The organism is Achromobacter sp. CF-sbj1-Ac2-l (assembly GCF_052698165.1).
This window is the reverse complement of sequence record NZ_CP199855.1, coordinates 4,559,108-4,615,327: the sequence shown is the minus strand read 5'-3', so window position 1 is coordinate 4,615,327 and position 56,220 is coordinate 4,559,108. Positions and strand designations below refer to the sequence as shown.

Below are 56,220 nucleotides of genomic sequence, written 5' to 3'. Positions count from 1 at the left end.
CGGCACGGCCTGCTCGGCGACGAATTCGACGTCGGACTGGAACGACTTCATCATGGCCTTGAAGGTGGCCACGGCCGATTGGCCGTACTCGTAATTGGGGTAGACGATGGCCCAGCGCTTCTTGCGCAGCGCCAGCGCCTTGGGCGCCAGCGCGGCCACGTGCATCCAGGTCGAAGGCCGCAGGCGCCAGGTATAGCGGTTGCCTTCCTGCCAGGTGATCTTGTCGGTCAGCGGCTCGGCGGCCAGGAAGAACACCTGCTGCTGTTTGGCGAAATCGGTCAGCGCCAGGCCGGTGTTGGACAGGAAGCCGCCGAACAGCAGGTCCACCTTTTCGCGGGCCAGCAGTTCCTGGGCGGCGCGGACCGAATCGCCTGGGTTGCCGTTGTCGTCGCGCGAAATCACCTCGAGCTTGCGGCCCAGCACGCCGCCGGACGCGTTGACTTCTTCCAGCGCCAGTTGCCAGCCCTTCTTGTACGGGCCCAGGAAGGCGGGAATCGCCTTGTAGCTGTTGATCTCGCCGATGCGGATCGGCGGTTCCTTGTCTTTGGTGTCTTTGGCGGACGCGACGGGGGTCAGCGCCAGGGCCAGGAGCGCGGGGGCGAGCGCGCGGCGCAGCAGGGTCAGGCAGGGACGGAGCATGGCGGATATCGCAGGCGGGAAGGGGCCCGGGCAGGCCGGGCCGTGTCGGACACGGGTTCGGTTCGGCCCAATTGAAGCATGCTCGCCTGCCTGGCGCCAGGAAAAATGGCCCGCCGCGGGCCTGCAGGCGGACCCCAATGGTTTGCGTCCGGTGCGTCTGGCCGGCGCGCCAATGAAAAAGGCCCCGTCATGCAGGGCCCATCAATGAAAAAAGCCCCGCGAAAGCAGGGCCTTTTCGACTTTCCGGAGACCGGCTGAATTACTTCAGCTTGGTTTCCTTGTAGTCAACGTGCTTGCGAGCGACCGGATCAAACTTCTTGATCAGCATCTTCTCGGGCATGTTGCGCTTGTTCTTGGTGGTCGTGTAGAAATGACCCGTGCCGGCAGTCGACTCGAGCTTGATCTTTTCGCGGATACCTTTGGCCATGTCGTGCTCCTAGTATGTCAGATTGGCGGGGGGCCGATTAGGCCAGTTCGCCGCGGGCACGCAGGTCGGCCAGCACGGCGTCGATGCCGTTCTTGTCGATCGTGCGGATGGCCTTGGCCGAGACGCGCAGACGCACCCAGCGGTTTTCGCTTTCAACCCAGAACCGGCGCGATTGCAGGTTGGGCAGGAAGCGACGCTTGGTCTTGTTGTTCGCGTGCGAAACGTTGTTGCCCACCATCGGGCCTTTGCCGGTCACTTGGCATACGCGTGCCATGGATGCACCTCATTTATTCTTGCGCATCGCCGGGGGGAGACAGGGTTTTAGCCGCCGGGCTAAGAAATATCAGAGGCTGGGATCGTCGTGGTCTTGCCACGAGGTCTTGCCATCTTGCCGGCCACCCAGTCTTAGTGGATGAGGGGGGAATCTTTGGAATCCCGCCCAGTGCTTATACCCGCTGCCTGCCATCCGCAAAAAAATGCGCTTGGGGGTCAGAGTGTTGAACTACAAAGCATAGTAGTCCAGCACGGGAAACTTCATGTGAAGACGTAGATTCTAATACGAAAAATCCAGGAAAATCAAGTGTCGAGGCGGCGACACATGGAAAAGCGTGGCGCTCTAGCCGCGACGGGCGCCGCGGGCGGCGCCCGTCGGGCTCGATTTCGGCAGGCATATTCCGCTGCGCGGCGCGGGCGGGCTTCCGTCCCCGTGCCGGCGGCGTTATGTCCCTGCGCTCAGGCCGGGTGCGATTGCGCCACGCGTCCCGACAGCCAGGACAGGCAGGCGCAGGTCGCCAGCGTGGTCGTCAGGGGCAGGGCGCTGTCGGTCTGCCAGGCGCTGACGGCGAAACCGGCCAGCGCGCCGCACGACAGTTGAAGCGTCCCCAATAGCGCCGACGCCGCGCCCAGGCGCTTGCCCTGATCCGACAGCGCCAGCGCCGCCGAGTTGGGATTGACGAAGCCCTGGCTGCCCATGTAGCAGATCAGGCAGGCCATCAACAGCGGCAGCGTCATCCAGCCCCCCAGCGTCAGCGCCACCGCCGCCAGGCTGGCGCAGGCCAGCGCGGTCAGGGCGCGGCGCTGCAGTTGGCGCGGGGTATAGGTGCGCAGCAGGCGGGCGCTGATCTGCGAGCAGACGATGAGCGACAGCGCGTTGGTGCCGAACAGCAGGCCGTAATACTTGGGGTCGACGCCGTATAGTTCGATGAACACCCGCGGCGAGCCGATGATGTAGGCGAACATGCCGGCCTGGCCGAAGCCGCCGGCCAGGCTGTGCGCCATGAACCCGCGGTGCGCGAACAGCGCGCGATAGTTCTGCAAGATGGTGTGCCAGCGCAGCGGCACCACCCGTTCGGGCGCCAGCGATTCCTTCATGATGAGCACGACGGCCGTCATCAGCATGGCGCCGCCGGTCAGCATCACCCAGAACAGGCTGCGCCAGCTGGCGATGCCCAGCAATTGCCCGCCGGCCAGCGGGGCGAGGATCGGCGCGAGACCCATGATCAGCATCAGCAGCGACATGGCGCGCGCCGCTTCGTGGGTTTCGTAATGGTCGCGGATGACGGCGCGCGGGATCACGATGCCGGCCGCGCCGCCCATCGCCTGCACCACGCGCCAGCCGGTCAGCGCCTCGACGGAGCCGGCCAGGGCGCAGCCCAGCGACGCGATCATGAATAGCGCCAGGCCCACCAGCAGCGGCGGCTTGCGGCCGAAGCGGTCGGCCATCGGACCATAGAACACCTGCGCCAGCGCCAGGCCGATCAGGTAGGCGGCCAGCGTGCGCTCGACATCGCCGCGCGGCACGCCGAGGTTGGCGGCGATCGTCGGGAACGCCGGCAGGTACATGTCGATGGCGAAAGGACCGATCGCCGTCAGCGCGCCCATGAGGATGAGCCAGCCCGGCAGCGCGCCGCGGGAAGAATGGGTAGGGGGCATGTGGATCGCGACGGGATCGCGCAATTGACAGGGTGCGTCGCGCGGCATTGCGCGTTTTGCACCAAGCCGATGACTGTATCACGCGTCGCCTTACACGCAAATTGCAAGTGATTTCCGATACAGTCTGTCCGTGTCCGTACGTATTCCAGAGGAGATGCTGTGAGTCCTTTGCTGTCTGTTGTGGAACGCAAGCTCCAGGCTTTGCCCGTCACTGTCCAGTTGGTGCTGCCCGATGGCACCGTGGTCGGGCCGCCGGATCCCCGGGTGCGGTTCGTGACGCATGACAAGACCGCGCTGGCTCACCTGGCCGAGGGCGCCGTGGGCGTGCTGGGGCAGGACTACGTCGAGGGCCGCATCGATATCGAAGGTTCGATGCGCGACGTGATGGCCGCGGCCGCGGCGCTGTTGCCGGGTTCGCCGGTGGACGCGGCGCGCGGCGGCTGGCTGACCGAGCTGGTGCGCAAGGTGATGTCGGTGTGGCGCCACTCGATGGAGCGCGATGCCCGCCAGATCGAATTCCATTACGACCTGTCCGACGATTTCTACGCCTTGTGGCTCGATCCGCGCCGGGTCTATTCCTGCGCCTACTACCGCGAGCCGGGCATGAACCTGGCCCAGGCCCAGGAAGCCAAGCTCGACCACATCTGCCGCAAGCTGCGGCTGCGGCCGGGCGAGCGATTCCTCGATGTGGGCGCGGGCTGGGGTGGGCTGCTGCTGTGGGCCGCCGAGCACTACGGCGTGGACGCCACCGGTATCACGTTGTCGCGCAACCAGCACGCGCACGTCACCCGGCTGATCCAGGAAAAGGGCCTGGGCGGCCGCGTGCGGGTGGAGCTGCTGGACTATCGCAAGCTCGACGAGGCCACGCCCTATGACAAGATCGCCTCGGTCGGCATGTTCGAGCACGTCGGCCGGGCCCAGTTGGAAGGCTACTTCGCCAAGCTGCGCCGGCTGCTCAAGCCGGGCGGGCTGATCATGAACCATGGCATCACCGCGGCCGGCGTCTACAACGCCGAACTGGGCAGCGGCATGGGCGAATTCATCGAGAAGTACATCTTCCCCGGCGGCGAGCTGACCCACATCAGCGTTGTCATGGAGGCCATGACCAACGGCGGCCTGGAAGAGGTGGACGTGGAGAATCTGCGGCCGCACTATGCCCGAACCCTGTGGGCGTGGAGCGACGCGCTCGAGGCCAACCTGGCCGAGGCCGCCCGGATCCTGGGCGGCGAGCAGGGCGAGCGTTCGCTGCGCGCCTATCGTCTCTACCTGGCGGGTTGCGCCATGGGCTTCGAGCACGGCTGGATCGCGTTGCACCAGATCTTGGGCCAATACCCGGCCACGGGGCGTCCGGACGAGCTCGACAATCCGCCCGACCTGGCCTACCCGTGGCGGCGCGATTACATGTACCGGGACGCCGATCCAAGGCCCTGAAACCGGGTTTTGGAAGCGTCAAATGTATTTATAAGAACAAAATATTAACTAAATGTATCTATGTTTTCGAGAGGCGATTCCCCAGGGGAAAACGGGGAATCGCCTCTTGGGAATAAGGGTTTTTCCGAACGCTTTTCGGCGTGAATGTATCTGATTCGTTCAGGTGTGGGCTTGGGCTATGCATTAATTTCGGTTAAGATGCTGGCTTCTTCTTTCAGTTTGTTCACTATCTGTGGGTTCTCGAAAACTCCGTTTTTCGAGGCTCCTGTCTTGCAAGACCCCGCACCCTGCGGATCCTCTTGTTGCTAGTGTCGGTTTGTATTGGCGGTTCTGCCCGTCTTCCGCACAACCCCCTTAGCTCCATGGCACGGCCGGACCAGCGCCGCCGTGTCCCTGAACCTATGGAGGCAAAAGCCAATGCGTTTCACCCCCGTCAAGACCCTGGCCGCCGCGGCCATCTTGTTCGCCTTCGCCGGTTCGGCCCAAGCCGCCGATGCGCCGCAATGCGAACTCAAGCGTCCGATCAACTTCGGCGCCATGAACTGGGAATCCAATCTGGTCCTGGTCGATGTCGAACGTTTCATCATGGAAAAGGGCTACGGTTGCAAGACCGAAACCCTGCCTACCGAGACCCTGCCGGCCCTGGCCGCGCTCGAGCGCGGTGACCTGGACATCAACACCGAGATCTGGCTGAACAGCGTCGCCGACCCCTGGGAACGCGCCGAAAAGACCGGCCGCGTCAAACGGATCGGCGATCTCTACATGGGCGGCGAGGCCTGGTACATCCCGCGCTACACCGCCGAGCGCCTGCCCGAGCTGAAGTCCGCGGCCGACCTGCCGAAGTTCAAGGACAAGTTCAAGGACCCCGAGGAACCCGGCAAGGGCCGTTTCTACGGCTGCCCGGCGGGCTGGGGTTGCGAAGTCACCAGCACCAACCTGTTCCACGCCCTCAAGCTGGACGACACCTACACGCTGTACTCGCCGGGCACCGGCGCGGCGCAGAAGGCGGCCCTGATGTCGGCCTACAAGCGCAAGCAGAACGTGGTCTTCTACTACTGGTCGCCCACGCCGCTGGTGGGCGCCATGGACCTGGTCAAGCTGGAAATGCCGCCCTACGACGCCGACAAGCACAAGTGCCTGACGTCGCCCAAGTGCGCCAAGCCCGAGGCCAGCGCCTATCCCGACAATCCCGTCTTCACCGCGGTGAACACCAAGTTCTCGCAGGAAGCGCCGGTGCTGACCGAGTTCCTGTCGAAGGTCTCGGTGCCGCTGCCCGTGATGAACGAGACCCTGGCCCACATGGAGGAAACCGGCGACGAGTCCGGCGCCGTGGCCAAGTGGTTCCTGAAGAACAAGCCCGACGTCTGGACCAAGTGGGTCCCCGCCGACGTCGCCGGGCGCGTGCAAAGCGCGCTGTAACCCGCGCCGCCTTTCCGGCGGCGGGCCGCTCCGGCTTGCCGGGACGGCCCGCCGGGTTGGACTTTTTCCCCTTGGGATGACCCCAAGGGGAAAAAGCCCTCCGGCAGGCGGACTGCCCGCCATGCGGGCAATGCGCGGGAGGTATTGCTCCCGCGCCGGACTGTAAGCGTGTTTCGCCCTTGCCGACGGCCGCTCCCCGCGAGGGGCGCCGCCGCCGGCCTCCGTGCCGGATGCCGTGCTGGCGCACGGCGCGGCGCGTGGCGAACGCGCTGAAATGGAGTCAAAAACATGTTTCCTGAAATTATTCCCGCGCGTCAGGTGCGCGGGGCCATCGACGGATTCGTCGATCATCTGGTCACCAATTACGCCGATACCCTGGAGACGCTGTCCCAGCCCGTGCTGCACGCCCTGGTGTGGCTGGAGCAGGTGCTGCGCAGCTCGCCCTGGTGGGCCGTGGTCGGCGTCACCATCGTCATCGCCTGGCTGGTCAGCCGTCGCATCGGCCTGAGCCTGGCCATGGGCGCGCTGCTGTGCGTGATCGGCGTGCTCGGCCTGTGGGACGCCGGCATGCAGACGCTGGCGCTGATGATCATGGCGGCGGGGCTGTCGGTGATCATCGGCATTCCGCTGGGCGTGCTGATGGCGCGCGTCAACTGGCTGCGCTCGATCATGCTGCCGGTGCTGGATGTGATGCAGACCATGCCCAGCTTCGTGTACCTGATTCCGGTCGTGATGCTGTTCGGCCTGGGCAAGATCCCGGCCATCATCGCCACCGTGATCTACGCCGTGCCGCCGCTGATCCGCCTGACCGACCTGGGCATCCGCCTGGTCGACCGCGAGGTGCTGGAAGCGTCGCGCGCCTTCGGCGCCAATCCGCGCCAGCAGTTGTTCGGCGTTCAGTTGCCGCTGGCCTTGCCCAACATCATGGCCGGCATCAACCAGACCACGATGATGGCGCTGTCGATGGTGGTGATCGCCTCCATGATCGGCGCGCGCGGCCTGGGGTATGAAGTGCTGCTCGGGATCAACCGCCTGGAAGTGGGCCGCGGCCTGCTGGCGGGCCTGGGCATCGTGGTGCTGGCCGTGCTGTTCGACCGGATCACGCAATCGTATGGACAGCGCATGCGCATGGGAGGCCAGCGATGAGCAAGATCGAAGTCAAGAACATCTACAAGATTTTCGGGCCGCATCCGAAGAAATGGCTGGAAGCCGCCCAGGGCGGCATGAGCAAGGAAGCGCTGCTGGCCGAAAGCGGCCACACGCTGGGCCTGCGCGACATCAGCCTGTCGATCGAAGAGGGCAGCATCTACGTCATCATGGGCCTGTCGGGTTCCGGCAAGTCGACGCTGATCCGCCACTTCAACCGCCTGATCGAGCCCAGCGCGGGCCACATCCTGGTCGACGGCGTCGACGTGGTCAGCCTGAACAAGCGCGACCTGGAGACCTTCCGCCAGAAGAAGATGAGCATGGTGTTCCAGCGCTTCGGCCTGTTCCCGCACCGCACCGTGCTGGACAACGCCGCCTACGGCCTGGCCGTGCAGGGCGTGGGCCGCGCCGAGCGCGAGCAGCGCGCCCGCGAATGGCTGGAGCAGGTCGGCCTGTCGGGCTTCGAACAGCAGTATCCGCACCAGTTGTCGGGCGGCATGCAGCAGCGCGTCGGCCTGGCGCGCGCGCTCGCCACCGACGCGGAGATCCTGCTGATGGACGAGGCCTTCTCGGCGCTCGATCCGCTGATCCGTCGCGAAATGCAGGACCAGTTGCTGCAACTGCAATCCAAGCTCAACAAGACCATTGTCTTCATCACCCATGACCTGGACGAGGCGTTGCGCCTGGGCAACCGCATCGCCATCCTGAAGGACGGCGAGCTGGTGCAGGAAGGCACGCCGGAAGACATCCTGTTGAACCCGGCCAACGATTACGTGCAGTCGTTCCTGCAGGACGTGAACCGCACCAAGGTGCTGAACGCGACCCATGCGGTGAACCCGGCGCGCCTGACGCTGACCATGCGGTCGCGTCCGGCCCACGCGGTGGACCGCATGCGCGCGCTCAACTACGAATACGCGCCGGTGCTGGACGGCAAGCGGCTGGCTGGCGTGCTGACGCTGGTCGCGGCCGAGCAGGCCGTGCGCGAGGGCGGGCGCGACGTGTCGCGCTTCGTCGAGGACCTGGCCTCGGTGCCGGCCACGGCGGGCCTGGGCGAGGTGCTGGCGCAACTGGTGCACAGCGACCAGCCGGTGGCGGTGACGGGCGAGAACGACGAGTTCATCGGCATGCTGTCGCGCAAGAAGGTGGTCGAGCTGGTTACGCCGGTGCTGGCCGAGACGGCGCCGACGGACCCGTCCGCCGAGACGCCTGCGGAGGACGGCCTGGCGGCGCAGGCCGAATTGCAGGGCCAGCCGCAACCGGCGCCGCGAGGCGAGGCGGCCTGAGGCCCCGCTTGCCGTCAGGCAAGGCGGGCGGCGGGTGCCGCCCGTCATGACGAGCCGATTCCGGCGCGGCCAGGCTTGCGCCTCGGGCCAGTCCGGATATGATGGCTGGCCGGCGCCGACTGCCGGCGTGCCACTATTCGGAATATCGGAATCCGTCATGCCAATCTTGAATGTCCAGATCATGCAGGGCCATTCGGCCGCCCAGAAGACCACGTTGCTGAAGGCGGCCTCGCAGGCGGTCGTGGAAAGCATTGCCGCGCCGCTGTCCAGCGTGCGCATCGTGCTGCAGGAAATCCCGGCCGAACACGTCATCGTGGCGGGCGAAATCGGCAAGGCCATGGCGCGCGTCGACGCGGCGCTGATCGAGGGCCGTGACGAAGCCAAGAAGTCGGCGCTGATCGCGGCGCTGAACCAGGCCGTCTGCGACAGCATCGGCATTTCGGGCGAAGACGTGCGGGTGCTGATCCGCGACGTGCCCAAGACCGACATGGGCGTGGCCAACGGCCTGAGCGCCAAGGCCGCGGGCCGCTGAGCGGGGCCCCGGCATGGCGACCGGCAAGGACAGGGGATCCGTCACCGTCGATGACGTGGCGGCCCAAGCGGGCGTGTCGATCAAGACCGTCTCGCGGGTGCTGAACAACGAGCCGAACACCAGCGAGAAGACGCGCGCCAAGGTCATGGCCGCGATCGAGTTGCTGAAGTACCAGCCCAATCCCTCGGCCCGCCGGCTGGCCAGCAAGCGCTCGGATCTGATCATGCTGGTCTACGACAACCCCAGCGACAACTACCTGATCAACATCCAGCACGGCGCGCTCGACGCCTGCAAGCGCTATTTCTACAGCCTGCTGCTGCATCCCTGCGACTATCGCGCGCCCGACCTGGCGGCGCAGATCGTGCAGGCGGCGCGGCAGCACGCCTGCGCCGGGCTGGTGCTGACGCCGCCGTTGTCCGACGTGCGCGCGCTGATCGAGGCGTTGGACCATGGCGACGTGCCCTACGTGCGGCTGGCGCCGGGTTCGCCCAGCGCCCGGGGGCTGGAAGTCAGCACCGACGATCGCGCCGCGGCGCGCGACATGACCCGTTACCTGCTCGGCCTGGGCCATCGCCGGATCGGCTTCGTGGCCGGGCATCCCGACCACGGCGCGGTGGGCGAGCGCCTGCATGGCTACCGCGATGCGCTGGCGGAGCTGGGTGTGGCCTACGATCCGGCGCTGGTGGAGCAGGGCCTGCATTCGTTCGATTCGGGGATGCAGTGCGGCCAGCGTCTGCTGGATCGCGCGCAGCGCCCGACCGCGATCTTCGCGGCCAATGACGACATGGCGGCCGGCGTGCTCTACACGGCGCACGCGCGCGGCCTCAAGGTGCCGCAAGAGTTGTCGGTCGCGGGCTACGACGATACGCCGCTGTCACGCCAGACCTGGCCCAAGCTGACCACGCTGCGCCAGCCCATCCGCGAGATGGCCTACGCGGCGGTCGAGCAGTTGGCCTCGCGCGAACCGCAGGCGCGGGTGCGCACGCTCGGCTATGAGCTGGTGGTGCGCGATTCGACCCGCTCGCCCGGCTGAGCCCGGCGCGCGGGCGCTCAGCGCAGGCGCTTCTGCACGTCATCCTGCGGCGCGTAACCAATGCTGTCGCGGGCCTCGGCCACGTCCCAGGCGCTGCCCTGGTTGGCCGACACGCCGTTGACGGTGACGCTGCCGTCCGGCCAGTTCGACGCATCCGCGGTCAGCGCGGCAAGCAACAGCCGTTCGAAATCCCCATTGGACAACCACATATCGTGGAACCACGCCAGCGCGCGGCGGGCCGGCTCGTCCCGCGCGGGGGGCGCCGGCGCGCGCCGATGCGCCACGCCGGAATAGGTCATGTCGCGCGGATCGTTGTCGTCCGGCAGAATCCAGCCGATGCGCGCGATCACGGTGGACAGCTTGCCGTGCGTGACGGCGGAAAAGGCGCGGCACAGCCGCTCGCCCATCACCTTCGAGGTGCCGTAGGCCAGCGAATGCACCTCGCGCTCGCCGTCGAACCAGCGGGTGCCGGGCGCGGGCTCCGTGCGCGCGGTGAGCTTGCCCGGCCCGATCGTGGCGGCCAGCGGCAGGTCCTTGTAGCCGCCCATGGCGTGATTCGATGACGAGAATAGCAGCCGGCGCACGCCCTGCGTGGCGGCGGCCGTCAGGACGTTCAGCGTCATGTCGTAAGAGCCCAGCGCCTCTTCCCAACTGGCGTCGGGCGTCGAGTGGCGTGCCGCCAGGTGCAATACCGCGTCGGCGCCGGCGAAGTGGCGGGTCCAGCCGGGATCGGGCCGTTGCAGGTCGGCGGCCACCAGGGTCAGGCGGTCGCGCAGCTCCGGGCTGAAGACGCTGGCGTCCGCCTGCAGGTCGATGCCGGTCAGGTGCTCGCACCAAGGCTGGCGCGCCAGGATGGCCAGGGCCTTGCGGCCGAGCTGGCCGGTGGCGCCGGTGACGATGATGCGGGCGGGGGGCAGGGTAGAGGTCACGGTGGATGTTTCCGGTTCAAGGCAGAGGGCACAGGCAGGCGGGAGAGCGCAGCGGGTAGGGGGCGCCGTGCGACTGCGCCAGGCCGGTGGCCGGATCGATGCGCACGGCGCGAAGGAGGTGATCGTCCTGGGCGGCCAGCAGCAGGAATTCGCCATCGGGCGTGAAGGCGATGTCGCGCGGCGTGCGGCCACCGACGGCGATGAAACCGAGCGGTTCGAGCCACGGCGCCGCGCGGCGCAGCCGGAAGACCGCGATGCTGTCGTGGCCCCGGTTGGCGGCATACAGCAGGTCGCCGCGCGGATGCAGGCGCAGGCCAGCGCGTTGCCGGCGCCGTCCAGCGCGTACAGCGCCAGGGTGTTGGACAGTTCTTCCACCACCACCGCCAGCGTGTCGCCGGCCGCCAGCACGAGATGGCGCGGTCCGGCGCCGGGCGGCGTGCGCCATTGGCGTATCGGCATGGCCTCCAGGCCGTCGGGCAGGACGCGGTGGCAGGCAATCGTGTCGGTGCCCAGATCGCAGAGGTAGACCCGCGTGCCGTCGGCCCCGGGGGCCGCGTAATGCACGTGCGGACCTTCCTGGCGGTCGGCGCGCGGCCCGGAGCCGCTTCGCGTGATGACCTGGGGCGCGGCGCTTGGCAGGCCGTCGGCGTCGAGGGCGTAGCACAGCAGTTCGCCGGAGCCGTAGTTCGACACGTACAGTTGCCGCGCCGCCCGGTTGATGCTGACGTGGCAGGGCGCGGCGCCGGGTATGGCGACGCGCCCGATGGGGCGCAGGGCCGCGGCGCCGTCCTCGATCGCGAAAACCTCCAGCGCCGCGTCCTGCTCCTGTTCGCTGACGCTGTAGAGGCGGCCGGCCGTCGCGCATAAATAGGAGGGGTTGACCGGGCCGGACAGCACCTGGCGTTGCCGGAACGATGCCGTCGCGCCATCGAACGCGAGCAGGTGGATGCCCTGGCCGCGGCCCTGCACGTGGGGCAGGATTTCGGTATAGGTGCCGACGGCGAGCACGCAGGCGCCGGGTACGCGGGAAAGGATGTCGTTATGCACGTTCGGACCTCGTCGCCACGTCGATCCACACCGCCAGCACCAGCACGGCGCCCTTGACGATCATCTGCCAGGAGGTGTCGACGTTCATCTGCTGCATGCCGTTGTCCAGGCTGGCCATGACCAGCGCGCCGATCAGCGCGCCGTACACCGTGCCGGAGCCGCCGCGCATCGAGGTGCCGCCGATGAAGCAGGCGGCGATCGCGTCGAGTTCGCCGCCCACGCCGGCCGACGGCGAGCCGGCCGCCGAACGCGCGGTGGTGACAATGCCGGCGAACGCGCACATCAACCCCATCAGCATGAACACCATCAGCTTGACGCGCTGGACGTTGACGCCGGACAGGCGGCTGGCCTCGACGTTGCCGCCAACCGCGTAGACGTGGCGGCCGAACACGGTCTGCGTGGCGATCCACGAGAACGCGCCCAGCAGGGCCAGCAGGATCAGCACCGGCAGCGGCACGCCGTGGGCCTCGTTCAGCACCAGGACGAAGCCGACGGCGGTGGCGGTGATGGCGCCGATGCGCAGCGCGTCGATCCAGCGCGGCGCCACGGCCAGGCCCAGGCGGCGATGGCGCCGCCGGCGCGCCAGCGTCAGGCCGCAGGTCAGCGCGACGATCAACGCGGCGAACAGCCAGGACAGGGCGGGCGGCACGAACGCCTGGGCGATGGCGCCCAGGTCGTCGGGCACGGGCGCGATGGTGACGCTGTCGGTGCTCAACTGCAGCAGGCCGCGATAGGCCAGCATGCCGCCCAGGCCGACGATGAACGACGGCACCCGCAGCCGGGTCGTGAGAGAGCCATTGACCAGGCCGAGCGCGGCGCCGGCCGCCAGCACCACGGCGACCGACAACCAGGTGTTCCAGCCCAGGTTGACCGTCAGGATGGCGACCAGGCCGCCGAGCAGCCCGAGCAGCGAGCCGACCGACAGGTCGATCTCGCCGGCGATGATGACCAGCACCATGCCGCAGGCCAGCATGCCGGTCACCGACATCTGCAGCAGCAGGTTGGAGATGCTGTTGGGCCGCAGGAAGCTGCCATGGGTCTGGTGCCAGAAGAACAGCCAGATCAGGGCGAGCGCCAGCAGCATGGCCAGCAGCTTGTGGCGCGCGAACAGTTGCCGCAGCGGCGGATGTCCGCCGCGCCGGCGCGGTTCTGAAGAGGAGGAGGCGAGTATCTGGGTCATGGCGTTCAGGCGGCGTGCCGCAGCGGGTCGGTGTTGAGGGCGGCGGCGAGCACGCGTTCCGGCGTCAGGCCCTGGATGGGAAAGTCTGCCGCGATGCGGCCGGCATTCATGACCAGCACGCGATCGCTCATGCCGAGGATCTCCGGCAGTTCCGACGACACCATGATGATGGCCACGCCGCGGTCGGCGAGATCGAAGATCATCTTGTAGATGTCGTACTTGGCGCCGATGTCGACGCCGCGCGTCGGTTCGTCCAGGATCAGGACTTTGGGTTGCCTGAGCGCCATCTTCGCCAGCACCACTTTCTGCTGGTTGCCGCCTGACAGGCTGGCGACCGGCAGGCCGGGGCTGGCCGTCTTGATGCGCAGGCGCGCGATTTCGCGCTCGACCGTGGCCAGTTCCGAATCGCCATCCACCCGCGTGGCGCGGGCATGGTCGGCCAGGCTGGCCAGCGTGATGTTCTCGGCCACGCTCATCAGCGGCACGATGCCGTGGCGCTTGCGGTCCTCGGGCACCAGGCACAGGCCGTGCGCGATGGCGTCGGCCGGGGATGTGATGCGCACCGGGCGGCCGGCCACCTGCACCCGCGCCTGGTAGCGGCCGGCGTAGGCGCCGTAGATGGCCAAGACCAGTTCGGTGCGGCCCGCGCCCACCAGGCCGGCGATGCCGAGGATCTCGCCGGCGCGCACCTGCAGCGCGACGTCGTCGACCCGCTTGCGCCGCGGATTGGTGACGTCCCAGCAGGTCACGCCGCGCGCTTGCAGCACCACCGTGCCCGGTTGGCGTTCGGTGCGCGGAAAGCGCGATTCGAGCGCGCGTCCCACCATCAGGCCGATGATGCTGTCTTCGTCGAGCGCGTCCGCCGGCTGGGTGGCGATGTGCTGGCCGTCGCGGATCACGGTGATGGTGTCACAGAGGCGCTTGACCTCGTCGAGCTTGTGCGAGATGTAGATGCAGGCCACGCCGGCGCGCTTGAGGTCTTCGATGATGGCCAGCAGCACCTCGATCTCCCTGGCGCTGAGCGAGGAGGTCGGCTCGTCGAAGATCAGCAGGCGCGCTTCCTTGGCCAGCGCCTTGGCGATCTCGAACAACTGCTGGTGGCCGTTGCCGTAGTTCATGACGGGCGCGGCCACGTTGACATCGGTGAGCTTGAGCCGGGCCAGCAGCTCGGCGGCGCGGCGGTGCATGGACGGGTAGTCCATGCGTCCGCCCGGCAGGCGCATTTCGTTGCCCAGGAAGATGTTCTCGGTGACGCTCAGTTGCTGCACCAGCATCAGTTCCTGGTGCAGGATGACAATGCCGGCTTCCTCGCTGTCCCGGGTCGAGCGTGCGCGCAGCTCGCGCCCTTGCCACAGGATCTGGCCCTGGTAGCTGCCGTGGGGGTAGACCCCCGACAGCACCTTCATCAGGGTCGATTTGCCGGCGCCGTTTTCGCCGCACAGTCCGAGGCATTCGCCGGGCCGCACGCTCAGGCTGACGCCCGAGAGCGCGCGCACGCCGGCGAATTCCTTGACGATGCCGCGCATTTCGAACAGCGGTTGCTGTTGGTCCATGGTGCGCCTCCCGGCTACTTGCCCGCGATCTGGTCTGCCGTATAGAACCCGTCCTTGACCAGGATATCCAGATTGTCGCGCGTGACCAGCGTGGGCTTGATGAGGAGGGCGTTGACCTCGCCCTTGCCGTTGTCGAGCTTGGCGTTGAAAGCGGGCGTCTTGCCCTGCACCAGGTTGACCGCCATCTGCGCGGCCGCCTCGGCGATGGCCTTGATCGGCTTGTAGACCGTCATGGTCTGCGTGCCCGCCGCCACCCGGCGCACGCCGGCCAGGTCGGCGTCCTGGCCGGATACCGCGACCTTGCCCGCCAGCTTCTGGCTCGTCAGCGCCTGGATCGCACCGCCGGCGGTGCCGTCGTTGGAGGCGACGATGGCCTGGATGTCGTTGTCGTTGGCGTTCAGGGCGTTCTCGATGATGGTCTGGGCCTTGGACGGATCCCATTCGGGCGTCCATTGCTCGCCGACGATGGTGATGTCGCCCTTGGCGACCAGCGGCTTGAGCACGTTCATCTGGCCCTCGCGGAACATGCGCGAGTTGTTGTCGGTCGAGGCGCCGCCCAGCAGGTAGTAGCGGCCCTTGGGCACGGCCTCGACCATGCCCTGGGCCTGCATTTCGCCCACCTTGATGTTGTCGAACGACACGTAGCCGTCCAGCGGCGCGCCAAGGATCAGGCGGTCGTAGGCGATCACCTTGATGCCGTTGCGGTGCGCCTTGGCGATGGCGCTGCCCAGCACCTTGGAATTGAACGGCACGATGACCAGCGCGTCCACGCCCTCGGCGATCAGGTTCTCGACCTGGGCGATCTGGCGCGATTCGCTGGCGTTGGCCGATTGCACGTTGACCTTGGCGCCCAGCGCGGTGGCGGCCTCGACGAAATAGTTGCGGTCGCGGGTCCAGCGTTCGACCCGCAAGTCGTCGATGGAAAAGCCGATCACCGGCGCGTCCTTGCTGGCGTGGACGGCGGGGCTGGCGAGCAGCGCCGCGGGCAGGGCCAGCGCGCAGGCCAGGCGGCGAAAGAATGGGGTCATGTCGGTCTCCTAGTGGCGCGTCGCGCTCAGAATGTGATGCCGGTCTTCAAGCCTGCGATGAAGGCGTCGTGGTTGGCGCTGGTGCCGCCAGGATGCCTGATGTACTGCAGATTGGGGCGCAGGTAAACGGACGGGATCGGCGACCAACTGTAGTAGGCCTCGGCCACGTACTCGTAGCCGTCGCCCACCTTGGTGCTGGTGCCCAGGCGCTGGTCCTGCTGGCGCGCGTAGTCGGCATAGCGGCCGTTGTTGTGGGTCGCGCCGATCGCCACGCCGATGACGTCGCGCGCCAGGCCGAACGGTCCTTTGTACTGCAGCCCGAGCGCGATCTGGTGATCCTGCGCGGCGGTGGCGCGGTCGGCCTGCGACACGTTCAGGAACACCGAGGCGCCGCGGCCGCCGGCGGCGCCGCTGACCTGCTGCTCGAAGTTGATGTAGAAGCCGTACTGGCCGTTGCGTTCCCGCGGCGCGAGCCCGGTCTGGCCGCGCGGCGCGTGGTTGATGTCCTGGTACAGATCCTTGCCGTCGGAGGTGTTGTACCAGGCGCCGAACTTGTACGAACCGGGCAGGCCGTTCCAGGCCGGCAGCCAGCCGACTTCGAGCGGGATCAGGGCGCCGGTGGTGCCGTCGGGATTGTCCAGCGACAGGCCGTGGCGGCGCGCATAGCCGTCGTCCACGTAGTTCGGATTGACCTGGTAGACGCCTGCCTGCACGTAGGTCTGCTCGGACGTGTTGACCTTCAGGCGCGTGGCCCACTGGCTGGTCGGCCAGTTGACCCAGTAGCTGCCCACCAGGTTGCCGGGCTGCGAGCCGCAGAAGGTCAGGTTCTGGAAGTCGCAGGAAAAGCTGGCGAAGTCCTCGCCCACGGTGAGGCGGCCGATCTTCCACTGCACCCGGTTGTCCAGGAAGGCCTGGTTCAACCAGAACTGCGTCATGTGCCAGGTCTGGCCGCGGCCGTAGACCTCCTGGATCAGCATGTTGTTGCCGATGCCCGCGTCGGCGCCCAGGTTGCGGCCGTTGCGGTCGGTAATGGTCATCTGGAACGTGCCGCCATGCCAGCCGAGCAGCTTGTCCAGATCCAGCGTGGCGCCGATGACCCACTGGTCGGTGTAGCGCGTCAGTTTGTCCTGGCCGCCGCTGAAGTTGTGGGCGGCCTCGCCGGTGTAGCCCAGATTCAGCGTCACGCCGCTTTCGGCCAGGCGGGTGCGCAGGCCGCCCCAGTCGCCCAGCAGGTAGGGGCTGGTCTGCAGGTCGTAGGCCCGGGCCGCGCCGGCGGCCGACAGCAGGCCGCTCATCAGCAGCCAGGGCAGCCAGCGGTTGGATCGCGCGGGGTGGGACGGGAAACGCAGGGGCCGCAGGTGCACGCCGGTCCCTGCCGCTGCCGCGAGGCAGGGAGGTATTGCCATGACTTTGTCTCCTGATGCCGCCCGTGCCGAGGGCCGTCGCGGCTTGTTTTTCGTTGACCGGCAGATACCGGCGAAGCTAGTGTCTGCAAAAATGACAGCGCTGTCAATTGTGGTCGCGATTAGGGATTGCCCGGGGAGCGCGGGGTTTTTCTACGGCGCCGGCAAGGCGACTTTCGCCTGGCGAGAAGGGCGCGCCGAGGGGCGGCGGGAGGCGCCGGGCGCGCGAGTATGATGGACAGATAACCAGGAGGAAACATCATGAATGAAGTCATCGTCGCGTCCGCCGTCCGTACCGCCATCGGCGACTTTGGCGGCGCGCTGAAAGACGTGCCGCCCTGCGATCTGGGCGCCTCGGTCATCAAGGCGGCGTTGGAGCGCGCGGGCGTCAAGGGCGACGAGGTCGGCCACGTCGCCGTGGGCCACGTCATCAATACGGAACCGCGCGACATGTACCTGTCGCGCGTGGCCGCGATGAACGCGGGCATTGCCAAGGAGACGCCGGCCTTCAACGTCAACCGCCTGTGCGGCTCGGGACTGCAGGCCATCGTCTCGGCGGCGCAGACCATCCTGCTGGGCGACGCCGAGATCGCCATCGGCGCGGGCGCCGAGAGCATGAGCCGCGCGCCCTACATCGCGCCGGCGCAGCGCTGGGGCGCGCGCATGGGCGACAGCGTGATGCAGGACATGATGACCGGCGCGTTGTCGGATCCGTTCGGCCGCATGCACATGGGCGTGACCGCCGAGAACGTCGCGGCCCGGTTCGGCGTCAGCCGCCAGGACCAGGACGCGCTGGCCGCCGAATCGCACCGTCGCGCCGCCAACGCCATCGAGACCGGCTATTTCCGCGACCAGATCGTGCCGATCGTGCAGAAGACCCGCAAGGGCGAAGTGGTGTTCGACACCGACGAGCACGTGCGCCGCGATGTCACGGCCGACAGCCTGGCCGCGCTCAAGCCGGTATTCCAGAAGGAAAACGGCACCGTCACCGCCGGCAATGCTTCGGGGCTGAACGACGGCGCCGGCGCGCTGGTGCTGATGAACGCCTCGGTGGCGGCCAAGCGCGGCGTCAAGCCGCTGGCGCGCCTGGTGGCATACGCCCATGCGGGCGTTGATCCGACCATCATGGGCATCGGTCCCGTGCCGGCCACGCAGGCCGCGCTCAAGCGCGCCGGCCTGACGGTGGATCAACTCGACGTGATCGAGGCCAACGAGGCCTTCGCCGCGCAGGCGTGCGCCGTGACCCGCGAACTGAAGCTGGACCCGGCCAAGGTCAACCCCAACGGCAGCGGCATCGGCCTGGGCCACCCGATCGGCGCCACCGGCGCCATCATCACGGTCAAGGCGCTGCATGAACTGCAGCGCGTGCAGGGCCGCTACGCGCTGGTGACCATGTGCATCGGCGGCGGCCAGGGCATCGCGGCGATCTTCGAGCGCATCTGAGCGACGCCTCATCGAGACGCCGTCATCGACGCGCCGTCGACGGCGCATCGGTGCCCCGGGGGCGGGCCGCATGGGTCCGCCCGCGGCGGCCCTACAATCGCGCCATGTACAAATCCAAATTCCCCTCCGAACTCGACCAGCCGACCCTGTCGGAAGTGGACGGCGTGCGCTATCTGCACTTCAACACCGAATGGGTCCAGGGCGCCATGCGCATCAAGAACCCGGCGGAACTGGTACTGGAATACACCAGCCAGATGATGGCCTGGCTGCTGTTCCTGGAGCCGCCCAAGGACGAGGCCATCGGCATGTTCGGCCTGGGCGCCGGTTCGCTGGCGCGGTTCTGCGCCAAGCAGACGCGCGCGCCGCTACTGGCGGTGGAATGGAACCCGCGCGTCACCGCCGCCTGCCACATGTTCTTCCGCCTGCCGGGCGAGAACCGGCTGCTCGTCGAGCACGCCGACGCCGCCGAATGGGCCGCCGATCCGCTCAACGCGGGGCGCTGCCCGGTGCTGATGGTCGACCTGTACGACGCCTCGGCGCAGGGGCCGGTGCGCGACAGCGTCAAGTTCTACCGCGACTGCCGCCGCGTGCTGGGCGAGGTCGGGGTGGTGGCGGTGAACCTGTTCGGCCGCCATGAGAGCTTCGGCAAGAATATCGACAATCTGTCCAAGGCCTTTGACGACCGCATCGTGCTGCTGCCCGAGATCGACGCCGGCAACCAGATCGTGCTGGCGTTTTCCGGTCCGCGCCTTGCCGTCACGCCGGCCGACCTGCTGGCGCGGGCCGAGGCGGTCGAATCCCGGTATGGACTGCCGGCGCGCCGCTGGGCCCGTTCGCTGACCCGCCACGCGGTCGACGGCATCCTGCATTTTTAGGCGTCCCTGTTTTCCCGCGGCCACGTGGCCGCGGCGGCATGCCCGTTCGCACGCTGCCGAGGCGCGAAGGGGACCCTGGGGCAAGTCCCTACGACATCCGACTAGTCTGATTCATTGGGACAGCGCTATGATGGGCTTATTCATAATTATGAATTACGGCGCTGTCAGGCCGTCTGCCCATGACCTCACCCATCGTCCGGCAAGCCCTGTACCTGGAAGTCGCGGACCGTCTTCGCGCCATGATCCATGCGCGCGCGCTGCGCAACGGCGAATGGATCGACGAGCTGCGCCTGGCGGGCGAGCTGGGCATCTCGCGCACGCCCTTGCGCGAGGCGCTGAAAGTGCTGGCCACCGAGGGCCTGGTGCGGCTGGAGCCGCGCCGCGGCTGCTTCGTCAATGAACTGTCGGCGCAGGACCTGGAAGACATCTTTCCGTTGATGGCCATGCTGGAAGGCCGCTGCGCCCACGAGGCCGCCCGCAAGGCGTCGGATGCGCAACTCGAGGCGCTGGCGCCCTTGCACGAGGCGCTGGCCGGCCATGCCGCCGCCGGCCGCATCGATGCGTATTACCAGACCAATTACCTGATCCACGAAGCGGTGCAGGCGCTCGCCGGTAACCAGTGGCTGGTCGACATGGTGGGCAACCTGCGCAAGGTGCTGAGCCTGTCGCGCCACCGCAGCCTGGCCTGGCCCGGCCGCATCGAGGAATCCTGCGCCGAGCACCTGGCCATCTTCGAGGCGCTGAAGGCGCGCGATCCCGAACGCGCCGAGGCGCTGGCGCGCCATCACCTGATGCGCCAGCTCGAAGTGCTGCGCGCCCTGGCGGCCGATGACCAGGCGCCATCGCTTTCCGATCTTCCCGTTGCAGAGGAGCCCGTCCATGAACGCACCCGTCCATCTCGAGTCCGCGCGCGGCGCACGCACGCCTGACACCGACGTCGAGTCGGGCGATGCCGCCGCACAGGTCGGCGACAGCCTGATCACGCGCCTGGGCCGCCTGTGGGAACGCGGCCGGCTGCCGAGCGAATCCGAAGTGCGGCGGCTGTTCGAGGCCCGCCTGACCGACGTGGCCGCCAACAAGCTGGCGCGGCGCTGGCGCGAGCTCTATGCGGCGGCCGACGGCAAGGACCGTCGGCTGATGCTGGCCGCGCTGACGCAGGTGCGCGGCACCTTCGCCGGCGATGGCGGCGAGGGCGTGCGCTTCTTCAAGCGCCTGAACGCGCAGCCCGCGGGCCTGCGCTTCCTGGTGGAACTGCGCGCCGACATGCTGCGCTGGCGCAAGCAGGTGGCCGGCGTCCAGGCGCTCGACAAAGACCTGGAAGGCCTGCTGTCGGCCTGGTTCGACGTCGGCCTGCTGGAGCTGCGGCCGCTGACCTGGGACTCGCCGGCCTCGCTGCTGGAGAAGCTGATCATCTACGAGGCGGTGCACGAGATCCAGTCGTGGGACGACCTGCGCCACCGGGTGGCGCCGGATCGCCGCTGCTACGCCTATTTCCATCCGCAGATGCCGGACGTGCCGCTGATCTTCGTCGAGGTGGCGTTCGCCGGCAGCATGGCCGACAACGTGCAGGCGGTGCTGGACAGCGCCGCGCCGCGGCAGGATTTGGGCAAGGCGCGCTGGGCGATCTTCTATTCGATCTCGAACACGCAGGCGGGGCTCAAGGGCATCAGCTTCGGCAATTTCCTGCTCAAGCGCGTGGTCGAGCAATTGCTGGAAGAACTGCCGCAGCTCAAGTCGTTCGCGACCCTGTCGCCGATTCCGGGGTTCGCCGATTGGCTTGGCAAGCTCGACGCCGACGCGGTCGAGGCCATCGTGCGCGAGGACAAGTCGCGCGCCAAGACGCGCCAGCGCGCCGGCGTGCCGGACGGCCAGCGCTGGGCAGCGCGGCTGGCGCGCGCCGCGCAGGGCAAGGCGACGCCCGACGTGGTCAAGCGCGCCGCCTTCCGCCTGGCCGCGCACTATCTGCAGGCCATGAAGAACGGTCTGCCGCTGGACGCGGTGGCGCGCTTCCACCTGGGCAACGGCGCGCGTATCGAGCGCCTGAACTGGGCGGCGGACACCTCGGCCAAGGGACTCAAGCAGTCCTGCGGCCTGATGGTCAATTATCTGTACGACCTGGATGAACTGGACGGCAACCTGGCGCGCCTGCATGAAGGCAAGCCGCAAGTGAGCCGCAGCGTGTTACGCGCGGCCTGAGCGGCGGCGCGTCGCCACATAAAAACCGATAACCAGCGAGGGGACATGACGGACAACACGGCAGGCCGTGTGCTGCTGCAACGCGACGGGCAACTGGCCTGGGTGACACTGTCGCACCCGGGGCGCCTGAACGCCATCACCGTGCGCATGTGGCGCGAACTGCGCGACGTGTTCACGCGCATCGCCGCCGACAACGCGCTGCGCTGCGTGATCGTGCGCGGCGAGGGCGGCAATTTCGCCGCGGGCGCGGACATCCGCGAGTTTCCGGCCGAGCGCGCCGACGCCGCGGGCGTGCAGCGCTACCACCGCGAGATACTGGCGCCCGCATTGATGGCCGTGGCGCAATGCCTGCAGCCGGTGGTGGCGCAGATCGAAGGCGTGTGCGTCGGCGGCGGGCTGGAGATCGCCTGCCAGTGCGACCTGCGCATCGCCGGCGAATCGGCGCGCTTTGGCGTGCCGATCAACCGGCTGGGCTTTCCCATGGCGCCCGACGAGATGCGCGGCCTGCTGGCATTGGCCGGCCGCGCCGCGACGCTGGCCATCCTGCTCGAAGGCCGCGTGTTCGGCGCCGCCGAGGCGCGCGACCTGGGATTGCTGACGCGCATCGTGGCCGATGCCGAGGTGGCCGCGCAGGCCCGGCGCAGCGCCGAACGCATCTGCCAGGGCGCGCCGCTGGCCGCCCGCATCAACAAGCGCCTGTCGGCGCGCCTGGCGCAGGGCGGCGCCTTGACCGAAGCCGAATACCAGGATTATTTCTCCTACGCCGACAGCCGGGACCACAAGGAGGGCGTGCGCGCTTTCCTGGCCGGCGTAGACCCCCACTTCTCCGGAGACTGAAAACGGTGAGCAACGCCAATCTATACGCTGTGCTGGAGGGCGGATTCCCCGCCGATCGCAAACAGGTCGCGCTCGAAACCCCCGAGCTGGCCTACACCTGGGACGACATCGACCGCGCCACGGCCTGCCTGGCCAACCTGCTGGCCTCGCTCAAGCTGCCCGAGGGCGCGCGGGTCGCGGTGCAGGTCGAGAAATCGCCCGAAGCCCTGTTGCTGTACCTGGCCACGCTGCGCGCCGGCCTGGTGTACCTGCCGCTGAACACCGCTTATCGCGAAGCCGAGATCGAGTATTTCCTGGGCAACGCCGAGCCGGCCGTGGTGGTCTGCGCCGGCAAGAACCGCGACTGGGTCCAGCGCGCCGCCGACAAGGCCGGCTGCGCGCATGTCTACACGCTCGACGAAGACCGCACCGGCACGCTGCTTGAGGCCGCTGGCGGCCTGTCGCAGACCTTCAAGACCGTCAAGCGCAAGCCGGACGACCTGGCCGCGATTCTCTACACGTCCGGCACCACCGGCCGCAGCAAGGGCGCGATGCTGTCGCATGGCAACCTGGCGTCCAACGCGCAGGTGCTGCACAAGTACTGGGGCTGGCGCTCGGACGACGTGCTGCTGCACATGCTGCCGATCTTCCACGTGCACGGCCTGTTCGTCGCCTCGCACGGCGCGCTGCTGGCCGGCGCGAAGATGATCTGGCTGCCCAAGCTGGACGCCGACCAGGCGCTGCGCTACCTGCCGCAAAGCACCGTGATGATGGGCGTGCCGACCTATTACGTGCGGCTGCTGGCCGACAAGCGCTTCAACCGCGAGGTCTGCGCCAACATGCGCCTGTTCATCTCGGGCTCGGCGCCGCTGCTGTCCGAGACCTTCAACGATTTCCGCGAGCGCAGCGGCCACGCCATCCTGGAACGCTACGGCATGAGCGAGACCGTCATGCTGACCTCCAATCCGTATGACGCGGCCGATGGCGAACGCCTGGCCGGCACCGTGGGCCGGGCGTTGCCGGGCGTGCAGGTGCGGGTGGTGGACGATGCTGGCATCGCGCTGGCGCCGGGCGAGATCGGCAACGTGCAGGTGCGCGGACCCAACGTGTTCTCGGGCTACTGGCGCATGCCGGAAAAGACCCGCGAGGAATTCACGCAGGACGGCTGGTTCAAGACCGGCGACGTGGGCCGCTGGGGCGGCGAATCCGCCGGCCGCGACGTGCCTGCCGACTATCTGTCGATCGTCGGCCGCAGCAAGGACCTGATCATCTCCGGCGGCTTCAACGTCTATCCGAAAGAGATCGAGACGCTGATCGACGACATGCCGGGCGTGGCCGAATCGGCCGTGATCGGCGTGCCGCATGCCGATTTCGGCGAAGCGGTGGTGGCGGTGGTGGTGCCCAAGGACGGCGCCACGCTGGACGCCGCCGCGATGCAGGCCGAGCTGAAGGCGCGCATCGCCAACTTCAAGGTGCCCAAGCGCGTGCACATCGTTGACCAACTGCCGCGCAACACCATGGGCAAGGTGCAGAAGAACGTGCTGCGCGAAACCTATCAGGCGCTGTAGCGTCGTCATGCCAGGCCGGTCCACGCAGACCGGCCATTTTTTTCCAAGGAGCCCGCCCCCTTTCCAGAACGATTCCCGAACCAGGCAGCATCCCAACCCAAGAACACAAGAGACGAGACGCGGGAAACGCGCCGTCCCCACGCTGCAGCAAGAGGAGACAATATGAAATACCGCATGTTCGCCGCGACCCTGCTGGCCACGCTGGCCGCCGGTTTCGCCGGCACCGCCAACGCCGCGTCCTGGCCGGAACGGCCCATCACGCTCATCGTGCCCTTTCCCGCCGGGGGCGGCACCGATACCTTCGCCCGGCCGCTGGCCCAGCAGTTGACGATGCAACTGGGCCAGTCGGTGGTGATCGACAACAAGGGCGGCGCCGGCGGCACCGTCGGCGCGGGCGTGGCCGCCAAGGCGCGGCCGGACGGCTACACCTTCTTCATGGGCGGCGCGCACCATGCGCTGGCGCCGTCGCTGTACAAGAGCCTGAACTACAACATCCAGAAGGACTTCGTGCCGGTGGCGCTGGTGGCGCAGCCGCCGCAGGTGGTGGTCATCAATGCCACCAAGCTGCCCGTCAAGACGCTGCAGGAATTCATCGCCTACGCCAAGCAGCATCCCGGCGACATCAACTTCGGCACGGCCGGCAAGGGCAGCACCCACCACCTGGCCGGCGAACTGTTCGCCATGCAGACCGGCATCAAGCTGGTCGACGTGCCGTACCAGGGCGCCGGGCCGATGCTGACCGCGTTGATCGGCGGGCAGGTGGACCTGGCGTTCGACGGCCTGGGTTCGTCATCGGGCCATATCCGCTCGGGCGCGATCAAGCCGCTGGCGGTGGCCGCCGACAAGCGCTCGCCGTCGCTGCCGGACGTGCCGACCGCGGCCGAGGCCGGGGTGCCGAACTACGTGGTGTCGACCTGGTACGCGATCTGGGCGCCCGCGGGCACGCCGCAGGAGGCGGTGGACCGCATGACGGCGGAAATCACCAAGGCCCTGAACACGCCGAAGATCAAGGAGACCTGGGAGAGCAACGGCACGGCCATTCCGACCCTGACCGGGCCGGCCTTCGGCAAGTTCGTCGACAGCGAGGTGTCGCGCTGGGCCAAGGTGGTGTCGGACTCGGGCGTCAAGCTGGATTGACGCCCGCGGCGTTGGCGCGGGCGCGTGTCAACGCCAGTCGCTGGCCAGGCTGAGCCTGGCCAGTTGGTCGCGCGTCAGCGTCAGGCTGGCGGCCTTGACCAGTTCGTCCAACTGCGCCAGCGACGTGGCGCTGACGATCGGCGAGGTGATGCCGGGCTGCGCGATCTGCCAGGCCAGCGCGGCCTGGGCGGGCGTACAGCCGGCGTCCTCGGCGACTTCATCCAGCGCCTTGAGGATGCGGTAGCCGCGGTCGTTCAGGTAAGTGTCGACGATCTTCTTGCCGCGCGCGCTCTTGCCGACGTCGGCCGGGCCGCGGTACTTGCCGCTGAGAAAGCCGCTGGCCAGCGCGTAGTAGTTGATGGTGCCCAGATCCTGCGCCTTGACCAGCGCCTGCAGGTGCGCCTCGAACGGCTCCCGGCTGTACAGGTTGTATTCCGGCTGGATGCTCTCGTAGCGCGGCAGGTTGTGGCGTTCGCTGGCGATCAGCGCTTCGGACAGCCGCACCGCGGTGTAGTTGGAGGCGCCGATGGCGCGCACCTTGCCGGCCTCGATCAGCTTGGCGTATTCGCCCAGCGTGTCGGTCAGCGGCGTGTCGGGGTCGTCCTTGTGTGACTGGTACAGGTCGACGTGGTCGGTCTGCAGCCGCGCCAGCGACGCCTCCAGCGCGCGCCGGATGTAGGCCGGCGCCAGGCCCTTGGCGTCCGGACCCATCTCCATGCCGACCTTGGTGGCGATCAGCACGCGGTCGCGCTTGCCCGAGCGCTTGAGCCACTTGCCGATCAGGGTTTCGGATTCACCGCCCTGGTTGCCGGGCACCCAGCGCGAATAGACGTCGGCGGTGTCGATGAAATTCAGGCCGGCGTCGACCAGCGCGTCCAGCAGCGAGAACGTGCCGGCCTCGTCGACGGTCCAGCCGAAGACGTTGCCGCCGAAGGTGAGGGGAGGGATCTGCAGGCCGGAGCGGCCCAATGCGCGTTTGATCATGATGTGGCCCTTTGGATGTCGCGGATGTCGTGTCGCGCGGGCGCGGCGCTTTTAGTATATTGGCGCCGCCCGCCCCGGCATGGGGCAGCCGCGCCACGCATGCACCATTTCAGGGATTCCCCCCAAGTGAATTTGGGTTGCGACACGTTAGACTATACGGCTTTACGGCTGTCCGGACCGTGGGGAAGCCCGCGGAACAGCCGTAATAATGAACAAATACCAAGGGTTCAAGGAGCTTACCTATGCTGATCGGAAAAAAACATTTTCTGACGGTTGGCGCAATGGCGCTGGCGATGGCGATCGCCGCGCCGGTGGCGGCGCAGCAGAAGTCGGTGGCGGTCACCGCCATCGTCGAGCACCCGGCGCTGGACGCCGTGCGTGACGGGGTGCAGGACGCCCTCAAGCAAGCCGGCTACGAGCCGGGCAAGAACCTGAAGTGGCAGTACCAGAGCGCCCAGGGCAACACCGGCACCGCCGCCCAGATCGCGCGCAAGTTCGTCGGCGACAAGCCCGACGCCATCGTCGCCATCGCCACCCCGTCGGCCCAGGCCGTCGTGGCCGCCACCAAGGACGTGCCGGTGGTGTATTCCGCCGTGACCGACCCGGTCGCCGCCCAACTGGTCGCCAGCATGGACGCCTCGGGCACCAACGTCACCGGCGTGTCGGACCTGCTGGCGCTGGACAAGCAGGTCGAGCTGATCAAGAAGATCGTGCCCAACGCCAAGCGCGTCGGCATGGTCTACAACCCGGGCGAGGCCAACTCGGTCGTGGTGGTCAAGAAACTGCAGGAAATCCTGCCCAAGTCGGGCATGAGCCTGGTCGAAGCCGCCGCCCCGCGTTCGGTCGACGTGGCGTCCGCCGCGCGCAGCCTGATCGGCAAGGTCGACGTCATCTACACCAACACCGACAACAACGTGGTCTCGGCCTACGAGTCGCTGGTGAAGGTCGGCAACGACGCCAAGATCCCGCTGATCGCCTCGGACACCGACAGCGTCAAGCGCGGCGGCATCGCCGCCCTGGGCATCAATTACCGTGACCTGGGCGTGCAGACCGGCAAGGTCGTGGTGCGCATCCTCAAGGGCGAGAAGCCCGGCGCGATTCCGTCCGAAACCATCTCCAAGCTGGAGCTCTACGTGAACCCGGGCGCCGCCGCCAAGCAAGGCGTGACGCTGTCCGACGCGATCATCAAGTCGGCCGCGGTGGTGGTAAAGTAAAGCGCAAGTCGTTCGGCCCCGCCCGTGCCTACCCGGCATGAGCGGGGTTTTGTTTTATCTTGTTTTCTTGTGTTTGCCCCGCGCCGGTACGCGGGGTCCACAGGGCGGCAGCATCCACAAGGTGCGCGCGGCCCGGCGCGATGGCGTTGGCCTTGAACGGCAGGTTGGTCACGGACCGCATGCCGCGTTTTGCTCCCCGGAGCGTCCCTCAAGCAGCCCGCTTGCGGCCCTGGCCGCCAAGCCCGGCAACGCCTTGGCAGGAATCGAGAGAAAATCGCACGGCAGGAAACGTTTATTGCGAAAGCTCGGGTAAAACTGACCCCGAAACGCAAGAAGTTGGACGTTCCTAATCTCTAATATGCTCGTTCCCTACCTGATTGGATTTGACCCATGTCATTGTTCTCGTTGTTAGGCGCACTGGAGATCGGCCTGATCTTCAGCCTGGTGGCCTTGGGCGTATTTATCTCCTTTCGCCTGCTGCGCTTTCCGGACCTGACCGTTGACGGCAGTTTCCCGCTGGGCGGCGCCGTCTGTGCCACGCTGATCGCCTCGGGCACCGACCCGTTCGTGGCCACCATCGCCGCCACTTTCGCCGGCGCCGCCGCGGGGCTGGTCACCGGCTGGCTCAACGTCAAGCTCAAGATCATGGATCTGCTGGCCAGCATCCTGATGATGATCGCGCTGTATTCTGTGAACCTGCGCATCATGGGCAAGCCCAACGTGCCGCTCATCACCGAGCCTACCGTCTTCACCATTCTGCAGCCGGGCTGGCTGTCGGACTACGTGGCGCGGCCGCTGATCCTGGTGGTCATCGTGATCCTGGCCAAGCTGGCGCTGGACTGGTTCTTCGCCACCCAGACCGGCCTGGCGGTGCGCGCCACCGGCTCGAACGGCCGCATGGCCCGCGCGCAGGGCGTGAACACCGGCCGCATGATCCTGGGCGGCATGGCGCTGTCGAACGCGCTGGTCGCGATGGCCGGCGCGCTGTTCGCGCAGACCCAGGGCGGTTCCGACATCTCCATGGGCATCGGCACCATCGTCATCGGCCTGGCCGCGGTGATCGTCGGCGAAAGCATCCTGCCGTCGCGCAAGCTGGTGCTGGCCACGCTGGCCGTCATCATCGGCGCCATCGTCTACCGCTTCTTCATCGCGCTGGCGCTGAACAGCGATTTCATCGGCCTGAAGGCGCAGGACCTGAACCTCGTCACCGCGGTGCTGGTCACGATCGCCCTGGTCATTCCCATGCTCAAGCGCCGGCTGGTCGGCAAGAAGGGGCGCTGATATGTTGTCCGCAAAAGACCTCAAGATCACTTTCAACGCCGGCACGCCGATCGAGACGCGGGCGCTGCGCGGGCTGTCGCTGGACATCCCGTCGGGCCAGTTCGTCACCGTCATCGGTTCCAACGGCGCGGGCAAGTCGACCTTCCTGAATGCCGTGTCGGGCGACCTGCCGGTCGATTCCGGCCGCATCGAGATCGACGGCGCCGACGTCACGCGCCAGCCGGTCTGGGCCCGCGCCTCGCGCGTGGCGCGCGTGTTCCAGGATCCGATGGCCGGCACCTGCGAAGACCTGACCATCGAAGAGAACATGGCGCTGGCGCAGTTGCGCGGCGCGCGCCGCGGCTATGGCCGCGCGGTCAAGACTTCGATGAAGGAAGGTTTCCGCGAACGCCTGGCCACGCTCGGGCTGGGCCTGGAAAACCGCCTGACCGACCGCATCGGCCTGCTCTCGGGCGGCCAGCGCCAGGCCGTGAGCCTGCTGATGGCGGCGCTGCAGCCGTCGCGCATCCTGCTGCTGGACGAGCACACCGCCGCGCTCGACCCGCGCACCGCCGACTTCGTGCTGCAACTGACGGCGCGCATCGTGGCCGAAAGCAAGCTGACCACCATGATGGTCACGCACAGCATGCGCCAGGCGTTGGACGTGGGCGACCGCACGGTGATGCTGCACCAGGGCCAGGTGGTGCTGGACGTATCCGGCGACGAGCGTCGCGGCATGGACGTGCCCGACCTGCTGGCCATGTTCGAGCGCGTGCGCGGCGAGAAACTGTCGGACGACGCCTTGCTGCTGGGCTGAACGGACGCTCCGCGCGCCGCCAGGCGCAAGACCCGGCGCGGATCCCTCGGGATCGCGCCGGGTTTTTTCATGCCGGCGCGCGGCGCCCGCGCGGATTGGCGGTCAGGCCGCCAGCGCGCGCCAAGTCCGCAGCAGCAGCGTCTCGATGTCGTGCACTGGCAGGCCGGTGACGCGCGCCACGGCCTCGCGGTAGGGCGGCATGTTGGTGCATTCGAGCACGATGTCGGTCAGGTCCGGGGCGCGCCGCGCCAGCCGTTCGGCCGCCTCGACCACGTCGCGTTCGACCCGCGCCAGATCCATGTCCGGCGCGTTTTCCAGGATGCGCGCCTGCATCTCGCAACCGGGCGCCAGGCCTTCGACCACGGCGTTGACGGGCACGCCGGCCGCATCCAGCAAGGCGCGATCGAGCGAGGCCGCATCGAAGGTGACGATGCCCACCCGCGCCAGGCCATGGCATTGCAGCAGGCTGGACGACACGACTGGCACCGGCACTGCAGCCTGCAAGGCGTCCTGGTAGCGCGCCAGGAAACCGCAACTGGTGGAGATCAGCGCCGCGCCGTCGCGCGCCAGACCCACGGCGGCATCGATGAACGGCCGCAGGAAGGCCGGGTCGGCTTCCTGCACGATCTTGCGCGGCGAGGCGCCCGGCACCGTGACGAAGCGCGCCGGGATGCCGGCGCGGGCGTAGGTCTCGGGGTTGCCGACGTCGCCGGGCGGGCGCGGAAAGCGCGTGTCCAGCATCAGCAGGCCGAGAAAGGCGCCGGGGGCCGCGGGCGCGGCCGGGAGGGTTGCATCGTTCGTGGCCATGCGAGGCTCCCGTGAATGTCGATACGCCCTAGAGGAATCGTCCCGGACGGAAGGCGTCGTGGCGGCCGGTGGCGTCGCCGTCGGTCATCAATTCCCCTAGTATCTGCGCGGTGCCGGGCGCCGTGCTGAAACCGATGTGCTGGTGTCCCAGCGCCAGCCACAGGCCCGGATGGCGCGGCGCCTGGCCGATCATCGGGCGGCTGTCCGGCAGCGTCGGGCGGCGGCCGAGCCAGGCCCGCGGGTCCAGCCGCTCGCCCAGGTCGATGGCCTCGCGCGCCCGGGTTTCCGCCAGGTCCAACTGGATGGGACGGGCAGGCGCGTCGCAGTCGTCCAGCTCGACGCCGGTGGTCAGCCGCAGGCCGCGCGCCATCGGCGACAGCACGTAGCCGCCGCCGGTGTCGTAGATGGGGCGGCCCAGCGCCGGGCCGCCGGCGGCGCCGTAATGCATGTGATAGCCGCGCTCGAACGCCAGCGGCAGGTCGATGCCGGTGGTCTTGAGCAGGGCCTTGGACCACGGGCCCAGCGCCACCACCAGGTCGGGCGCCGTCAGCGTTTCCGTGCCGGCGTCGCCTTGCACGATCCAGCCGCGTCCGCCATCGCGGCGGATGGCGGCGGCTTGCAGTGTGCGGAAGACGCCGCCCGAGCGCTGGAACAGGTCGGCGTAGGCCGTGGTCACGGCGCCGGGATCGTCCACCGAATAGGACCCCTGGATCCACAGCGCGCGCGGGAAGATCGGCGCCAGGGCCGGCTCCAGTTGCGCCAGTTCGGCCGGGGCCAGCGCCTGGGTCGGCACCTGGTGGCGGGCGTAGGCCTGGCGCGCCAGGGCGCCGCCCTGCCACGCCTGTTCGCTGCGGAACAGGAAGATCCAGCCGCTGTCGCGCAGGCGGTGGCGCGCGCCGGCCGCGTCCAGCAGGCGCAGGTGTTCGGCGGCGGAGCGCCGGATCAGGCCGTCAAGCGCCGCCGTGGTTTCGCCGAACACCGACGGCCGGGCGCGCGCCAGGAAGCCCGCCGCCCAGCCCAGATTGCGGGCCAGGTACGCGGCGCGGTAGCGGAATTGGACGGTGTCGTTGCGCAGCAGCCGGGGCAACTGGCGCCACAGGCCGGGATGGTTGAAGGGCATGAGGGAGCTGCGGGCCAGGACGCCGGCGTTGCCGGATGAGGTTTCCCGGCCGGGATCCTGGCGGTCGACCAGGGTGACCTGCATGCCGCGCCGCTGCAGTTCCAGCGCGCAGCAGACGCCGACGATGCCGGCGCCGAGCACTATGACTTGCTTTCCCATCGTCGCTGTCGCTGCTTGAGTCGGTATGGAACCAAGGGAGGTGAGCGGCCGATTGTAGGGCAGCAGGCGGGCGCCAGCGAGAGCGGGCAATCCATGATTGTGACGCCGCGCCGGGCGGCCGCCAGGCGGGTGTGCCGGCGCCGGTCAGGCGGGCGGCCGTTGCCCCAGGATGCGGCTGGCCGCCGCCACGCCCCACCACGCGGCTTCTTCGAACACCGAATAGCCGGACAGGTCGGCATGGGCGAACAGCACCGGGCCGTCCACCTCGCGCAACGCCGCCAGGCCGGCGTTCGATAGATAGCCGCAGTAGGGCGAGGCCATGGCATGGCCGCGCACCGTGATCTCCAACTGCCGGGCGCGACGCCAGAACTCGTCGCCATAGGCGGCGACCAGATCGGCGGCGGCCTCGTCGCGCAGCGCCTCGGGGCGGGCGTCGGCGAGCCATTGCCGCGCGGCCTGCGGCGTCCGGTTGCTGAGGGCGTGATAGGCAGTGAACACCGTGCGCGGGGAACGCGCCACGCGCAGCAATTGGTGGGTCGAGACCACGTAGCCCAGGGCCTGGCCCTGGTAGACCACGTTGTCCCACGACAGCGGCTCGCCCGGCGCTTCGCGCGGATAGCCGTCCATGACGAAGTTCGACACCAGCCAGGGCGCGTGCGGCGACGCGTGCGTGGCCGGATCGTAGCCGTAGGCGCGGATGTCGGGCAGCAGGCGCTGGGCCACGAACAGCGGCATGGCGCAGACCGCGCGCTGCGCTTGCAGCGTAAAGACGCGGGCGGCGGGCCCCGGCGCCAGGCAATCGATGCGCGGGCCGGCCGCGCTTTCCTGCAACCGCGCGGCGGTGCCGGGCAGCAGCCAGCCCTCATGGCCGAGACGGGCGCTGATGGCGTTGCGCAGCCGTTGCACCAGCGGCGCCAGGCCGCCGGGCCAGGTCAGCACCGCGCCCTCGGCGGCGTTGGCGGCATGGCCGTCGCGGCTGGCGAAGTAGTGCAGCCCGGCCCAGGCCGAGACCCGGTCGTAGGGCGCGCCGTAGTCGTCGCGGCAGCAGTAGTTCAGGTACCAGTGCAGGGCGGGGGAGGTGTAGCCTTCGCGGTCCAGCCACTGCTTGAATGTGAGCGCGTCCAGCGCCCGCCAGGCCGGGTCGCGCGAGGACAGCACGATGGGAATACAGAAGACCTTGCGGCCGTCGTTGCCGATCGCGCCGTGCAGCCGGTCCACCAGCGCCAGGAACTTGCGGTGCTGTTCGATATCGGCCTCGGGCAGCCCGTGCATCGGCAAGAGACCGTCTTCCCAGCGGCCGTCGCGCAGCAGCCGTTCCTGCGGCGAGTGCGCCAGGATGGCCTCGTCGTAATAGGGCCGCTCGCCGAAGGCGTCGCGCTCGGCGATGCCGAAATCGGCCAGCATCTCGCGCACGTGGGTGGACTGCATCGACGGCAGCGGCAGGTAGTGCGCGCCGAGCGGGTAGTCGAGCCCGTCGCGAGCGCCGGCGGCGGCATTGCCGCCGTACTCGGGGCCCTGGACCACGACGAAATCGGTGAAGCCTTCGCGCGCCAGCTTCCAGGCGCACGACAGGCCGGCCACGCCGGACCCCAGGATCGCCACCTGGCAGCGCCGGGCGCCGGACGATGGCGGCAGCGCCGCGCCATCGCGCAGCGCATGGCCGGCCTGCATGCCCGGGTAGCGCACCTCGGGCGTGGTCTCGACCACGCGCGAACGGTAGTAGCCCGCCGTGCCGGCGGCGGCGGCGGTGGCGACGCCCAGCAGGAAGGTGCGGCGCCGCATCAGCGGATGACCTTGCGCCAGTCCTCGTCGAAGTACCGCACGAGCGATTGTTCGTTCAGGCGGTTCGGCGGCATGGCCAGCGCCGGCATGTCGGCGGGAAAGTGGAACAGCTCGCGCAGGGTGGCGGGGTCGAGGTAGCGGGTGGGCACGGTGACGGCGTCCGGCGGCGTGTAGTCGCGGCGCTTGCCGGCCAGGATGAAGCCCCAGTCGCCGAACGACGGCACGTAGGCGTGGTACGGCCAGGTGTTCAGGCCGGCTTCCTTGAGCGTGGCGTCCACGCTCCAGAACGAGCGCGGCGCGAAGTAGGGCGAGGTCGACTGGATCACCATGTAGCCGTTCTCGGCCAGGTGCCGCGCCATCAGGTGGTAGACCGGCACCGAGTACAGCCGGCCCAGGCCGAAGTTGGACGGATCCGGAAAGTCCACCACGATGAAGTCGTAGACCTCGGCGTGGCTTTCGAGCCAGCGGCCGGCGTCGTCGTTGATGACGGTGACGCGCGGATCGGTCAGCGAGCCCTGGTTCAGCTTCGTCAGCGGTTCGGAGCGCGAGAACAGGCCGGTCATGGCCGGGTCCAGGTCCACCAGCGTGACGTGCTCAACGTGCTTGAATTTGAGGATTTCGCGCACCGCCAGGCCGTCGCCGCCGCCCAGCACCAGCACGTTGCGGGCCCAGGGCAGGGCCTGCAGGCCAGGGATCACCAACGACTCGTGGTAGCGGTGTTCGTCGCGTGACGAGAATTGCAGGTTGCCGTTGATGTACAGCCGCAGGTCGTCGTGCCAGCGCGTCACGATCAGGCGCTGGTAGGGCGTGGTCTCGGCGTGCACCACGTCGTCGCCGTACAGGCCCTTCTCGGCCCAGGCCGTCATCTGGCCGGAAAACAGGAAGCCCAGCGCCAGCAGCCCCAGCACCACGCCGCCGCGTATGGCGCGTTCGGCAGGGCGCCGGATCTCGCCGCGGAACAGCCAGGTGGTCCACAGCGCCACGCCGGCGTTGAGCATGCCGAACAGGAAACTGGTGCGCAGCAGGCCCAGCTTGGGCGCCAGCAGCAGCGGAAAGATCAGCGACACGGCCAGCGCGCCGAGATAATCGAAAGTCAGCACGCGGCTGACGATTTCGCGGAACTCCGCCTTGCGCTGGTTGAAGACGCGCATCACCAGCGGGATCTCCATGCCGACCATCAGTCCGATGATGAAGACGCCCGCGTACAGCGCCGCGCGAAACGGCGCCGACAGCCAGGCGAACACCAGGAACAGCACCGCGGCGGAAACCCCGCCCAACAAGGCGACGGCCAGTTCGACGTCGATGAATCGATTCAAAACGTCGTCGTCTCTTACATATTTTGACAACCACGATCCGATGCCCATCGCGAACAGATAGCAGCCGATGACGGACGAGAACTGGAGGATGGAATCGCCCAGCAGATAGCTGGCCAGCGCGCTGCTGATGAGCTCGTAGCCCAGGCCGCAGGAAGCGACGATCAATACCGACAGGATGAGGACGCGGTCGCGCATGAGGGTTCCGACTCGAAAAATGCGTTCGCAGTATATCGAAGGCGGCGTATATACTGCGCGCAATCAGGGCCTGGAGGGGCGATTATGGGAGAAGCGATGCATCCGGCGGTGACCTATCTGATCTACATTGTTTCGGCGCTGGTCATGCTGGGCATTTTCACCGCGGTCTACACCACGGTGACGCGCTACAAGGAATTCGAACTGATCCGCCAGGGCAACATTGCCGCGGTGCTCTCATACAGCGGCGCGCTGGTTGGTTTTTCGTTCACGCTCTGCTCCAGCATCGCCATCCATGCGAGCTTCGTCATGTTCCTGGTCTGGGGCGTGGCCGCCATGGTGGTGCAACTGGTCGTCTATGCCGTCGTGTCGCGCGCCATCCAGGGCTTGCACGAGGCCATCGAGGAAAACAACATTGCCATGGGCGGCCTGATCGGATCGATCTCGCTGGCCGCCGGCGTGGTCAACGCCGCCTGCCTGACCTGAGCGGCCGCGCGCGTCGACCCATCTCTGACACAGGAGAACTAGCCATGAGTCTCGGTTCATTTATCCGCAAACAGTTCATCGACATCCTGCAATGGAACGAGGACGGCGACGGCGTGCTGGCCTGGCGTCATCCGATGCAGGATTTCGAAATCCAGTACGGCGCCAGCCTGACCGTGCGCGAGTCGCAGATGGCGGTGTTCGTCAACGAAGGCAAGGTGGCCGACGTGTTCGGCCCCGGCATGTACAAGCTGACCACCCAGACGCTGCCGGTGCTGACGTACCTGAAGAACTGGGACAAGCTGTTCGAGTCGCCCTTCAAGTCGGACGTGATCTTCTTCAGCACCCGCCTGCAACTGGGCCGGCGCTGGGGCACGGCGCAGCCGGTGACGCTGCGCGACAGCGAATTCGGCATGGTGCGGCTGCGCGCCTTCGGCGTGTATTCGTACCAGATCACCGATCCGGCCAAGTTCTACCGCGAGATCAGCGGCACGCGCGACGTCTACACCGTCGATGACCTGGAAGCGCAGTTGCGCAACATGGTGGTCGCGGCCATGACCACCGCGCTGGGCGGCTCCAAGGTGCCGTTCCTGGACATCGCCGGCAACCAGGGCCTGATGTCGCAGAGCATCGGCGAGCAGCTCGGCCCGGTGTTCGAGCGCTATGGCGTCAAGCTCGACAACTTCACGGTCGAGAACGTGTCGCTGCCGGAAGAACTGCAAAAGGCGCTGGACACGCGGATCTCGATGGGCATGGCGGGCGACCTGGGCAAGTTCACCCAGTACCAGACCGCCACCTCGATCCCGCTGGCGGCGCAGAACGAAGGCGGCATCGCCGGCATCGGCGCGGGCCTGGCGGCCGGCGCGGCGCTGGGCCAGACCATGGCGGCCGGACTGGGCGTGGCCGCGGGGCAACCGGCGGCGGGCGCCCAGGCGGCGGCCGGCACGGCGGCGGGCGCGGCGGCCGCTTCGGGCGCCGACCCGGTGCAGCGCCTGCAGCAGCTCAAGGACCTGCTCGACAAGGGCCTGATCACGCCGGCCGACTACGACGCGGCCAAGGCCGAGGTCCTGAAGAAACTCACTAGCTGAACGCCGCCCGCCCATGCAGCAGGTCCTGTGTCCGCAGTGCGGAGCACCCGTCAAGTTCACTTCCACGGCATCGGTCATGGCGGTCTGCGGCGCCTGCCGCAGCACGCTGCTCAAGGACGCCGAGTCGGTCAAGCGCATCGGCGAGACCGCCGATGTCCTGGAAGACTATTCGCCGCTGTGCCTGGGCGCCGCCGGCCAGTTCGAAGGCAAGCGCTTCGACCTGATCGGCCGCATCCAGTTGCGTTACGAGGACGGCTTCTGGAACGAGTGGTACCTGTGGTTCGAAGACGGCTCGGACGGCTGGCTGTCGGACGCCTCCGGCCAATACGCCATTACCCGCCGCCGCAAGGCCAAGACCGTGCAGGGCCTGCCGGCCTTCGCCGACATCGCGCCCGGCGACGACATGAAACTGGATGGCCAGCGCTTCACGGCTTCCGACGTGCGGCGCTGCCGCGCTGGCGGCGCGCAGGGGGAACTGCCGTTCGTGCCGGGCGATGGCTGGGAAGCCAAGGTGGCCGATTTCCGCAGCCTGGATGCGTTCCTGACGCTGGACTTTTCCGACGGTCCCGAACCCGAGCTCTACATCGGCAAGGCCTTCGACCTGGCGGGCATGCAGGCGGCGACGCTGCGTTCGAACGAACAGGTCGAGGAAACCGCCGGGCGCTTCCGCGGCCAGATCAAGGCGCTGGACTGCCCCAACTGCGGCGCGCCGATCAGCTTCGTCGCCGCCATGGCGACGCAGGTGGTGTGCCCGTCGTGCGCGGCCACGGTCGACTGCGCCGGCGAGACCGCCGAAGTCATCGAGAAGGCGCGCAAGGTCAAGGCCATCAAGACCACGCTGGCGCTGGGCGCCACCGCCAGGATCGATGGCGTCGCCTACACCCTGATCGGCCTGATGAAATGCGCCGACCCGGACCCCGAGGAGCCCTCGGACTGGATCGAATACCTGTTGTTCAACCCGGCCAAGGGCTTCATCTGGCTGGTGGAGACGGACGAGGGCTGGGAGCGCGTGCAGGTCTGCGATACCTGGCCCAGCTACAACAACGCTACCAGCGTGCGCTGGCGCTCCAAGCTGTACCAGAAGCTGTACGACTACACCTCGCGCGTCGATCTGGCGCTGGGCGCCTTCAACTGGCGCGTCAGGGTCGGCGACAGCACCAGGATCACCGACTACAAGGCCGGCAACCTCAAGCTCACCCGCGAACAGGGGCCGGCCGAGGTGGGCTGGTCGGCCGCCGCGCCGGTGGCGCCGGCGCAACTGGCCCAGTGGTTCGACAATCCCGAACTGGCCAGGCAGAAGGCGATGCCGCGCTCGGCCTCGCCGGGCGGTTATCGCAAATGGGCCTGGTTCGCCACCATCGCCATGGGATTCCTCAACATGGGCAACATCTTCAGCGGCCGCATTCTGCCGATCCTGATCGGCCTGGCCTTCCTATGGCTGCCGGCCAGCCTCGCGGACAAGATGTCGGCAAAGGACGACTGAGGCATGGGCAAGTTCTTCTACGCCATCTACGCCCTGATCGTGGTCATCGCAGCCACCGGCGCCAGCTCGCCCGGCGCCCGCTTCACCAGCGGTGGCAGCGGCGGCAGCAGCAGCAGTTGGGGCGGCGGATCGTCGGGCAGCTCGGGCTGGTCGTCGGGCGGATCGCACAAGTGACGCCGCACGCGACGCCCGGCCGCCACATCCTGGCCGACTTCCGTGGCGTGGACGCCGGCCTGCTGGCCGACGCCCAGGCGCTCGAGCGCGAGCTGCTGGGGGCCGCCGAGGCCGCCGGCGCGCGCGTGTTGGGCGCGCACTTCCACCATTTTGGAGAAGGCGCGGGCGTGACGGGCGTGGTCATGCTGAGCGAATCGCACATCAGCGTGCATTCCTGGCCCGAGCACCGCTTCGCGGCGCTGGACATCTTCATGTGCGGGGCCGCCCGGCCCGAACTGGCGCTCGAGCGGCTGCGGGCCGCGCTGGCCCCCGACACGGTGCGCGTCACCACGGTCGACCGCGGCTGAGCGGGCTCCAGGCCGATTTCCTCCCTTCGTTGATCGGGCGCAAGCCGGCCCCGGGCACAAATTGACGAGCGTTATATACCTATATATATTTCGATACCGAGATTGATCTTGTCCGAGGAGAGATGCATGTTCCGCAAACACCCGGTCCTGGCGCTGTCGCTGGCCCTGGCCGCCGCCTGGGGCCCCAGCGCCCACGCTGGCGACCTGGTCGTGTCCGCCGCCGCCAGCCTGACCAACGCGTTCAAGGACGTGGCCCAGGCGTACGAGAAGGAGCATGCCGGCACCAAGGTCATCCTGAACTTCGGCGCTTCCGACGTGCTGCTGCAGCAGATCGTCAAGGGCGCGCCCGCCGACGTATTCGCGTCCGCCGACCAGAAGGCGATGGACAAGGCGGTCGAGGAAAAGGCCGTCAAGCCCGAGTCGCGGGTGGATTTCGCCGCCAATCAAATCGTGCTGATCGTGCCGACGGACAGCAAGGCCAACATCACCGCGCTCAAGGACCTGACGCGCGACGACATCAAGCGCATCGCCTACGGCAACCCGGCCTCGGTGCCGGTAGGCCGCTACACGCAGGGCGCGCTGCAGGCCGCCGGCCTGTGGGACGCGGTGCAGGCCAAGAGCGTGCTGGCGCAGAACGTGCGCCAGAGCCTGGATTACGTGTCGCGCGGCGAAGTGGACGCGGGCTTCGTGTTCGCCACCGACGCGGCAATCATGCCGGACAAGGTCAAGGTGGCGGTGCGCGTGCCGTCGCAGACGCCGGTCACCTATCCCATCGCCGTGACGGCGCGTGATGCCGCCGCCCAGGAAGCCAAGCGCTTCGTGGCCTACGTGATGTCGCCCGCCGGGCAGGAAATCCTGTCACGCTACGGCTTCCAGAAGCCTTGAGGGCGCGGGCGGTAGCCAACGCGGTCTGTGATGAGTGATCCGGTATGGGTGCCCCTGCTGCTTACCCTGAAAGTGGCGGGTTGGGCAACGCTGCTGGCCGCCGTGGCTGGCACCGCGGCCGCCTATGGCCTGTCGCGCTGGCGCTGCCCGGGCCGCGACCTGCTGGATGCCGTCCTGACCCTGCCGCTGGTGCTGCCGCCCACGGTGCTGGGCTACTACCTGCTGGTGCTGCTGGGACGGCGCGGCGTGCTGGGCGAGAAGCTGGCGGCGCTGGGCATCGAACTGGTGTTCACCTGGCAGGGCGCGGTCATCGCCGCGTCGGTGGTGGCCTTTCCGCTGGTGTTCAAGTCGGCCCGCGCCGCCTTCGAAGACGTCGATCCTCAACTGGAAAGCGCGGCCCGCGTGCTGGGCGTGCGCGAGGCCGGCGTGTTCTTTCGCGTGACCTTGCCGCTGGCGGCGCGCGGCATCGTGGCCGGCGTGCTGCTGGCCTTTGCCCGCGCGCTGGGCGAGTTTGGCGCCACCCTGATGATTGCCGGCAACCTGCCCGGCCGCACCCAGACGCTGTCAGTCGCCATCTACGAGGCGGTGCAGGCGGGCGATGACGCCACCGCCAATTTCCTGGTGCTGGTGACCTCCATCACCTGCGTGGTCGTGCTGCTGGCGGCCGGCAAGCTGGTGCCGATCCGCTCCAGCCGTCGCGGAGGCGGGCGATGAGCGTCGACCTGCGCATCCGCAAGGACATGGTGTCGGGCGACCGCCACTTTTCCCTGGACGTGGCGTTCTCCTCCAAGTCCAGGCGCATCGCGCTGTTCGGCCCGTCGGGCGCCGGCAAGAGCCTGACGCTGCGGGCGGTGGCCGGCCTGCTGCGGCCGGACGCCGGCCGCATCGAGATCAACGGACGGGTGCTGTTCGATTCCGATGCGCGCCTGAGCGTCGCGCCGCAGGCCCGCCGCGTGGCCTATCTGTTCCAGGACTACGCATTGTTCCCGCATCTGACGGTGGCGCAGAACATCGCCTTCGGCTCGCGCCGAGGCTGGCTCAATCCGCCGCGGCGGGCCGTGTCGGCCGAGGCGCGGCGCTGGGTCGACGCCTTTGAGCTGGGCGCCATCGTGGGCAGCTATCCGCACGAGATCTCGGGAGGACAGAAGCAGCGCGTGGCGCTGGCGCGCGCGCTGATGGTCAAGCCGGAAATCCTGCTGCTGGACGAGCCGTTCTCGGCGCTGGACTCGCAGTTGCGCGGCAAGATGCGCCAGGAGCTGAGCGCGCTGCAACGCCAGTTGGACGTGCCGATGCTGCTGATCACGCACGATCCGGCCGACGTCGAAGCGCTGGCCGACGAGGTCTTCGAGGTCCGCGACGGCAAGGTGCATCGCCGCGACGAGGACGTCGGCGTGTGACGGGCAGGGCGGCATTCAAAGCGTGAATGCCGCTGCCTGTAAGCGCCGCGGCCGCCCGGGGCCGACCGCGGTGGCGGCAAGCGCCTGGCCGCAACGGAGCGAAGTCAGTCCAGCACGCCCAGGATCACGCTCGAGGCCTTGAACACGGCGACCGCGCCCGCGCCTTCGCCCAGTCCCAGGTCCTGCGCGCTTTCGTTGGTGACGATGGCCGCCAGCGTGGCGCCGCCTTCCAGTTCGATCAGGATCTCGCTGTTGACCGCGCCGGCGCGCACCGCCGTCACGGTGCCTGGCAATTGGTTGCGGGCCGACAGCCGCAGGCCGGCGCCGGGCGCGCCGACGATCACCGACGAGGCCTTGACCAGCGCCAGCGCTTCCTTGCCGGGCGCCAGTTCGAGTTCCTGGGTGCTCTCGCGGGTGATGGTGGCCGTGATGACCTGGCCGCCGGCGATGCGCAGCAGGACTTCGTCGTTGACGGCGCCCGTGCGGACCTCCATCACGGTGCCCATGAGTTTGTTGCGTGCGCTGGTTTTCAGCATGAAGCGTCTCATCAGGTCGATGTCGCCGCTGGCATCCAGGCCGGCGCGCGCCAGGTTTTCCATGAATTTGCGGTGCTCGGCTTCTAGCACCCGGAACGTCGCGATCAGGCCGCGCGCCCGGTCGGTCAGGCGCGTGCCGCCGCCGCCCTTGCCGCCGGCCGCCCGCAACACCAGCGGTTCGCCCGCCAGGTTGTTCATGGCGTCGATGGCGTCCCAGGCGCCCTTGTAGCTCATGCCGACCGCGCGCGCGGCGGCCGTGATCGAGCCGGTGGCGTCGATCTGCGCCAGCAGGTCTATGCGGTTCTTGCCGCCCCAGTTCTGGGCGCCGGAACGAAACCAAATCGAGCCGTCGAGTTCCAACATCGGTATCGGGTGTGGTCAGCGTGATGAAAGTACCGCGAGTGTAATGGAGCCCGCGCCGCCGGCATTCGGGAGGGATCGGATGAGAATGAGATGCTGTTGAAACTTTATCCGCTTCGCGGCACTATGAGTGCGCTCAGGATGTGTTGAGGTGTGTTGACATCGGGGGCCGGCTCGCGGCCCCGCTTCTTGGAGATCGACATGAAAGCGCTGAAAATGCTGGCATCGGGTTCCATGGTGACACTACTGGCGGCCTGCGCTTCCGGCCCCACCATCAAAAGCGATTACGACCATCAGGCGGATTTCTCGCGCTACCGGACCTTCGGCTACATGTCGCCGCTGGGCACCGACAAGGCCGGCTACAGCACCCTGCTGACCGAACGCCTCAAGGACGCGACCCGTGGCCAGATGGAAATGCGCGGTTATGTCTACGACGCCGCCAATCCCGACCTTCTGGTCAATTTCAACGGCAAACTGCAGCAGAAGACCGAGGTGACCCAGGCGCCGCCGCCTCCGCCGATGGGGCCGTACTACGGCTATCGCGCCGGCTTCTACGGCGGCTGGCCCGGCTACGGCTGGGGCGACACCGTCTACCAATACACCGAGGGCACCCTCAACATCGACCTGGTCGACCCGCGCCGCAAACAGTTGGTGTGGGAGGGCGTCGCAGTCGGCGAAGTCCGCGATCCCGAGGCCGCGACCTCGCCGCAGAGCATAGAGAAGGCCGTGGCCCAGGTCTTCGCCCAGTATCCGTTCCGCGCCGGCGTCGCCGCGCCGCAGCGGCCGGACAAGCGCAAACCGTAGCGTCATCCAAAGGAACCCCGCATGAGCACCCGCCGCAAATCCTCGTCTACCGATACCGGCGCCACGCCGTCCTATGACACCGTCGCCCTGGTGCTGCAGGGCGGCGGCGCCCTCGGCTCGTACCAGGCGGGGGTGTACCAGGGCCTGCACGAGGCCGGCATCCGCCCGAACTGGATCTCCGGCATCTCGATCGGTTCGATCAACGCGGCGATCATTGCCGGTTCGCGCGAGGACGAGCGCATCGAACGGCTGCGCGGGTTCTGGGAAAGCATCTGCCGGCCGGCGGGGTTCGCCTCCGTCCCCTGGGGCGATACGCTGGCCGGCATGTTCGAGGGCATTCCATTCGGCTTCGGCTCGCCCGCCATGAATGGCCAGTTGTCGGCCTTCCAGGCGCTGTTCTCGGGGCAGCCGGGCTTTTTCAAGCCGCGCTTTCCGCCGCCTTACTGGGTGCACGGCAAGGGCGCGGCGTCCACCAGCTTCTACGACACCACGCCGCTGGCGGCGACGTTGCGCGAGTACGTGGATTTCGATCTGCTCAATTCCGGCGCGGTGCGCGCCAGCTTTGGCGTGGTCAATGTGCGCAGTGGCAATTTCGCCTATTTCGACAGCCTCAAGGACACCCTGCGGCCCGAGCACATCATGGCCTCCGGCGCCTTGCCGCCCGGCTTCCCGTCAGTGGAGATCGACGGCGAGCACTACTGGGACGGGGGCGTGGTGTCCAACACGCCGCTGGCGCAGGTCCTGACCAGCGACACGATGCGCGACACGCTGGCCTTCCAGGTCGACCTGTGGCCCGCGCGCGGCGGGCTGCCGACCACGCTCGAGGAAGTGGCCGAGCGCCAGAAGGACATCCAGTACTCCAGCCGGACCCGCATGGTCACCGACCAGCTACGCCGCGTGCTCAAGCTGCGCCATGGCCTGCAGCAACTGCTGGAGCGCCTGCCCGAAAAAGAGCGGGGCGCGCCCGAGCTGGCCGAGATCCGCCGCCTGGCCAAGACCCCGGCCACCAACATCATCAACCTGATCTACGAGTCCAAGCACCGCGAGCGCTTCTCCAAGGACTATGAGTTCGGCACCGAGGCCATGCGCGAGCACTGGGAGTCGGGCCTGGCCGACATCCGCCAGACGCTGGCCAAGCCGGGTATCCTGGCGCGCCCGACGCAGGACAGTTGCTTCGTGGCCCACGACATCCACCGCAATGGCAAGCACACCTCCTGAGGTTCCGCGCGGCGGTCTGGGATCCGTCTGATTCCAGGGAAACTTCGCCGCACAACGGCGTCAGCAACGGTAGTCTTTCGGCAAGACTTGAAACCTTGTTCCGGGTCCGGGCCGCCGTCTTCCGCGCCGCGCCCGCGCCCGCTGGAGACGCCAACATGACTATCGCTTTCCCCGTTCCCCCTGTCCGCGGCCCGCAGTCCGCGCCTGCGGTTCCGGGCGCCGCCACGCCGGCCCCGCCGCCGGCCGCCGCGGCCGAAGCGGCCGACGGCCCCTTCCCGGTGCGGCTCGACGGCTGGTGGAGCCTGCTGTACCACGGCTGGACCTTGCTGACCCCGCAAGGCACGCGGCTGGACCTGACCGAGGTCGAGCGGGCCTGCTTCCAGTGCCTGCTGCGCAACCCGCGCAAGGAACTGTTGCGCGAGGAACTCGCCTTGCTGCGCGAGGAATTGATGCTGCCGCGCCAGAGCACCAACCTGCGCGCCCTGAATGTGGCGATCTGCCGCCTGCGGCGCAAGGTGCGCGAGGCTGGCGGGCGCCTGCCGTTGCATACGGTGCATGGCGTGGGCTATGTTTTCCTGGGCAACCTGCAAGAGGTTGCCGACGTCTGATCGCGGCGGGCGGATTCCCCCCGGATCCGTTTGTTTTTCGCCGCTTCCCATGTCGCGCGCCGTCGTGAAAATCAGTGATTTCCCCAATAACTGAGTTACATTAACGGGCTATTCACGTGTCAGTGGCGGAGCGCGGGATTTTGTTTTGATTGCAATCACGTATTGCGGTCAAATACGGCGGTCGGACACGGCCGCGCAAGCCCGCGGCCGTCCTTCGGCAACCGGACACGGCGCTCAGCTAACGCCGTTACATTGTTGCGGTCGCTTGACGCGGTTAACTTCGCGGGGGTTTCAATGCGGTTTTCGCCTAAACGTGTATCAAGTCTGGCTTTTTCCGGCGGCGTCCTCGCGCTGTTGTTGGCGGGTTGCGGTGAAAAGCCGCAGATGAACCCCGGCATGCCGCAGGTCAGCGTCATCACGGTGCAGCCGCAACGCACACCCATCGTCTCCGAACTGCCCGGCCGCGTCGACGCGGTGCGCGACGCCCAGATCCGCTCGCGGGTCACCGGCATCGTCCAGAAGATCGCCTTCGAGCAGGGGGGCGACGTCAAGGAAAACCAGTTGCTGTTCAAGATCGATCCGGCGCCCTACAAGGCCGCCTACGATCAGGCGACCGCACAGCTCAAGCAGGCGCAGGCCAACCTGTTCAGCGCCAAGCTGCTGGCCGACCGCTACGCGCCGCTGGTCAAGGCCAACGCCGTCAGCAAGCAGGAATACGACAATGCCGTGGCGGCCTACCGCCAGGCCGATGCCACCGTGGCCGCCGCCAAGGCGGCGCAGGACAACGCGTCCATCAACCTCGGCTACACCGATGTCACCTCGCCGATCACGGGCCGCATCGGCAAGCCGCTGGTGACCGAGGGCGCGCTGGTCGAGGCCACCTCCGCCACGCAGATGGCCACCGTGCAGCAGCTCGACCCGATCTACGTTGACTTCACCCAGTCCACCGCCGACCTGGCCGCGCTGCGTCGCGCCTTCGCCAGCGGCAAGCTGCAGCAGGTCGGCAAGGATGCCGCCCGCGCCACCGTGGTGCTGGAAGACGGGTCCGAATACGACAAGCCGGGCAAGCTGCTCTTCACCGGCATCACGGTCGATCCCAGCACCGGCCAGGTCAACCTGCGCGCCGAGGTGCCCAACCCCGACGGCATCCTGTTGCCCGGCATGTACGTGCGCGTGCGCCTGGAGCAGGGCGTGGACGACCAGGCCCTGCTGGTGCCGCAGCAGGCGCTGCAGCGCACGGCCGACGGTTCGCAGAGCCTGATGCTGGTCAAGGACAACAAGATCGAACAGTTGCCCGTCACCACCGGCGGCGCCATCAAGAACAACTGGATCGTCACCAGCGGCCTGAAGGCCGGCGACGTGGTCGTGGTCGAAGGCTTCCAGAAGATCCGTCCCGGCGCCCCGGTGCAGGCCAGCCCCTGGAACAAGGACAAGGCGGGCGGCCAGCCGCCGGCACAGCCTGGCGCCAAGCCGGCGGATCCCGCGGCGGGCGCTCCCGCGGCCAAGCCCGCGGACCCCGCCAAGCCGGCGCAGCAGGCCCCGGCCGCCGGCCAGAAATCGTAAGCGGCTCGCAGCGCAACGCGCTGCGTTCCTCTTTGGTGAGCATCGCTTTCAGAGTCAGCCCACATGCCGCAATTTTTCATTGATCGACCAATCTTCGCCTGGGTAGTCGCCCTGTTCATCCTGTTGGCGGGGATACTGGCCATCCCGAACATGCCGGTGTCGCAGTACCCCGACGTGGCGCCGCCGGCCATCACCATCACCGCGACCTATCCGGGCGCGTCGGCCAAGGAAGTGGCCGAATCGGTCACCAGTATCATCGAGGACAAGCTCAACGGCGCCAAGGGCCTGATCTACTACGAGTCGGTCAGCGATTCCTACGGCACCTCGACCATCACCGCCACCTTCGCGCCCGGGCGCGATCCCGACCTGGCGCAGGTGGACGTGCAGAACCGCGTGTCCAACGTGATCGCCCAGTTGCCCGCCGCCGTGCAGCAGCAGGGCCTGAAGTACGAGCAGACCAGCACCGGCTTCCTGATGATCGTGACGCTGTCGTCCACCGACGGCTCGCTCGACCAGACGGCGCTGGCCGACTACATCACCCGCAACGTCCAGAACCCGGTGTCGCGGGTGTCGGGCGTGGGCCAGTTCCAGCTGTTCGCGGCGCCGCGCGCCATGCGCATCTGGGTCGATCCGGCCAAGCTGGTGGGCTTCAGCCTGAGCATGGCCGAGGTCAACCAGGCCATCTCGTCGCAGAACGTGCTGGTGTCCGGCGGCAGCATCGGCGCGCCGCCCAACCCCGACTCGCAGCGCATCACCGCCACGGTGGTGGCCAACGGCCAGCTCAGCACGGTGGAAGGTTTCGGCAAGATCGTGCTGCGCGCCAACAGCGATGGCTCCAAGGTGCTGCTGCGCGACGTCGCCCGCATCGAGGTCGGCGCCGACAACTACCAGTTCGGCGCGCGCCTGAACGGCAAGCCGACGGCGGCCTTCGCCATCGTGCTGTCGCCTGACGCCAACGCGCTGGCCACCGCCCAGGGCGTGCGTCAGCAGATGGACCAACTGTCCAAGTACTTCCCCGGCAACATCACCTACGCCATCCCCTACGACACCGCGCCGTACGTCAAGGTCTCGATCGAGCAGGTGTTGCACACCCTGGCCGAAGCCATGGTGCTGGTGTTCCTGGTGATGTACCTGTTCCTGCAGAACGTGCGATATACCCTGATCCCGGCGCTGGTGGTGCCGGTGGCCATGCTGGGGTCGTTCGCGGTCATGCTGGGGCTGGGCTTCTCGATCAACGTGCTGACCATGTTCGCCATGGTGCTGGCCATCGGCATCCTGGTGGACGACGCCATCGTGGTGGTCGAGAACGTCGAGCGGATCATGGCGACCGAAGGCCTGCCGCCCAAGGAAGCCACCAAGAAGGCCATGCCGCAGATCAGCGGCGCCATCATCGGCATCACGCTGGTGCTGGTGACGGTGTTCCTGCCGCTGGCCTTCATGAGCGGGTCGGTGGGCGTGATCTACCGCCAGTTCTCGGTGGCCATGGCCGTGTCGATCTTCTTCTCGGCGCTGCTGGCGCTGACCTTCACGCCGGCGCTGTGCGCGACCATCCTCAAGCCGGTGCCCAAGGGACACCACAACGACAAAAAGGGCTTCTTCGGCTGGTTCAACCGCAAGTTCGACGCCACCACGCACGGCTACCAGAACTGGGTCTCGCGCATCCTGCACAAGGGCGGCCGCATGATGCTGGCGTTCCTGGTGCTGGTGATCCTGCTGGGCTGGCTGTACCTGCGCCTGCCGTCTTCGTTCCTGCCGGAAGAAGACCAGGGCTACGTCATCAGCAACATCGAGCTGCCCACGGGCGCCAGCGCCAACCGCACGGTGGAGGTGATCGAGGAGGTCGAGGCCTATTTCCGCCAGATCCCCGCGGTCGAGAACATCATTACCGTGCAGGGCTTCAGCTTCAACGGTAACGGCCTGAACGCGGCCATCGCTTTCACCACGCTCAAGGACTTCAAGGACCGCAAGGGCAAGGGCGATTCGGCCGGCGCGATTGCGTTCAATGCATTCCAGAAGCAGCTCATGGGCATCCACGACGCCCAGGTGTTCACGCTCGTGCCGCCGGCCATCTCGTCGCTGGGCAACGCCACCGGTTTCGACCTGCGCCTGCAGGACCGCGGCGCGGCCGGCACCGAGGCGTTGGCCGCGGCCACGGGGCAACTGATGGGCATGGCCATGAAGAGCCCGGTGCTGTCGCAGGTGCGCATCACCGGCCTGTCGGCCGGCACGCAACTGACGCTGGACATCGACCGCGACAAGGCCGCCGCGCTGGGGGTGAATTTCGACGAGGCCGCCTCGCTGATCTCCACCGCCGTCGGTTCAGCCTACCTGAGCAAGTTCCCCAACCTGGGCCGGATGCAGAACATCTGGGTGCAGGCGGATGCGCCGTACCGCATGCAGTTGTCGGACGTGCTCAAGCTGAACGCCCGCAACACCCAGGGTGGCATGGTGCCGCTGTCGTCGTTCGTCACCGCCAAGTGGTCGCAAGGCCCGGTGCAGGTGGTGCGCTACAACAGCTACGAATCGATGCGGATCGGCGGCAGCGCCGCGGCCGGTTACACCACCGGCCAGGCCATGGAGGAAATGCAGAAGCTGGTGGGCCAGTTGCCGCAGGGCTTCGGCTACGAGTGGACCGGGCTGTCCTACCAGGAACGCCAGGCCGGCAACCAGGCCCCGATCCTGATGGGCCTGTCGCTGCTGGTGGTGTTCCTGGTGCTGGCCGCGCTGTACGAAAGCTGGGCCATCCCGATCTCGGTGATGCTGGTGGTGCCGCTGGGCATGCTGGGCGCGGTGGCGCTGGTCAGCGCGCTGGGCATGTCCAACGACGTGTACTTCCAGGTGGGCATGGTGACCGTGATCGGGCTGGCGGCCAAGAACGCCATCCTGATCGTGGAATTCGCCAAGGACCAGTACGCGCGCGGCATGGGGCTTTATGAAGCGGCGGTGGAAGCCGCGCGCCTGCGGTTCCGGCCGATCCTGATGACCTCGCTGGCGTTCATCCTGGGCGTGGTGCCGCTGGCCATGGCCACCGGCGCCGGCGCCGCCAGCCAGCGCGCGGTGGGCCTGGGCGTGCTGGGCGGCATGCTGGCCGCGACGCCGTTCGCGGTGATTTTCGTGCCGACCTTCTTCGTGGTGGTGCTGGGACTGTTCAAGACCAAGCCGCGCCTGCTGGGCGCCGAGCTGCGCGCCTTCGAGGAAGAACAGGCGGCCAAGAAGGCGGCGGCGGGGCAGACCCCGCCGGACGCTCCCGCACAACCCAACGGTGGCCAGGAGGGCAAGGAATGAGCGCCCTGATGTTCAAACAGACCGCCTTGTCCGCCTTCGTGGCGGTGGCGTTGGCCGGCTGCTCGCTGGCGCCCGACTACAAGCGCCCTGACGCGCCGGTCTCCGGCAACTGGCCGGACCAGCCCAAGGTGCAGTACGGCGCGTACGCCAATCCGATGTCGCTGGGCACGCAGCCCGCGTCGGCGGTGGCGCCGCAGGCGGGCACGCCCGCGGCCGACCTGGGCTGGCGCGAGTTCTTCCACGATCCGCGCCTGCAGCGCCTGATCGAGCTGGCGCTGGTCAACAACCGCGACCTGCGCGTGGCGGTGCAGCGCGTCGAAGAGGCGCGCGCCCAGTACGGCGTGCAGCGCGGCGCGCAGTGGCCCAGCATCGGCGCCGGCATCCAGGGCCAACGCCAGCGCTTGCCCGAGAACATGCGCCAGCCGGGCGCCGGTTCGATCAGCAGTTCGTACCAGGCCGGCATCGGCCTGACCACGTTCGAGATCGACCTGTTCGGCCGCCTGCGCAGCCTGTCGGAAGCGGCGTACCAGCAGTACCTGTCGACCGAGCAGGCGCAAAAGAGCACCCACATCACGCTGATCGGCGCGGTGGCGCAGTCGTACTTCAACCTGCGCGCCGCCCAGGTGCAACTCGAACTGACCCAGCGCACCCTCGCCTCGCGCCAGGAGTCGTACAACCTGGTCAAGCGCCGCTTCGACGGTGGCGTGGCGTCCGAACTCGACCTGAACCAGTCCAAGTCGCTGCTGGACACGGCATCGGCCGACCTGGCGCAACTGGCCCGGGCCCAGGCTCAGGCCGTCAACGCGCTGGTGCTGCTGCTGGGCACGCCGTTGCCCGATGATCTGCCGGCGCCGGCGCCGTTCGGCCGCGACCAGTTGCTGGCGAGCGTGCCGGCCGGGTTGCCGTCCGACCTGCTGGAGCGCCGTCCGGACATCCTGGCCGCCGAGAACAACCTGAAGTCGGCCAACGCCAACATCGGCGCGGCGCGCGCGGCGTTCTTCCCGACCATCTCGCTGACCGGGCTGTTCGGCGTGGCCAGCCCCTCGCTGGATACGCTGTTCAAGGGCGGCCAGGGCTACTGGAGCTTTTCGCCGTCGATCACCACGCCGCTGTTCGCCGGCGGCAGCATCCGCGAAGGCTTGAACCTGGCCAAGGCGCGCGACAATATCGCCGTGGCGCAGTACGAGCAGACCATCCAGCAGGCGTTCCGCGAGGTCTCGGACGCGCTGGCGGGCGAAGCCACCTATGGCGCGCAGTTGGACGCCCAGCGCGCGTTGCAGGATTCGTCGGCGCGCACCCTGGAACTGTCGAACCTGCGTTATACCAATGGCATCGACAGCTACCTGCAGGTGCAGACCGCGCAAGTGGACTTTTTCAATGCCCAGCTCGCGCTGGTGCAAACCGGCCTGGCCGCGCTGATCAACCGTGTGGAACTCTACAAGGCGTTGGGCGGCGGCTGGGAAGAAACAACGAAAGTGCAATGATAGAACTTGGTGTAAACATCGATCACGTCGCGACCCTGCGGCAGCAGCGTCACACGACCTATCCCGACCCGGTGGCCGCGGCGCTGCGCGCCGAGGACGCCGGCGCCGACCTGATCACGCTGCATCTGCGCGAAGACCGCCGCCACATCCAGGACGCCGACGTCTACGCGATCCGGCCGCAACTGCGCACGCGCATGAACCTGGAGTGCGCGGTCACGCCCGAGATGCTGGAGATCGCCTGCGCGGTCAAGCCCAATGACGTCTGCCTGGTGCCGGAAAAACGCACCGAGCTGACCACCGAAGGCGGGCTCGAAGTGGCCGGCGCGCTGTCGGCGGTGACGGACGCGGTCGGCCTGCTGACCGAGACCGGCATCCGCGTGTCGCTGTTCATCGACCCCGACCCGGCGCAGATCGCCGCCGCCGCCCGCGCGGGCGCGCCGGTCATCGAGCTGCACACCGGCGCCTATGCCGAAGCCGAGGGCGACGCCGCCCTGGCGGAGCTGGAACGCATCCGCGTGGCGGTGGCCGAAGGGCTGCGCCATGGCCTGCGCGTCAACGCCGGCCATGGCCTGCACTATGGCAACGTCAAGCCGGTGGCGGCGCTGGACGGCATTTCCGAGCTCAACATCGGCCACGCCATCGTGGCGCAGGCGGTGTTCGATGGCTGGGAGAAGGCCGTGCGCGACATGAAGGCGCTGATGGTGCAGGCTCGCCTGGAAGCGCTGCGCGGCCGTTGAGGCCGGGCCCGACCCCCTCCCTCGGCGCCATAGCGATGTCCCAGCCCGAATCCCCTCTCGCCGTCCCCCCGCCGGCCGCCATCGGCGGCATCGGCATGGACCTGCTGCGCATCGATCGCATCGAGCGCGCGCTGGCGCGCCACGGCGACCGTTTCGCCGAGAAGATCCTGGGGCCCGAGGAACTGGCCAAGTTCCATGCGCGCCGCGCCCGCGACCCGGTGCGCGGCGTGCGCTTCCTGGCGACGCGCTTTGCCGCCAAGGAAGCCTTTTCCAAGGCGGTGGGGCTGGGCATGCGCATGCCCATGACCTGGCGCCGGGTGCAGACCCTGAACGCGCCCGGGGGGCGGCCCGTGCTGGTGATCGCCCCAGAACTGCTGGAATGGTACGTGCAGCGCTTCGGCGCCGCGCACGTTTCCATTACCGATGAATCCGACATGGCCGCCGCCTACGTGGTGGTCGAACGCAAGCCTTGAGCCCGCGGGCCGGCTAGCAACACAGAAGGACACGCCGATGGCCAAGAAGAAATCCCGGGCGCTGCCGCCCGGTCCCGTAATGGTCGATGTGGCCGGCACCGTGCTGACCAAGGAAGAAAAGAAGCGCCTGCGCCACCCGCTGGTGGGGGGCGTGATCCTGTTCGCGCGCAATTTCGAGAACCGTCGCCAGCTCACCGAGCTGACCCGCCAGATCCACAAGGCGCGCAAGGAGCGCCTGCTGATCCTGGTCGACCACGAGGGCGGCCGGGTGCAGCGCTTCCGCGAGGACGGCTTCACGCCGCTGCCCGCGATGCGCGACCTGGGCGCGCTGTGGGACCGCGATCCGCTGACCGCCATGCGCCTGGCGACCGAGGCCGGCTACGTGCTGGCCGCCGAGCTGCGCGCCTGCGGCGTGGACATGAGCTTCACGCCGGTGCTGGACCTGGATTACGGCGTCAGCAAGGTGATCGGCAACCGCGCTTTCCATCATGACGCGCGGGTGGTGACGATGCTGTCGCGCGCGTTGATCCAGGGCCTGGCGCTGGCCGGCATGTCGGCCTGCGGCAAGCATTTCCCGGGACACGGCTTCGTCGGCGCGGATTCGCACCACGAGATCCCGGTCGATCCGCGTCCGCTCGAGCGCATCCTGAAGGACGACGCCGCGCCCTACGCCTGGCTGGGCGACGCGGTGCTGCCGTCGGTGATGCCGGCGCACGTGATCTACCCCAAGGTCGACAAGCACCCGGCCGGTTTCTCCAGGCGCTGGGTGCAGGACATCCTGCGCACCCGCCTGGGCTACGATGGCGTGGTGTTCTCCGATGACCTGACCATGGAGGGCGCGTCCGTCGCCGGCGACATCCTGGCGCGCGCCCAGGCCGCGCTGGGCGCCGGCTGCGACATGGTGCTGGTGTGCAACCGGCCCGACCTGGCCGACGAGCTGCTGGCGCGGCTCGAATTCGACCACGCGCCCGAGTCCGTGGCCCGCATCCGCCGGTTGATGCCGCGTTTCGACGCGCTCGACTGGGACTCCCTGCAGGCCGAAAGCCGTTACCAGAATGCCCGACGACTTCAATCTCAAATCGTTCCTGGCTGACCTGCCGCATCTGCCGGGTGTCTACCGACACCTGGATGCGGCCGGCGAGGTCATGTATGTCGGCAAGGCGCGCGACCTGAAAAAGCGCGTCTCGTCGTATTTCCAGAAGAACCTGTCCAGCCCGCGCATCGCCCAGATGGTGGCGAAGGTGGCGCGGCTGGAGGTCACCGTCACGCGCTCCGAGGCCGAAGCGCTGATCCTGGAAAACAACCTCATCAAGAGCCTGAAGCCGCGTTACAACATCCTGTTCCGCGACGACAAGTCCTACCCGTACCTGCTGATCACCGGCCACGACTGGCCGCGCATCGCCTATTACCGCGGCGCCACCAACAAGCGCGGCCAATACTTCGGCCCGTTCCCCAACGCCTGGGCGGTGCGCGAGACCATCCAGATCCTGCAGAAGGTGTTCCGCCTGCGCACCTGTGAGGACACCGTCTTCGCCAACCGTTCGCGGCCCTGTCTGTTGCATCAGATCGGGCGCTGCTCGGCGCCCTGTGTGGGCGCCATCCAGGCGCAGGACTACGCTTCGGACGTGCAGCGCGCGGTGCGCTTCTTGAACGGCGAGGCCAAGGACGTGATGGGCGAGATCGAGGCCCGCATGCTGGAGGCCGCCGAGGCGCTGCGCTTCGAGGAAGCCGCCGCGCTGCGCGACCAGATGGGCTCGCTGGCGCGGGTGCTGCACCAGCAGACCATGGAAAACGTCAGCGGCGAGGACACCGACATCGTCGCGGTCGCCATCGCCGGCGGCAAGGTCTGTGTCAACCTGGCCATGGTGCGGGGCGGGCGCCACCTGGGCGACAAGCCGTTCTTCCCGACCCACGCCGAGGGCGAGGCCGCGCCGCAGGTGCTGGAAGCCTTCGTGGCCCAGCACTACACCGACAACGCGCTGCCGCCGGTGCTGGTCTGTTCGCACGCGCTGCCCGACGCCGGCCTGATCGACCTGCTGGTGGAGCAGGCCGGCGGCCGTCCGTCGCGCGTGCTGACGCGGCCGCAGGGCGCGCGCCGCGCCTGGCTGGAGCAGGCGCTCAAGAACGCCGAGATGGCATTGGCCCGCGCCCTGACCGAATCCGGCGCCCGCGCCGCCCGCACCCTGGCGCTGGCCGAGGCGCTGGACCTGGATACCGACGAGGCGGCGCTGGACGCGCTGCGCATCGAGTGCTTCGACATCAGCCATACCGCCGGCGAGGCCACCCAGGCCTCCTGCGTGGTGTTCGAGCACCACGACATGCAGCCGTCGCTGTACCGCCGCTACAACATCGCGGGCATCACCCCGGGCGACGACTACGCCGCCATGCGCCAGGTGCTGACGCGGCGCTTCGCCAAGGTGGCCGACGGCGAGGCGCAGATGCCCGGGCTGGTGCTGATCGACGGCGGCAAGGGCCAGGTCGAGGTGGCGCGCCAGGTGTTCGCCGAGCTGGGCCTGGACATCCAGGCGCTGGTGGGCGTGGCCAAGGGGGAAGGGCGCAAGGTCGGCCTGGAAACCCTGGTGTTCGCCGACGGCCGCCCGCCGGTGGCGCTGGGCGGCGAATCGGCCGCCCTGATGCTGATCGCGCAGGTGCGCGATGAGGCCCACCGTTTCGCCATCACCGGCATGCGCGCGCGCCGCGCCAAGACCCGCAATGTGTCGCGGCTGGAGGAGATCGAAGGGGTCGGGGCGCGCCGCCGCCAGCGCCTGCTGGCCCGTTTCGGCGGTTTTTCGGGGGTGGCCTCGGCCAGCATCGAGGACCTGGCGTCGGTGGACGGCATTTCCGAGGAACTGGCCGAACGGATCTATGAGGCGCTGCGCGGATAAGGCTCCGGACGGCCGGGTGGCGGCCGCCCGGCGGCCCCGGGACAGCCAGTGCAACCCGGCTGATGTAGCATACGGACACTATGCCAATTAACGTACCCATAATTCTGACGTGGCTGCGTATCGCCATGATTCCGCTGGTGGTAGGGCTGTTCTACCTGCCTGAAAGCTGGTTGTCCGTGCCGGTGCGCGACACCTTTGCCGCCTGGGCGTTCATCATCGCCGCCCTGACCGACTGGTTCGATGGCTGGCTGGCGCGCCGCTGGAACCAGACGTCGGCGTTCGGGGCGTTCCTGGATCCGGTGGCCGACAAGCTGATGGTCTGCGCCGCGCTGATCGTGCTGCTGGACCTGAGCCGCGTCGATGCCTTCATTTCGCTCATCATCATCGGCCGCGAAATCACCATTTCGGCGCTGCGCGAGTGGATGGCCAAGATCGGCGCCAGCGCCAGCGTGGCGGTGCACCGGCTGGGCAAGTTCAAGACCGCCGCGCAGATGGTGGCGATTCCGTGCCTGCTGTACAACCAACCGATCCACGGCATCTCCACCAAGATGCTGGGCGACGTGCTGATCATCGTGGCCGCGGTGCTGACGGTCTGGTCGATGCTGTATTACCTGCAGCGCGCCTGGCCCGCGATCCGCGAGAAAGCGCAGTAACCCGCGGCGGCCCGGCTCGCGCCCGGGGCCGTCCTGACAGATCAAGAGCGAAGCCGGCGGGGCGAGGACCGCGACCGGCCCGGCCATGCGCCGCATTCGCCATTGGGACAACGCCGGCCTGGCCGGACGTTGCTGGAGACAACCCGCGAGCCGCCCCGGGGCGGCCGCCTTTCGCCGCTGCCCGCGGCCTTGCGCAATGACTACCGCTGCATCCCCCCTTGCCTCGGACGCCGCCGTCCGCCGCCGCGACTGGCAGATCATCCTCTTGATCGGCGTGGCGCATGCCTCGTCGCACTTCTTCCAATTGGTCCTGCCGTCGCTGTACGTGTCGCTCGGCAACGAGTTCGGGCTGGACTTCGCCCGCCTCGGCCTGCTGGTGTCGACCTTCTATGTGGTCTCGGGCATCGGCCAGGCCTCGTCCGGGTTCGTGGTGGACCGCATCGGCGCGCGGCCGGTGCTGTGGTTCGGCCTGGCCTGTTTCGTGCTGTCCGGCCTGCTGATCGGCTCGGCCACCGGCTACCCCATGCTGATGGCGGCCGCGGTGGTCGGCGGCATCGGCAATTCGGTGTTCCACCCGGCGGACTATTCCATCATCAACCACCGCATCACGGCGCCGCGCCTGGGCCATGCCTTTTCCACCCATGGCCTGACCGGCAACCTGGGCTGGGCCCTGACGCCCGTGTTCATGACCTCGATCACGCTGCTGGCCAACTGGCGCGTGGCGGCCTACAGCGCCGCGGCGCTGGTGGCCTTCGTGCTGCTGCTGACCGTGCTGGGCCGCAACCTGCTGGGCGGCGCGGAGCCGGCCCAGGCCGACGGTGCCAAGGCCGGCGCGCGCGCCGCGCCCAAGCCGCAGGAAGGCGTGCTGACGACCCTGGCCACGCTGCTGTCCAAGCCGGCGCTATGGGGCGCGTTCCTGTTCTTCGCCTGCACCTCGATCGCGCTGTCGTCGGTGCAGAACTACACCATTCCGCTGCTGGGCCAACTGTACGACCTGTCCAAGGTGGCGGCCAGCTCGGCGCTGTCCGGCTACATGGTGGCGTCGGCGGTGGGCATGGCGGCCGGCGGTTTCCTGGTGTCGGCCAACCC

At 68.1% G+C, this 56,220-nt stretch carries 52 protein-coding genes and 1 pseudogene (2 of these 53 only partly in view); 36 read left to right on the top strand and 17 right to left on the bottom strand.

Features of this window, described 5'->3' with window-relative positions; genetic code table 11:
* The 4 genes from ACUDCK_RS21070 to ACUDCK_RS21055 all read right to left on the bottom strand — a co-directional run.
* Positions 1-639, bottom strand: the 5' portion of a protein-coding gene (locus ACUDCK_RS21070; protein WP_082401958.1) for an ABC transporter substrate-binding protein. Its footprint begins 591 nt before the window's first position; the window shows 639 of its 1,230 coding nt (coding positions 1-639); it begins with the start codon at positions 637-639; its stop codon lies off the left edge, out of view.
* 259 nt (positions 640-898) lie between these two features.
* The gene (rpmG, locus tag ACUDCK_RS21065; RefSeq protein WP_003810296.1) at positions 899-1,066 is read right to left on the bottom strand and encodes a 50S ribosomal protein L33; all 168 of its coding nucleotides are present in this window, start codon (positions 1,064-1,066) and stop codon (positions 899-901) included.
* Between the two features lie 37 nt (positions 1,067-1,103).
* Entirely contained in the window at positions 1,104-1,340 is a 237-nt protein-coding gene (rpmB, locus tag ACUDCK_RS21060) for a 50S ribosomal protein L28 (protein ID WP_054503255.1), read from the bottom strand.
* Positions 1,341-1,798: 458 nt separating this feature from the next.
* The gene (locus ACUDCK_RS21055) at positions 1,799-2,947 is read right to left on the bottom strand and encodes a Bcr/CflA family multidrug efflux MFS transporter (RefSeq protein WP_054503254.1); all 1,149 of its coding nucleotides are present in this window, start codon (positions 2,945-2,947) and stop codon (positions 1,799-1,801) included.
* Positions 2,948-3,157: 210 nt separating this feature from the next.
* On the opposite strand from ACUDCK_RS21055, the gene ACUDCK_RS21050 reads away from it, so the two are divergent.
* From ACUDCK_RS21050 to ACUDCK_RS21025, 6 genes are all read left to right on the top strand, one after another.
* Positions 3,158-4,429 carry a class I SAM-dependent methyltransferase gene (locus ACUDCK_RS21050; RefSeq protein ID WP_155755469.1) on the top strand — a complete coding sequence of 424 codons (1,272 nt, stop codon included), beginning with the start codon at positions 3,158-3,160 and terminating at the stop codon, positions 4,427-4,429.
* A 417-nt stretch (positions 4,430-4,846) separates the two neighbouring features.
* Positions 4,847-5,848 carry an ABC transporter substrate-binding protein gene (locus tag ACUDCK_RS21045; RefSeq protein WP_054438691.1) on the top strand — a complete coding sequence of 334 codons (1,002 nt, stop codon included), beginning with the start codon at positions 4,847-4,849 and terminating at the stop codon, positions 5,846-5,848.
* A gap of 288 nt (positions 5,849-6,136) precedes the next feature.
* Entirely contained in the window at positions 6,137-6,994 is an 858-nt protein-coding gene (locus tag ACUDCK_RS21040; RefSeq protein ID WP_049072699.1) for an ABC transporter permease, read from the top strand.
* Positions 6,991-8,277, top strand: coding sequence for a quaternary amine ABC transporter ATP-binding protein (locus ACUDCK_RS21035; protein ID WP_116792145.1), 1,287 nt, complete (start codon positions 6,991-6,993; stop codon positions 8,275-8,277). Before ACUDCK_RS21040 ends, ACUDCK_RS21035 begins: the two co-directional genes overlap by 4 nt.
* 157 nt (positions 8,278-8,434) lie before the next feature.
* The gene (locus ACUDCK_RS21030; RefSeq protein ID WP_054503251.1) at positions 8,435-8,809 is read left to right on the top strand and encodes a tautomerase family protein; all 375 of its coding nucleotides are present in this window, start codon (positions 8,435-8,437) and stop codon (positions 8,807-8,809) included.
* A 13-nt stretch (positions 8,810-8,822) separates the two neighbouring features.
* Positions 8,823-9,842: a LacI family DNA-binding transcriptional regulator gene (locus ACUDCK_RS21025; protein ID WP_054503250.1), complete on the top strand. Its 1,020-nt coding sequence runs from the start codon at positions 8,823-8,825 to the stop codon at positions 9,840-9,842.
* A 17-nt stretch (positions 9,843-9,859) separates the two neighbouring features.
* Here ACUDCK_RS21025 and ACUDCK_RS21020 read toward each other — a convergent pair whose 3' ends face one another.
* The 6 genes and pseudogenes from ACUDCK_RS21020 to ACUDCK_RS20995 all read right to left on the bottom strand — a co-directional run bounded on the left by ACUDCK_RS21020 (position 9,860) and on the right by ACUDCK_RS20995 (position 16,874).
* Complete coding sequence (locus ACUDCK_RS21020) at positions 9,860-10,771, bottom strand: NAD-dependent epimerase/dehydratase family protein (RefSeq protein WP_054503249.1); 912 nt, start codon at positions 10,769-10,771, stop codon at positions 9,860-9,862.
* A 16-nt stretch (positions 10,772-10,787) separates the two neighbouring features.
* Positions 10,788-11,740 (bottom strand): annotated as a pseudogene (locus ACUDCK_RS21015) (lactonase family protein).
* 70 nt (positions 11,741-11,810) lie between these two features.
* Positions 11,811-12,998: a sugar ABC transporter permease gene (locus ACUDCK_RS21010; RefSeq protein WP_175166548.1), complete on the bottom strand. Its 1,188-nt coding sequence runs from the start codon at positions 12,996-12,998 to the stop codon at positions 11,811-11,813.
* A gap of 5 nt (positions 12,999-13,003) precedes the next feature.
* Positions 13,004-14,551, bottom strand: a complete 1,548-nt coding sequence (locus tag ACUDCK_RS21005) for a xylose ABC transporter ATP-binding protein (RefSeq protein ID WP_175166549.1) — start codon at positions 14,549-14,551, stop codon at positions 13,004-13,006.
* Positions 14,552-14,565: 14 nt separating this feature from the next.
* On the bottom strand, positions 14,566-15,579 hold the full coding sequence (xylF, locus tag ACUDCK_RS21000) for a D-xylose ABC transporter substrate-binding protein (protein ID WP_116792142.1): 1,014 nt from the start codon (positions 15,577-15,579) through the stop codon (positions 14,566-14,568).
* 26 nt (positions 15,580-15,605) lie between these two features.
* On the bottom strand, positions 15,606-16,874 hold the full coding sequence (locus ACUDCK_RS20995; RefSeq protein WP_175166941.1) for a carbohydrate porin: 1,269 nt from the start codon (positions 16,872-16,874) through the stop codon (positions 15,606-15,608).
* Positions 16,875-17,243: 369 nt separating this feature from the next.
* Between ACUDCK_RS20995 and bktB the strand changes: the two genes are divergently transcribed.
* The 7 genes from bktB (at position 17,244) to ACUDCK_RS20960 (ending at position 25,017) form a co-directional block, all read left to right on the top strand.
* Entirely contained in the window at positions 17,244-18,425 is a 1,182-nt protein-coding gene (bktB, locus tag ACUDCK_RS20990) for a beta-ketothiolase BktB (protein WP_175166550.1), read from the top strand.
* A gap of 104 nt (positions 18,426-18,529) precedes the next feature.
* On the top strand, positions 18,530-19,300 hold the full coding sequence (locus ACUDCK_RS20985) for a spermidine synthase (RefSeq protein ID WP_054503244.1): 771 nt from the start codon (positions 18,530-18,532) through the stop codon (positions 19,298-19,300).
* A gap of 179 nt (positions 19,301-19,479) precedes the next feature.
* On the top strand, positions 19,480-20,229 hold the full coding sequence (locus ACUDCK_RS20980; RefSeq protein ID WP_054503243.1) for a GntR family transcriptional regulator: 750 nt from the start codon (positions 19,480-19,482) through the stop codon (positions 20,227-20,229).
* Positions 20,180-21,496: a malonyl-CoA decarboxylase domain-containing protein gene (locus tag ACUDCK_RS20975; RefSeq protein ID WP_054503242.1), complete on the top strand. Its 1,317-nt coding sequence runs from the start codon at positions 20,180-20,182 to the stop codon at positions 21,494-21,496. Before ACUDCK_RS20980 ends, ACUDCK_RS20975 begins: the two co-directional genes overlap by 50 nt.
* 45 nt (positions 21,497-21,541) lie before the next feature.
* Positions 21,542-22,333 (top strand): enoyl-CoA hydratase/isomerase family protein, encoded by a 792-nt coding sequence (locus tag ACUDCK_RS20970; RefSeq protein WP_175166551.1) that lies wholly within the window; start codon positions 21,542-21,544, stop codon positions 22,331-22,333.
* A gap of 5 nt (positions 22,334-22,338) precedes the next feature.
* The gene (locus ACUDCK_RS20965) at positions 22,339-23,880 is read left to right on the top strand and encodes a malonate--CoA ligase (protein WP_064523463.1); all 1,542 of its coding nucleotides are present in this window, start codon (positions 22,339-22,341) and stop codon (positions 23,878-23,880) included.
* Positions 23,881-24,042: 162 nt separating this feature from the next.
* On the top strand, positions 24,043-25,017 hold the full coding sequence (locus ACUDCK_RS20960) for a Bug family tripartite tricarboxylate transporter substrate binding protein (RefSeq protein ID WP_054495494.1): 975 nt from the start codon (positions 24,043-24,045) through the stop codon (positions 25,015-25,017).
* Between the two features lie 27 nt (positions 25,018-25,044).
* On the opposite strand, the gene ACUDCK_RS20955 is transcribed toward ACUDCK_RS20960, so the two are convergent.
* Complete coding sequence (locus ACUDCK_RS20955) at positions 25,045-26,001, bottom strand: aldo/keto reductase (protein WP_175166552.1); 957 nt, start codon at positions 25,999-26,001, stop codon at positions 25,045-25,047.
* Between the two features lie 242 nt (positions 26,002-26,243).
* On the opposite strand from ACUDCK_RS20955, the gene ACUDCK_RS20950 reads away from it, so the two are divergent.
* Positions 26,244-27,215 (top strand): ABC transporter substrate-binding protein, encoded by a 972-nt coding sequence (locus ACUDCK_RS20950; protein ID WP_049072728.1) that lies wholly within the window; start codon positions 26,244-26,246, stop codon positions 27,213-27,215.
* 28 nt (positions 27,216-27,243) lie between these two features.
* Here ACUDCK_RS20950 and ACUDCK_RS20945 read toward each other — a convergent pair whose 3' ends face one another.
* Positions 27,244-27,396: a hypothetical protein gene (locus ACUDCK_RS20945; protein ID WP_155755470.1), complete on the bottom strand. Its 153-nt coding sequence runs from the start codon at positions 27,394-27,396 to the stop codon at positions 27,244-27,246.
* A gap of 209 nt (positions 27,397-27,605) precedes the next feature.
* Here ACUDCK_RS20945 and ACUDCK_RS20940 point away from each other — a divergent pair, with 209 nt between their 5' ends.
* Both ACUDCK_RS20940 and ACUDCK_RS20935 read left to right on the top strand, forming a co-directional pair.
* Positions 27,606-28,496 carry an ABC transporter permease gene (locus ACUDCK_RS20940; protein WP_049072730.1) on the top strand — a complete coding sequence of 297 codons (891 nt, stop codon included), beginning with the start codon at positions 27,606-27,608 and terminating at the stop codon, positions 28,494-28,496.
* 1 nt (position 28,497) lies between these two features.
* Positions 28,498-29,292, top strand: a complete 795-nt coding sequence (locus tag ACUDCK_RS20935; RefSeq protein WP_054503238.1) for an ABC transporter ATP-binding protein — start codon at positions 28,498-28,500, stop codon at positions 29,290-29,292.
* 102 nt (positions 29,293-29,394) lie between these two features.
* Here the strand turns inward: ACUDCK_RS20935 and ACUDCK_RS20930 are convergent, their stop codons facing one another.
* From ACUDCK_RS20930 to ACUDCK_RS20915, 4 genes are all read right to left on the bottom strand, one after another.
* The gene (locus ACUDCK_RS20930) at positions 29,395-30,099 is read right to left on the bottom strand and encodes a hypothetical protein (RefSeq protein ID WP_081273388.1); all 705 of its coding nucleotides are present in this window, start codon (positions 30,097-30,099) and stop codon (positions 29,395-29,397) included.
* 28 nt (positions 30,100-30,127) lie between these two features.
* Positions 30,128-31,378, bottom strand: coding sequence for an NAD(P)/FAD-dependent oxidoreductase (locus tag ACUDCK_RS20925; RefSeq protein WP_116792136.1), 1,251 nt, complete (start codon positions 31,376-31,378; stop codon positions 30,128-30,130).
* A gap of 144 nt (positions 31,379-31,522) precedes the next feature.
* The gene (locus ACUDCK_RS20920) at positions 31,523-33,160 is read right to left on the bottom strand and encodes an NAD(P)-binding protein (RefSeq protein WP_175166553.1); all 1,638 of its coding nucleotides are present in this window, start codon (positions 33,158-33,160) and stop codon (positions 31,523-31,525) included.
* Positions 33,160-34,671: a polyamine aminopropyltransferase gene (locus ACUDCK_RS20915; protein WP_054416382.1), complete on the bottom strand. Its 1,512-nt coding sequence runs from the start codon at positions 34,669-34,671 to the stop codon at positions 33,160-33,162. Before ACUDCK_RS20915 ends, ACUDCK_RS20920 begins: the two co-directional genes overlap by 1 nt.
* A 96-nt stretch (positions 34,672-34,767) precedes the next feature.
* Here ACUDCK_RS20915 and ACUDCK_RS20910 point away from each other — a divergent pair, with 96 nt between their 5' ends.
* From ACUDCK_RS20910 to ACUDCK_RS20875, 8 genes are all read left to right on the top strand, one after another.
* Positions 34,768-35,154, top strand: a complete 387-nt coding sequence (locus tag ACUDCK_RS20910; RefSeq protein WP_049072739.1) for a DUF350 domain-containing protein — start codon at positions 34,768-34,770, stop codon at positions 35,152-35,154.
* A gap of 44 nt (positions 35,155-35,198) precedes the next feature.
* Entirely contained in the window at positions 35,199-36,239 is a 1,041-nt protein-coding gene (locus tag ACUDCK_RS20905) for an SPFH domain-containing protein (RefSeq protein ID WP_049072741.1), read from the top strand.
* 13 nt (positions 36,240-36,252) lie between these two features.
* Positions 36,253-37,722, top strand: a complete 1,470-nt coding sequence (locus ACUDCK_RS20900; protein WP_144654588.1) for a DUF4178 domain-containing protein — start codon at positions 36,253-36,255, stop codon at positions 37,720-37,722.
* 3 nt (positions 37,723-37,725) lie between these two features.
* Positions 37,726-37,896: a hypothetical protein gene (locus ACUDCK_RS20895; RefSeq protein WP_162876642.1), complete on the top strand. Its 171-nt coding sequence runs from the start codon at positions 37,726-37,728 to the stop codon at positions 37,894-37,896.
* The gene (gene speD, locus ACUDCK_RS20890; RefSeq protein ID WP_049072743.1) at positions 37,893-38,243 is read left to right on the top strand and encodes an adenosylmethionine decarboxylase; all 351 of its coding nucleotides are present in this window, start codon (positions 37,893-37,895) and stop codon (positions 38,241-38,243) included. The genes ACUDCK_RS20895 and speD overlap by 4 nt, the downstream gene beginning before the upstream one ends.
* Before the next feature lie 126 nt (positions 38,244-38,369).
* Entirely contained in the window at positions 38,370-39,128 is a 759-nt protein-coding gene (gene modA, locus ACUDCK_RS20885; protein WP_064523485.1) for a molybdate ABC transporter substrate-binding protein, read from the top strand.
* Positions 39,129-39,158: 30 nt separating this feature from the next.
* Entirely contained in the window at positions 39,159-39,842 is a 684-nt protein-coding gene (gene modB / locus ACUDCK_RS20880; RefSeq protein ID WP_175166554.1) for a molybdate ABC transporter permease subunit, read from the top strand.
* Positions 39,839-40,525 (top strand): sulfate/molybdate ABC transporter ATP-binding protein, encoded by a 687-nt coding sequence (locus tag ACUDCK_RS20875; protein WP_116792130.1) that lies wholly within the window; start codon positions 39,839-39,841, stop codon positions 40,523-40,525. Before modB ends, ACUDCK_RS20875 begins: the two co-directional genes overlap by 4 nt.
* Before the next feature lie 104 nt (positions 40,526-40,629).
* Here ACUDCK_RS20875 and ACUDCK_RS20870 read toward each other — a convergent pair whose 3' ends face one another.
* Entirely contained in the window at positions 40,630-41,424 is a 795-nt protein-coding gene (locus tag ACUDCK_RS20870; protein ID WP_054503230.1) for a TOBE domain-containing protein, read from the bottom strand.
* Between the two features lie 198 nt (positions 41,425-41,622).
* Here ACUDCK_RS20870 and ACUDCK_RS20865 point away from each other — a divergent pair, with 198 nt between their 5' ends.
* The 12 genes from ACUDCK_RS20865 to ACUDCK_RS20810 form a co-directional block, all read left to right on the top strand.
* On the top strand, positions 41,623-42,225 hold the full coding sequence (locus tag ACUDCK_RS20865) for a DUF4136 domain-containing protein (protein WP_081273389.1): 603 nt from the start codon (positions 41,623-41,625) through the stop codon (positions 42,223-42,225).
* Between the two features lie 21 nt (positions 42,226-42,246).
* Positions 42,247-43,443 (top strand): DUF3734 domain-containing protein, encoded by a 1,197-nt coding sequence (locus ACUDCK_RS20860; RefSeq protein ID WP_064523494.1) that lies wholly within the window; start codon positions 42,247-42,249, stop codon positions 43,441-43,443.
* A 155-nt stretch (positions 43,444-43,598) separates the two neighbouring features.
* On the top strand, positions 43,599-44,051 hold the full coding sequence (locus tag ACUDCK_RS20855) for a helix-turn-helix domain-containing protein (protein ID WP_175166555.1): 453 nt from the start codon (positions 43,599-43,601) through the stop codon (positions 44,049-44,051).
* Positions 44,052-44,345: 294 nt separating this feature from the next.
* Entirely contained in the window at positions 44,346-45,614 is a 1,269-nt protein-coding gene (locus ACUDCK_RS20850; protein ID WP_175166556.1) for an efflux RND transporter periplasmic adaptor subunit, read from the top strand.
* Between the two features lie 63 nt (positions 45,615-45,677).
* Positions 45,678-48,899 carry an efflux RND transporter permease subunit gene (locus ACUDCK_RS20845; RefSeq protein WP_175166557.1) on the top strand — a complete coding sequence of 1,074 codons (3,222 nt, stop codon included), beginning with the start codon at positions 45,678-45,680 and terminating at the stop codon, positions 48,897-48,899.
* Positions 48,896-50,383, top strand: a complete 1,488-nt coding sequence (locus ACUDCK_RS20840; RefSeq protein ID WP_054503225.1) for an efflux transporter outer membrane subunit — start codon at positions 48,896-48,898, stop codon at positions 50,381-50,383. Before ACUDCK_RS20845 ends, ACUDCK_RS20840 begins: the two co-directional genes overlap by 4 nt.
* Positions 50,380-51,120, top strand: coding sequence for a pyridoxine 5'-phosphate synthase (gene pdxJ, locus ACUDCK_RS20835; protein WP_054503224.1), 741 nt, complete (start codon positions 50,380-50,382; stop codon positions 51,118-51,120). Before ACUDCK_RS20840 ends, pdxJ begins: the two co-directional genes overlap by 4 nt.
* Before the next feature lie 35 nt (positions 51,121-51,155).
* A complete protein-coding gene (gene acpS, locus ACUDCK_RS20830; protein ID WP_175143988.1) occupies positions 51,156-51,593 on the top strand; it encodes a holo-ACP synthase in 438 nt (145 codons plus the stop codon).
* A 37-nt stretch (positions 51,594-51,630) separates the two neighbouring features.
* Entirely contained in the window at positions 51,631-52,686 is a 1,056-nt protein-coding gene (nagZ, locus tag ACUDCK_RS20825) for a beta-N-acetylhexosaminidase (RefSeq protein ID WP_049072757.1), read from the top strand.
* Positions 52,649-54,478 carry an excinuclease ABC subunit UvrC gene (gene uvrC, locus ACUDCK_RS20820; protein WP_049072758.1) on the top strand — a complete coding sequence of 610 codons (1,830 nt, stop codon included), beginning with the start codon at positions 52,649-52,651 and terminating at the stop codon, positions 54,476-54,478. The genes nagZ and uvrC overlap by 38 nt, the downstream gene beginning before the upstream one ends.
* 80 nt (positions 54,479-54,558) lie before the next feature.
* Positions 54,559-55,131, top strand: coding sequence for a CDP-diacylglycerol--glycerol-3-phosphate 3-phosphatidyltransferase (gene pgsA / locus ACUDCK_RS20815; protein WP_006390551.1), 573 nt, complete (start codon positions 54,559-54,561; stop codon positions 55,129-55,131).
* Between the two features lie 196 nt (positions 55,132-55,327).
* Positions 55,328-56,220: the 5' portion of an MFS transporter gene (locus ACUDCK_RS20810; RefSeq protein WP_175143989.1), read on the top strand. The gene runs 394 nt beyond the window's last position; the window shows 893 of its 1,287 coding nt (coding positions 1-893); it begins with the start codon at positions 55,328-55,330; its stop codon lies off the right edge, out of view.

Coding starts and splice junctions, on each gene's coding strand:
- pgsA (WP_006390551.1), top strand. CDS start 54,559: ATGCCAATTAACGTACCCATAATTCTGACGTGGCTGCGTATCGCCATG.
- ACUDCK_RS21035 (WP_116792145.1), top strand. CDS start 6,991: ATGAGCAAGATCGAAGTCAAGAACATCTACAAGATTTTCGGGCCGCAT.
- modB (WP_175166554.1), top strand. CDS start 39,159: ATGAGTGATCCGGTATGGGTGCCCCTGCTGCTTACCCTGAAAGTGGCG.
- ACUDCK_RS20950 (WP_049072728.1), top strand. CDS start 26,244: ATGCTGATCGGAAAAAAACATTTTCTGACGGTTGGCGCAATGGCGCTG.
- ACUDCK_RS20925 (WP_116792136.1), bottom strand. CDS start 31,378: ATGGGAAAGCAAGTCATAGTGCTCGGCGCCGGCATCGTCGGCGTCTGC.
- ACUDCK_RS20875 (WP_116792130.1), top strand. CDS start 39,839: ATGAGCGTCGACCTGCGCATCCGCAAGGACATGGTGTCGGGCGACCGC.
- ACUDCK_RS21010 (WP_175166548.1), bottom strand. CDS start 12,998: ATGACCCAGATACTCGCCTCCTCCTCTTCAGAACCGCGCCGGCGCGGC.
- ACUDCK_RS20895 (WP_162876642.1), top strand. CDS start 37,726: ATGGGCAAGTTCTTCTACGCCATCTACGCCCTGATCGTGGTCATCGCA.
- ACUDCK_RS20940 (WP_049072730.1), top strand. CDS start 27,606: ATGTCATTGTTCTCGTTGTTAGGCGCACTGGAGATCGGCCTGATCTTC.
- acpS (WP_175143988.1), top strand. CDS start 51,156: ATGTCCCAGCCCGAATCCCCTCTCGCCGTCCCCCCGCCGGCCGCCATC.
- ACUDCK_RS20845 (WP_175166557.1), top strand. CDS start 45,678: ATGCCGCAATTTTTCATTGATCGACCAATCTTCGCCTGGGTAGTCGCC.
- ACUDCK_RS20915 (WP_054416382.1), bottom strand. CDS start 34,671: ATGCGCGACCGCGTCCTCATCCTGTCGGTATTGATCGTCGCTTCCTGC.
- ACUDCK_RS20870 (WP_054503230.1), bottom strand. CDS start 41,424: ATGTTGGAACTCGACGGCTCGATTTGGTTTCGTTCCGGCGCCCAGAAC.
- ACUDCK_RS20935 (WP_054503238.1), top strand. CDS start 28,498: ATGTTGTCCGCAAAAGACCTCAAGATCACTTTCAACGCCGGCACGCCG.
- ACUDCK_RS20930 (WP_081273388.1), bottom strand. CDS start 30,099: ATGGCCACGAACGATGCAACCCTCCCGGCCGCGCCCGCGGCCCCCGGC.
- xylF (WP_116792142.1), bottom strand. CDS start 15,579: ATGACCCCATTCTTTCGCCGCCTGGCCTGCGCGCTGGCCCTGCCCGCG.
- rpmG (WP_003810296.1), bottom strand. CDS start 1,066: ATGGCCAAAGGTATCCGCGAAAAGATCAAGCTCGAGTCGACTGCCGGC.
- ACUDCK_RS21030 (WP_054503251.1), top strand. CDS start 8,435: ATGCCAATCTTGAATGTCCAGATCATGCAGGGCCATTCGGCCGCCCAG.
- ACUDCK_RS21005 (WP_175166549.1), bottom strand. CDS start 14,551: ATGGACCAACAGCAACCGCTGTTCGAAATGCGCGGCATCGTCAAGGAA.
- ACUDCK_RS20955 (WP_175166552.1), bottom strand. CDS start 26,001: ATGATCAAACGCGCATTGGGCCGCTCCGGCCTGCAGATCCCTCCCCTC.
- ACUDCK_RS20840 (WP_054503225.1), top strand. CDS start 48,896: ATGAGCGCCCTGATGTTCAAACAGACCGCCTTGTCCGCCTTCGTGGCG.
- ACUDCK_RS20850 (WP_175166556.1), top strand. CDS start 44,346: ATGCGGTTTTCGCCTAAACGTGTATCAAGTCTGGCTTTTTCCGGCGGC.
- nagZ (WP_049072757.1), top strand. CDS start 51,631: ATGGCCAAGAAGAAATCCCGGGCGCTGCCGCCCGGTCCCGTAATGGTC.
- ACUDCK_RS20905 (WP_049072741.1), top strand. CDS start 35,199: ATGAGTCTCGGTTCATTTATCCGCAAACAGTTCATCGACATCCTGCAA.
- ACUDCK_RS20860 (WP_064523494.1), top strand. CDS start 42,247: ATGAGCACCCGCCGCAAATCCTCGTCTACCGATACCGGCGCCACGCCG.
- ACUDCK_RS21045 (WP_054438691.1), top strand. CDS start 4,847: ATGCGTTTCACCCCCGTCAAGACCCTGGCCGCCGCGGCCATCTTGTTC.
- ACUDCK_RS20975 (WP_054503242.1), top strand. CDS start 20,180: ATGAACGCACCCGTCCATCTCGAGTCCGCGCGCGGCGCACGCACGCCT.
- ACUDCK_RS20985 (WP_054503244.1), top strand. CDS start 18,530: ATGTACAAATCCAAATTCCCCTCCGAACTCGACCAGCCGACCCTGTCG.
- ACUDCK_RS20910 (WP_049072739.1), top strand. CDS start 34,768: ATGCATCCGGCGGTGACCTATCTGATCTACATTGTTTCGGCGCTGGTC.
- ACUDCK_RS20945 (WP_155755470.1), bottom strand. CDS start 27,396: ATGCGGTCCGTGACCAACCTGCCGTTCAAGGCCAACGCCATCGCGCCG.
- ACUDCK_RS20855 (WP_175166555.1), top strand. CDS start 43,599: ATGACTATCGCTTTCCCCGTTCCCCCTGTCCGCGGCCCGCAGTCCGCG.
- ACUDCK_RS20865 (WP_081273389.1), top strand. CDS start 41,623: ATGAAAGCGCTGAAAATGCTGGCATCGGGTTCCATGGTGACACTACTG.
- ACUDCK_RS20900 (WP_144654588.1), top strand. CDS start 36,253: ATGCAGCAGGTCCTGTGTCCGCAGTGCGGAGCACCCGTCAAGTTCACT.
- uvrC (WP_049072758.1), top strand. CDS start 52,649: ATGCCCGACGACTTCAATCTCAAATCGTTCCTGGCTGACCTGCCGCAT.
- ACUDCK_RS20960 (WP_054495494.1), top strand. CDS start 24,043: ATGAAATACCGCATGTTCGCCGCGACCCTGCTGGCCACGCTGGCCGCC.
- ACUDCK_RS20980 (WP_054503243.1), top strand. CDS start 19,480: ATGACCTCACCCATCGTCCGGCAAGCCCTGTACCTGGAAGTCGCGGAC.
- bktB (WP_175166550.1), top strand. CDS start 17,244: ATGAATGAAGTCATCGTCGCGTCCGCCGTCCGTACCGCCATCGGCGAC.
- ACUDCK_RS20920 (WP_175166553.1), bottom strand. CDS start 33,160: ATGCGGCGCCGCACCTTCCTGCTGGGCGTCGCCACCGCCGCCGCCGCC.
- ACUDCK_RS21040 (WP_049072699.1), top strand. CDS start 6,137: ATGTTTCCTGAAATTATTCCCGCGCGTCAGGTGCGCGGGGCCATCGAC.
- ACUDCK_RS20995 (WP_175166941.1), bottom strand. CDS start 16,874: ATGAGCGGCCTGCTGTCGGCCGCCGGCGCGGCCCGGGCCTACGACCTG.
- ACUDCK_RS21055 (WP_054503254.1), bottom strand. CDS start 2,947: ATGGGCGCGCTGACGGCGATCGGTCCTTTCGCCATCGACATGTACCTG.
- modA (WP_064523485.1), top strand. CDS start 38,370: ATGTTCCGCAAACACCCGGTCCTGGCGCTGTCGCTGGCCCTGGCCGCC.
- pdxJ (WP_054503224.1), top strand. CDS start 50,380: ATGATAGAACTTGGTGTAAACATCGATCACGTCGCGACCCTGCGGCAG.
- ACUDCK_RS21025 (WP_054503250.1), top strand. CDS start 8,823: ATGGCGACCGGCAAGGACAGGGGATCCGTCACCGTCGATGACGTGGCG.
- rpmB (WP_054503255.1), bottom strand. CDS start 1,340: ATGGCACGCGTATGCCAAGTGACCGGCAAAGGCCCGATGGTGGGCAAC.
- ACUDCK_RS20970 (WP_175166551.1), top strand. CDS start 21,542: ATGACGGACAACACGGCAGGCCGTGTGCTGCTGCAACGCGACGGGCAA.